The sequence below is a fragment of the Vibrio sp. VP6 genome (genome assembly GCF_028823755.1).
Taxonomy (GTDB): Bacteria; Pseudomonadota; Gammaproteobacteria; order Enterobacterales; family Vibrionaceae; genus Vibrio; species Vibrio parahaemolyticus.
The window spans coordinates 1-57,671 of record NZ_JAPEID010000009.1; the positions used below are offsets into that span (position 1 = coordinate 1).

Consider the following 57,671-nt stretch of genomic DNA (forward strand, 5'->3'; position numbering starts at 1 on the left):
TCAACTTTTTCTGCTAACAGCCCGTTGAAGGGAGCGGCAATAAAGTTGGCTAACGTGCTAAAGAAATAAGAGAAGGTGGCCAGTATCGTTAGAGCAAGTAGGGGCCACAAGATATACGTGAGCCAAGAGAGAAACTCTGGTAACTGTCCAATCCAACCTTCAATCCACATGTTCAAGTGGGAGAATAGATAGAAGATAGCCCCACCCACGAGAATAATATTTGCTAAAAGTGGTAACACGACAAAACGTCTTATCTCTGGAGAGAGCGCCAATTGAATTCCGTATAGGAAGTAACCGAATCCGGTTCGTTGCTGATTGTTAATCTTCATATCCAATATTTTCGTGTGAGTGAGAACTCATTGTACCTGTCGATGATTTTCTTTCAATGCCCTAACAATTAGGGTCTTGCAAAGTGGAATCGTGGCAAGAATCACAACAAAAAACGGAACTTCTTGCATTAAGTTGTTCTAAACCTACATATAGTTTTGGTAAAGTAAACGTATCATTAAGATTTATTGCACTTGGGTTGCTGCTCAAGGAATTGCGAGTAGTAAAAACAGGTATATTGAGAGTAAATAATGCAGGAATTGCGATTCGTACTCATTGTTGTTGGCGCATTAGCCATCGCGGCCTTGCTGTTTCATGGTTTGTGGAGCAGTAAGAAAGAAGGCAAAGCAAAATTTGGCAACAAGCCACTTGGTAAGCTGGATGTTGACCAAGGAGATGAAGATTCGGTTGAGCAAGAGCGCAGTTTCGCTCCTGCCCCTGAAGACGATTTCGAAATCATCCGTAAAGATCGCAAAGAACCAGACTTTGGGATGGAAAATACGTTTGATAGTAAGTTTGAGGCAGATCCCTTGCTTGGTGGTGTGACAGAAGAAAAGCATTCTGTAAAAGAAGAAGCTGAGGAAATCCCTTCTTTTGTCGCGATGAAAAACGATGTTGAAGATGTAGCAATTCAGCCGTCTGAAGTCGAAGATCCAATGCAAGAGGTGATTGAAGAAGAGATTATGCCTTCTGCATTTGATGCGCCTAAACAAGAGATGGAAATGGTTGAAGAAGTGGCTCCTGCCGTTGTTGAACAACCAGAAGAGCCAAAGCCAGAGCCGGAAATGCAAGTGATCGTGTTGAATGTTCATTGTGCGGGCGAAGAACCATTTATTGGCACTGAACTTTTTGACAGTATGCAGCAAAATGGTCTTATCTATGGCGAGATGCATATCTTCCATCGTCATGTTGATTTATCTGGTAACGGTAAAGTGCTGTTCAGTGTGGCTAACATGATGCATCCGGGCACACTTGAGCATGGTGATCCCGCAGAGTTTTCGACGAAAGGCATTTCCTTCTTTATGACGTTGCCTTGCTATGGCGAAGCTGAGCAAAACTTCAACTTGATGTTGAGAACTGCGCAGCAGATTGCGGATGATATGGGAGGAAATGTTCTCGATGACAAGAGAAACTTAATGACTCCTGACCGTTTAGCTGCTTATCGACGCCAAATAGTTGAGTTTAATGCGGCTAACGCATAATCTTACTACCCAATTATAAAAGGGCTCCGATTGGAGCCCTTTTTCATGGATTCCCAACCTCATCGATTGACAATATACGGGGCTTTACTATGTCTGAATCAGTACATCAACGGCTAGAAGAACTCAAAGAGTCGTTGCACTACCACGCCGTTCGCTACTACGTGGAAGATAATCCAGAGATTCCAGATGCAGAATACGATCGCCTAATGCGTGAACTGCTAGAAATTGAAGCTCAACATCCTGATTTAGTGACGGTTGATTCGCCAAGTCAGCGAGTGGGTGGTAAGCCGCTTTCTGAATTTAGTCAGGTGACACACGAAGTCCCAATGTTGTCATTAGATAATGCATTCGACGACAGTGAACTCGACAGCTTCCATAAACGTGCTCAAGACCGAATCGGTGGAGAAAGCATTAAGCAGTATTGTTGTGAACCAAAGCTAGATGGCTTAGCCGTGAGTCTGCTGTATGAAAACGGTATTTTAGTTCAAGCGGCAACGCGTGGTGATGGTACTACGGGTGAAAACATCACTGAAAACGTGCGCACCATTAATGCCATTCCTCTGAAGCTGAGGGGTGATGACTGGCCAGCTCGTCTTGAGGTTCGTGGTGAAGTATTTATGCCGAAAGCGGGCTTTGAAAAGTTGAATGAGCTTGCGCGTCAGAAGGGCGAAAAAGTATTTGTGAACCCTCGCAATGCAGCAGCAGGCAGTTTACGTCAATTAGATTCGCGTATTACGGCTTCGCGTCCACTTAGCTTCTACGCATACAGTGTTGGAGTTGTGCAAGAGGCTGATTTGGCAGCCAGTCACTATGAGCGTTTTCTGCAGATAAAATCTTGGGGACTGCCAATGTGTCCAGAGACCAAGCGAGTCGACAGTTTGGCAGACGTAAAAACTTATTATCAAGACATTCTGCAGCGTCGTGATGCATTACCTTACGAAATTGACGGAGTCGTGATCAAAATTGACGATATTGCCGTTCAAGAGCGCCTGGGTTTTGTTGCTCGCGCTCCACGTTGGGCGATCGCATACAAATTCCCGGCTCAAGAAGAAATCACAACATTGAATGAAGTTGAGTTCCAAGTTGGCCGAACGGGAGCGATCACTCCGGTTGCTAAGTTAGAGCCAGTGTTTGTTGGTGGCGTGACGGTGAGTAACGCAACGCTGCATAATGCGGATGAAATTGAGCGCCTTCAAGTAAAGATTGGTGATCAGGTCGTGATTCGTCGTGCTGGCGATGTTATTCCTCAAGTGGTTTCTGTCATCAAAGAGCGTCGACCAGAAACGGCGCGAGATATTATTTTCCCAACTCAGTGTCCTGTTTGTGGTTCGCACGTAGAGCGTATCGAAGGGGAGGCGGTGACTCGATGTACTGGCGGTTTGGTCTGTCAAGCTCAACGTAAGCAAGCGCTCAAGCACTTCGTCTCACGTAAAGCGTTGGATGTTGATGGTTTAGGTGACAAAGTTATCGAGCAATTGGTCGATCGTGAAATGGTAGAAACCCCTGCCGATCTGTTCAAGCTTTCGGCTGGCGTGTTAACCGTATTGGATCGCATGGGGCCAAAATCTGCTCAAAACATTGTTAATGCATTAGAAAAATCGAAGTTAACAACCTTGCCACGTTTCTTATACTCGCTAGGTATTCGAGAAGTGGGCGAGGCAACGGCAGCAAACCTAGCTCAACACTTTAAATCACTGGAAGCGATTCAAGCTGCAACGGAAGAACAACTTATTGCTGTTCAAGATATTGGTGTGGTAGTTGCGAAGCACATTACGACTTTCTTTGAAGAAGAGCAAAACCAAGCCGTTGTTCAAGATCTCCTTGTGCAAGGTATCCACTGGCCAGAAATTAGTGCACCTGAGCAAGGCGCAGAACTGCCACTAGAAGGTAAAACTGTCGTGCTAACGGGTACACTATCTCAACTTGGACGTACTGAAGCAAAAGAGGCGTTGCAATCTTTGGGTGCAAAAGTCACTGGCAGTGTTTCCAAGAAAACCGATATTTTATTTGCTGGTGAAAATGCAGGTTCTAAGCTCACTAAGGCTCAAGAATTGGGTATCGAGATAAAAACTGAGCAAGACTTGCTTGAATTGATAAATTAAGCACTATCAAAAAAGATAAAAAATAACTAAAAGCCCCATAGGCAAAGCTTGTGGGGCTTTTTCTTTACGCATATTAAGTGTGTTTGTATGTCTTGGTTTTGTGTTTTCTGCGTTTCAGTGATCAGGATCTCCCCTTCGAATATCCGAATCTATTTGTATTCAAGTCTGCGATGCACTTCATGTTGAATGTTTGCGTGGTGATTTAAGTGTTTGAATTTAAATGTATATATTCAATGTTGTGGTGTTGGTGTTAAAAATAAGATCTGGATCAATAACTTATATGGAACTTTGGCGTGGCTCATATTTTTTTAGAAAAAAAATAAGTTCCGTTTGGATGTTTTTAGGTGCGAAGTTAGTCTTAATGGCGTGGATACACGGTGTGTATGCAGGAACTAAAAAAAAACCAAATTAGAAATAATGAGGTTTAATCAGGAATTTACTTCTCTCCTTCGGCGGCCAACTAAAGGTGAGATAGAAAAATACAGCTATATCCATTTTTAGGAGTTTTTCCATGGACAAATTTTTTAAGGTTTCAGCGTTAACTGCAGCAATGTTTGGTGTTGTTGCTGTTGCTCCAGCTACTGCATCGACTGAGAGTGCAGCGGGTGGTGAATACGTAGAGAAAGTGAACGAATTTATGCATGACTCTAGTCTTAATGCAATGTTCTTAGTTGACACTCGTTCACGTACACGTACTACAGGTAAACCTGGTGGTGAGAACGGTGACCGTTGGAGCCGTCTAAACTACTCTTCTTACAACGCTATCCTAGACTTCACTTCTGGCTACCACGATGGTTGGGTTGGTGCAGATGTTGCGGCTTACTACTCTGGTGATCTTTACAACGACAGCCTTTACAACTCAAACGAAGGCTACCTATGTAACGAAATCTCAACCTGTAACAACCTAGACTGGGGTGCAGGTGACGGCCAACAACTTAAAGTTTACAAAGCTGCGCTTAAATTCAAAGCAAACGAAAACTTTAACGCTCGTGTAGGTATGCTACAAGCTGGTGGTAACGGTACTATTGGTAACGTATGGAGCTTTGTACCTGGTACTTACCGTGGCTTCGAACTAAACGCTAAGCTAGGCGACTTCAACCTAAGCTACTTCGGTGCAGACCAATTCACAGCACCTTGGCTACTTCACGAAGATGACTACGCACCAGCGCTTTGGTCTGACACTTCATGGAGCTACCTACACTCTCTAGGTCTAAACGGTAACCTAACTGACAGCTTGTTCTTCCAAGTTGGTCTTGGTCAAGCGACGGGCGTTAAATACGCAAATGGTATCGACTGGGGTGCAGGTCAAGTGACTAGCTACCACAACGAAACTGACAACACATCTTACAAAGCTTACTTGAAGTACACAGTAAGTGACCGTACAACTCTTGCATTTGACTTCTACGGTGTTGATGACGATGTGAAATACGATGGTCTAGGTTTCCACACTGGTCTATCTTTGAACCAGTCTTTCGGCAAGCTAGCATGGATGTCTGAACTACGTTACACAGACACAGACAACCGTTCTGACTTCGTTCCACGTACTATCCATACTTACGGTATGAACAACGGTACTTGGTCTCAGTGGTGGGATGCTCTATCTGACTGGAACAAAGCGGGCGAGCTAGCATGGTACAACCGTCTATCTTACAACCAAGGTAACGGCTGGAACTACTACCTAGGCTTTGGTTACGGTTCTGGTGCTGACTCAGCTGCAAGCGGTGCATCTGGTGACTGGGATTACGAAAGCGAGTACGCATTCAACGCAACAGTATCTTACTCTCTACAGAGTGGTGCGCTTAAAGGCTCTACAATCCGTCTACACGGTACAATCCTAGAGCGTGACGAGTACGCTGGTGCTGGCGACGCGGACGAGACAGACCTACGTCTACAAGTTCTTATCCCTTACAGCTTCCACTAATCAATTAGTGAATAATCAAAAAGGAGCCTAATGGCTCCTTTTTCTATTTTACTTCTCTGCCGTCATACATTTTGCAATATAACGGTGGCAGCATGTGGACATTACCATTTGGTAATTCGCATTTCACTTCAGGTGCTAATGCTCTTCCTCCTGAAGCGCCATTTGCTTGAATAGTAAATGGAATTGTAGCTGAACATATTAATAGTATTCCGGCTAATAATTTCATAACGATCACCCTCTATGTTTAAGACTTTATTACGCCTGTTACCCAAAGTTTGTGTATTTGGCGTGCTAAGTGCTCAAACAAAAACATGTCTCTCTACCTTAATACCGCTCAGACATACCGCAGTAAATGGTGTCACCCATTGTGTGTCCAACCGCGCTGGAACAAACTCTGCCTTTGGCATGGTGAGGACCAACTCAGTTATCAATAAAACGGTAGGAAAGACTTTTCTACTTACCTAAAATATAAGCATTTACCTTTATGCTTATGGATTAAGTATGTATAGGGAGTTGGAAAGATCAAAAATTAATTCAACACTGTTTTATTTTTTATATTGAAATTAGATTGAAAATGACTGGAAGCAGTGAACTATCTTTTTGATTAATTCTTAGTTGATGAATATCAATAGGATTTACAAGATGGAATTTAATAATATTTATATTACTTATTTTTTAAGGACAAATTGAATAACACGATGAAATAAAAAGAGTTGAGAGAAAAGAAAGTAATGAAGCAGTCTTTACTTCATTACTTTGACATAAATTACTCAGAAATAGGCTCCACAATGAGGATTATTCCATCGATCGCGACGATTTTTACACGAGTACCAGCTCGGATATTTTGCTCACATTGTGCTGACCAGGTGGTATCGGCGATGCGAATTCTGTTTAACCCAATTGAAAAATCTTCCTCAAGTATCACGCTGCGGCCAATCAACTGCTTGTACTTTTGGTTGAGATCTCTTGTTTGATCATCTTGTTTGTCTCTTGACCACTGGCGTCGCCACCATAACCAAGTTGTCAGCAAGCTGAAAGTCGCGAAAGATAACCATTGAAGTTGCCAGCCGAAAGGGAGCACTGCCAATAACGCTCCCACTAATAACGCCGATAACCCCAACCACAGAAAGTAACCCGCTGTACCAAGTAGCTCAACGGCAAGCAGCACAAAGCCGAATGCAAGCCAGTGCCAAAATGTTATGCCATCAAGCAGGTTGAACAAGTCCATAACTGGGTCCTAATCTTTATTTTGTTGTTTAAACATTTCTGCGATGCCCGCAACAGAGCCCATGAGTCCGGTTGCTTCCAAAGGTAGCATAATGATTTTTCCGTTTTCAGCTTGACCAATACTCTTGAGAGCTTCTGTGTAGCCTTGCGCGATGAAGTAATTAACGGCTTGCATATCGCCTTTTGCGATGGCTTCGGAAACCATGTAAGTCGCTTTTGCTTCCGCTTGAGCAGCACGCTCACGCGCTTCAGCATGGAGGATAGCAGACTGTTTTTCACCTTCTGCTTTTAAAATCTGCGATTGTTTGTGACCTTCTGCTTTGAGGATTTCTGCCTGACGGACACCTTCAGCCTCGAGAATTTCAGCACGTTTATTACGCTCTGCTTTCATCTGAGCGTTCATTGCAGCAGTTAGATCGGCTGGTGGCTGAACATCTTTTATTTCAATACGCGTGACTTTTACACCCCAAGGGTTTGTTGCTTGGTCCACGATCGCTAGCAGCTTGGTATTGATCATGTCACGTTGGCTCAGCATTTCATCGAGTTCCATCGAGCCAAGTACGGTACGAATATTCGTTAGCGTTAGATTACGAATCGCGTGTTCTAAATCGTTTACTTCGTAAGCCGCCTTAGCCGCATCGATAACTTGAACGAAACCAACCGCATCGATCACCACGTTTGCGTTATCTTTTGAAATGACCTCTTGTGCTGGAATATCAAGCACACGTTCCATCATATTTACTTTTTGACCAATTTTATCAACGAATGGAATGATCAAGTTTAAACCCGGCTTTAATGTGTGGGTGTAGCGTCCAAAGCGCTCAACTGTCCAGTTGTTTCCTTGTGGAACCGTTTTGATGGCTGAAGACAAGATAACGACAGCGAGGACGACGAAAATACCGATAGTGATCAGTGAATCGATAGGCATGATTTATTCCCTTGAGTGCATAATAACTGATTCATTTTCACGCATTTTGGGGTTGTAGACAATCGAAGATGTTGAGAAGAAACGATAGCGGGGCGATTTTAGGCAAAACAAAGGCCGGATTTCCGGCCTTTATTGTCTTATTTTTAGAAGAACTCTGGGTTTAGTACAAGATGGAGTACAGCTGGCGACGATATTTACTTGCAATAGCGTTGCCTTGTCCTAATGCGCTTAGGATATCCATAAAAGTCTTCTTCACTTCGCCATCTTGCGCGCCTAGGTTTACTTTTAAAATGTTCCAAAGTAGCTCTAGCGCTTCTTCATCACGACCCACTTGGTTGTATTGTACTGCTAGCTCACACGCCAATTCGAAATTGTCTGGGTTAGCTGCCAACTCTTGTTCCAAGCGCTTTAATTCTGGACTTTCAGCCGCTTGCTGATGCAGTTCCAGTTTCGCGATTAAGCTTTTGTAAGAGTTGTCGTGATACTCAAGTGGGATGGTTGCTAACAACTCTTGTGCTAATTCGAATTGTTTGGTTTCTAGCAAACAATCGGCTTTCGCTAATTTTACATCACCGCGTGATTGCAGTTCATCTGACAGTGTTTGAATGACGTTCAGAGCTTGTGCATGTTCGCCTTGTTGAAGCAGTTCGCTTACTTGCTTCAATAGTTGCTCGTCAGGGCTTGGCAAATGTTTTTGTAGCATTGCGCCAATCGCTTCGATTGGTTGAGGCCCGCCTAAGCCATCGACCGCTTGTCCATTAACAAACAACGCGATTGTTGGCAGTACTTGAACACCAAATTGGGAAGCAAGCGCTGGTTGATCTTCACAGTTCAGCAGAGCCAATGTAAAAGCACCATTGTACTGTTGAGTGAGAGCTTGCAACTCAGGTAGCACTTGTGCGCTTTCTGGTTGAGCGTTGGCCCAAAAATGAATCAGAACGGGCGTGTTCATTGATCCTTCAAGCACTTCTCTAAAATTCTGTTCTGTTAACTCAACGATAAATGGGGATTGCATCTGAGTGTCCTTGCTTTTAATTCGGGTCGATGTCTGTAGATATGGAGCTAATTGAATGGAAAATCAAGCGGGTCGAGCATATTAGGAAAAACGCTGCCGAAGCAGCGTTATCCTATTTGCAAGCGAAAGTGCAATTAAATTGGAGGTTCTCGCACGTTAGATAGCAGAGCATGGCATCGTGCAAGGTGTGGTATCAAAATAGGATGAACATCGTCAACACTACACCCACACTAAGCCAGTTCAGCTGATTTAATGTCATTGTTGCCTCGCATTCGTACAAAACATACTGGGTGGCGATACCAAATCTTTTTAAGTTCAAAATCTTAAGAGGAAGTCTTAATTGATAAACTTAATAAGAAATTGATTCGAGCGCGTGAGGTTTTTTTAACCTACGTGCTCATAATGACATCACATTGTTACGATGAAATTACATTGCGACAAAATATTTCTATGCGGCTTGTCGCAAAATTTTATCGAGGACACGAGTGGGTAATAATCGTTTCAAAATCGCAAACAACTTGGTTGGTGTCGTAATGCGATAGCGAATTTTAGGTTTATTGCTGGTTAGTGCGTGAAGAACGGGTTCGATACAAGCTTCTGCGGGCAGCACGAATCGATTATTCGATTTATCGTTATCTAAACGCTTTTTCTGTCCTTCATACGCGATACGGTGAGGGCTTGAATCTACGTCAATCCATTGCTCAAAAGCGTGCAGAGCGTTGTGTCTAAATTGCGTTTCAATGGGGCCGGGCTCTATCAACGCCACTTTGATGTCGGTATCAGCAAGTTCGAGCCGTAATGTATCTGTCCACCCTTCTAGGGCAAACTTTGAGGCGTTGTACGCCCCACGATACTTCATTGCGGCAAAACCCAAGACGGAACTGTTTTGAATAATGCGTCCTTCACCTTGAGCACGCATAGTGGGTAGCACCTCTTGAACCAATTGGTGCCAACCAAAAAAGTTGGTTTGAAATTGCGCTTTCAATGCTTCGGTAGGCAGATCTTCTAATGCACCGGGCTGACCATATGCGCCGTTATTGAACAGGGCATAAAGCTGGCCTTGAGCCAATTCGATCGCTTGTTTTGCGCCACTAGTGATGCTTATTGGGTCGTCGAGGTCGAGCTGGATACAGGTTAACCCTTCTGATTGGAGTCGTTGAACGTCATCAAGCTTTCTACAAGAGGCGATGACGTTAAAGCCTTGTTTATGGAGTGCATGAGCACAAACGTACCCGATGCCCGTTGAGCAACCCGTAATGAGGATGAATTTATTCATGTGTTAGCTTAATGCGAGAGACAGATAAGCTTTATCATTCAACAGCTTCTATCTTGAAGCAAGTGCTTCAGTGCTGGTTCTATTCTTGAGTAACTAAATTTAAAGCCAAGCTCGGTGAGTTTCTTAGGTTTGGCTCGCATACTGTCAAACAGCAAACATGCCGATTCTCCCATTACCAATGCCATGACCCATTTAGGTGTGAATAGAATATGAGGACGTTTGAGTGTTTTCGCTAACGTCCGGCTAAATATCCGGTTAGTCACAGGGTGAGGGGCGCACATGTTGAAGGCACCATGCGCGTGAGGGGTTTCAAGCAGGTACATAATGGCACGAACCATATCGAGGATATGAATCCAAGGCATGTATTGATTGCCATTGCCAAGCGGTCCGCCTAACCCCAATTTGTAAGGCAAGAGCATTTTCGCGAGTGCTCCGCCATTAAGCCCGAGTACGACGCCTGTCCGGAGAAAGCAAACGCGGGTTTGTTCGGACTCAGCTCGTTTGGCGATTTGTTCCCACTTAGCGCAAACCATATGCGGGAAATCGTCGTTATTCACATGAAGACACTCATCGAACGGATGATCCTGCTGGTCGCCGTAATAACCGACAGCAGATCCGCTAAGAAACACAGAAGGCGGTTCGGTACTGGCGTGAATCAGCTCAACAATTTGCTCGGTAATTTTCCAGCGACTGTCGCAAATTTTCTCTTTTTGTTGCTCCGTCCAACGCTTGTCTGCGATTGGTTCTCCTGCGAGGTTGATGACGGCATCTATGTTGTTGAGATCGGCGAGTTCATCAAGAGAAGCAAGGTACTCAATATTACCTAAATCAGCGTACTGCAAGTGCTGTTTGGCTTGGTCTGGCGATCGGGTCAGTAACACTATCTGATGAGTGGTGAGCAGTTTGAGTAACTCAGATCCTATAAACCCAGTTCCACCTGTAAGTAATATCTTCATAGCATCTCTTTGAATGTCAATATATTAGAACATTATAGTCGTTTTGCGCCTCGCTTGATCAGTTCCGCGCTCCTTATCATGCGTTCTTCCATCTTTCAGATAAATTTTCGTGGTGGCTCATCCAGTTCACATATTGGGAAAATGTAACCAAATGTTAGTGGTGACATAAGGTTGTTCACGTTTGTGAGTAGAAATTTATGCCACACTGAGAGTAGATGATAAGGATATCACCGGACAGGTCTCGCCTTCAGAGCCAATAACTTGTTCGTCAAAGGGAGGATTTGCATGGAAGCACTCACTGCTTTGTTCCGCGCTCTGTTTAACAGTGCCCGCGATCTTCTTCCTATTGTAATTGTTATTACCTTCTTCCAATTGGTGGTTCTGCAAGAGCCTTTACCTAACTTGGTCTCGATTCTTTCTGGTTTGTTGTTGGTCATTCTAGGCCTGACGTTTTTTATTTTCGGGCTAGAACTCGGCTTGTTCCCCATTGGCGAAAATATGGCACAAGCCTTTGCTCGAAAGGGCAGTGTGTTTTGGTTATTGATTTTTGCGTTTTGCTTGGGGTTTGGAACCACTATCGCAGAGCCAGCATTGACTGCTGTTGCAGAAGAGGCCTCAGAGGTGGCGGCTGAAGGCGGGATGATCCCTAATTCCGAACAATCCATGACGGAGTATGGCGTTGGCCTGCGGATAACGGTGGCTTTTTCTGTTGGGATTGCGATTGTGATTGGGGTGCTGCGCATCTTAAAAGGGTGGCCAATTCATTACATGATCATCGGTGGTTATGTTGGCGTTGTGACTCTCACTTGGTTTGCGCCAGAGTCGATCATCGGCGTTGCTTACGACTCGGGTGGCGTGACCACGTCAACAATTACCGTCCCTTTGGTGACGGCATTAGGAGTAGGGTTAGCTTCGGCCATTAAAGGGCGTAACCCTATGGTGGATGGCTTTGGGTTAATTGCGTTTGCCTCTTTACTGCCAATGATGTTTGTCATGATTTATGGGATGGCCGTTACATGATTTCATTCGAACATTTCTTAGATACGTTGCTGTCCACCATTCGTGATGTGATCCCGATTGCGGCGATTATTTTTGGCTTTCAATTGGCTGTGCTGCGCCGCCCAGTGAATAACCTCAAAAAAGTGTTGCTCGGTTTTGCGTATGTCATTGTTGGGTTATCGTTATTTTTACTCGGTTTGGAGATGGCATTGTTTCCGTTGGGCGAAACAATGGCGGTGCAGTTGACCGCTCCTGAATTCGTCCGAGAGTTTAAAGTCTCTATTGGGCAGGCGTTAGAGTGGGTCGACTATTATTGGGTGTACACCTTTGCTTTTTTTATCGGCTTTAGTACGACCATTGCTGAGCCATCTTTGATTGCAGTGGCCATCAAAGCCAATCAAGTGTCTGGTGGCAGTATTAGTGTAAATGGCTTACGAGTTGCGGTTGCTTTAGGCGTAGCGATAGGTATCGCGCTTGGCAGCTATCGTATTGTGGTGGGCGACCCGATTCATTACTACATCATTGCGGGGTATATCGTCGTGGTGATTCAAACCTTTTACGCGCCTAAGTTGATCATTCCACTTGCCTACGATTCAGGTGGTGTCACCACCTCTACCGTGACAGTGCCTTTAGTGACGGCGCTTGGGCTAGGATTAGCGTCAACTGTGCCAGGCAGGAATCCGATGATTGATGGCTTTGGGCTTATCGCCTTCGCCAGTTTGTTTCCAATGATATCCGTAATGGGGTATGCGCAAATTACTCAGTGGCTTAATAAAGACACCTCGGAGGACGAAGAAAATGCGCTTTAAATTGATACTCGCGTTTGTTGAAGACAGCAAAACAGACAAGGTGCTCGATGCGGCTCGTGATGCAGGAGCAACGGGGGCGACCGTGATCAATAATGCTCGTGGTCAAGGTTTAAATCAGAAGCGGACGTTTTTTGGATTAACCCTAGAAGTACAAAAGGATGTTCTGCTTTTTGTGGTGGAAGAGCACCTTTCTCGGCACATACTTGAGACCATTAATGAAGTGGGAGAGTTCGACCGAGAGTCGGGGCAGGGGATTGCGATTCAAATTGATATCGAGGATGCCGTAGGTGTTGCGCATCAAGTCGAAACGTTGACCAAGGTGGTTGAGGATGAACTATGAGTAATCAAACGATAGTACGAGTAAGGGACGTCATGGCTGCTACTTACGTTATGGTAGATGGCCTGATGACCGTATACGAAGGCATTACTCTGGCAAAGAAATATCAAGTGAAAGCGCTGGTGGTCAAAAAGCGCGATGACAACGACGAATACGGCATTGTGTTAATGAATGATATTGCGAAGAAAGTGTTGGCAAATAACCGTGCCCCTCAGCGCACCAATATCTACGAAATCATGACTAAGCCTGCTTTGTGTGTCGATCCAGATATGAACGTCAAATACTGTGCTCGTCTGTTTGAGCGATTTGGGATCAGCCGCGCGCCCGTGATTGAAGATGGGGAAGTGATCGGCATGGTGAGTTACAACAATATCGTGATTAATGGTATGGTCAGAGAGGATGGCTAAACTGTGTAAGTAACATGCGTAATATTTTTCTCAAGTCAGCGACATGCGTCAATCTCTAAGATATTGATTATTAGTGATGTTGCATATATTTTCACAGGCGCTATTCTTTGTGCCCTAAGCATATAGTTGAGGAATTTAAATCATGCCTTTAGTCTCTTGCCCTGTGTGTGAGAAACAAATATCGAAACGTGCTCACACATGTCCAGGGTGTGGGGAACCGGACCCGTTACACCATTTAGCGAAGTCGAAGTTCATTTCGATGGTTTTTTGGACATTAGTTTTAGTCGGTGCCGGATATTTTGCTTGGTTCCATTTGCTACCAATGCTGATTGAGACTGTGCGTCATCAGTAATCGGGAAGTCGGTTGAGCATACGTCAGAATGCCGTAGAATAGCCTCATACATTTTGAGGAGACAACGTCGTGAAACTATTTTTTGCCTCAGACCTGCATGGCTCTTTGCCAGCAACCGAAGAAACCATCAAGTTATTCCTAGCATCAGGTGCAAAGCATTTGGTGCTGTTGGGTGACACGTTGAACCACGGACCACGCAACCCGATTCCGGAAGGGTATAACCCGCCCCAAGTGGCGGAGCTTCTCAACCAATACAGTCAGCAAATCATTTCCGTACGCGGTAACTGTGACAGCGAAGTAGATCAAATGCTGCTGAACTTCCCAATGATGATGGATTACGCATGGGTATTGCTAGAGTCTGGTAAGCGAATCTTTCTGACGCATGGCCATTTGTACAACAGCGATAAAAGACCACCTTTGCGAGAGGGTGACATCATCGCTCATGGTCATACGCATGTTCCCGTAGCCGAAATGAAAGAGGGTGTGGTGATCTTTAACCCTGGTTCAATGACCTTCCCGCGTAACGGTTTACCAAGAAGTTTTGGATTACTGGATGGGAATACGCTCAGTGTTCAAACGCCAGAAGGTGAAGTGCTGGCGCAGACGACGATTTAACGACCAACTAAGGTTAGTCGCTACGAAAATGATTTAAATAAGGGAACCGAGTGTTCCCTTATTTTGTATCGGAATGACCGAGATCGCGCTCTGGGTCGATAATGTCTCTTACGCGCTGTTTTAGTACTTTTGCCTCAGGAAAACCGCCGTCCTTCTTACGTTCCCAAATTTGCTGGCCATTGCAGAAAATCTCGAATCGACCACCTGTGTCTGGATGCAAACTGATGGTGTCGATTTCTTCGCTAAAAGTATGCAGCAACTCTTGCGATAACCAAGTCGAACGCAACATCCAGTTGCACTGGCGGCAGTAATAAATATCAATGATTGCTTTATCCATGAAAATTTCCTTTTAACTTGGTTAAACCAGCAATTTGATGCCCACGGCAAACGTGAGAATTTCGAACGCAATTTTAATCACTCGGTTGCTATAGCGAGTTGCGGCCCACGCGCCTAAACTGCCCCCAAGAAAAGAGCTCAACAACAATACTGGTAACCAAGCCCAGTGAATAGGTGCTCCTGCTTGTACAACCGCGACGCCACCAATACCATTCCAAAACAGGCCGACACAAATCATGGTGTAGGCGACCGCTTGTTTGTAATCGAACCCAAACCAACGCACAAGAAAGAGAGTGACAAGCAACCCAGAACCAGCGGTTAAAGACCCGTTGACGATGCCTATCAACATGATGCCAATACCACCAAGAATCCAACCCAATTGATTGCGACGCTTAATGATTTCGGTTTGCCCCAGCTGCTTTTTCAAGCGGGAATAAATACCGAGTGCCAGAATCATACTGCCTAGCATCTTTTCCGCAATACCATCAGGGATATGAACGATGAGGTTTGCGCCAATCACAACACCTATACTGCCAACAAAAATCAGATAAAGGGCGATGGGCAATTTAATGGTGCCGGCTTTGAGGTGAGTGCTTGCAGCGCCCAAGCCTAAAGCAACAGAAGCCACTTTATGAGTGCCTAGTGCAACGGAGAACGGTAAGCCAAGAAAAATAAGTAGAGGAAACTGTAGCAAACCGGCGCCGCCACCAGAAAGAGATGCCAACGTATTTGCAACGAGCGAGCCGAAAAAGAGAGTGAAAGTGTCTAACCAATCCATGAGAAAAAATTAAGGGGGCATCTTGCCCCCTTATCACTAATTAAATTCAGTTTCTAAACAGTACCGTAGAACCGTGATTTAGGCTAGTTAATAGCAGAGTCTTCTCATTAACCACGTCAATTCGGCGGCTTTGTTCTGCATCTAGCTTAAAGATTTGAGTAATCAAACGTAGTTGCGCTTCAGAAAAATCCTTGGATTGAGAAGAAGAAATATCTTTGAATTCAGAAGGAGAAACAAGTAGATAGTTATCACTCACTTCCCAGCGCCCTTTCTCTGAAATATTAATTGTCGATTCAGCCGTCGAGCCTTGTGCGAACAGTTTGATGTTTGCCACGCGAATGTAATCGCCATTCGGCAGGTACTTAACGTTCGACTCCACATTCACTCGACGTAACGGGCCTACGGTATCGTCTGGCAAGTTATCAGTAATCACAGTCACCATGGTTGACTGCCATTCATTTGACGTAAGCACTTGCTCAACTTTAAGGTCACTGCCCCAGTACAACCAACCACTGAAAAGGATAGATACGGCCAAAACCGCAGATGCTACTTTAATCTTCATGCTGGCCTCCTTTATTTGCAGATGTCTGTTGGATCGTTTTGACCTGCGAAAATACGCAATGTCACGTTCTCATACGAGTGGTTGCTGTCATGAATGTAGTTCAAAATCAGCTGGTTATTTTGTCCGCCAGTGGCAATTACTTCCACTGGTAACGAGTCTTCAGCATGGTGCTTAACGTAGCGTTCAATGCACTGCTCAATAGAACGCAACCAGTTGTTGATTTGCGGGTGATTTACAGGTGTCATCACTGGTACGTTCTGATACTCACCAATCTGACGGAACTGAGATTCCGCAGGGTTTGTAAACAGCAGTACGCAAATCGGTAGTAATAGTGCCAAAAATAAAATAACGCGTGGAATCCATGGATTCACAGCAGAAGCCACAGGTGCTTTTTCAGGTACTACTGGCGCTTCTGGTTCAACGATTGCGTCAGAAGGCGTCGCCAAAGACGGCTCTACGATCGTTTCTACCTCATTAGCAGAGGCGTCATTGTTATCAGAAGCTGGCTCTTCAACTTCAATTGAGCTTGAGTCTGAAGAAAGTGGGCTTAGGCGTTCAACAGTACAAATGAGTTGATAGCCTCGTTTTGGAACGGTTTTAACAAACTCTGGAGATTTGGTTGAATCCTTCAACATCTTACGCAGAGTAGAAATCGCTTGAGTCAGGCTTGAGTCATCCACCTCAAAACCTTGCTCACGCCAAACAAACTCGTGAAGCTCGTTACGGGTTAAAACTTCGTTTGGTCTCTCCGCCAACATCAGGAGTATACGGCTTTCGTTGCTTCCTAATCGTACAACTTCGTTGCCGCTTTGTTGGTCAGCGAGCGAATTACTATTTGGATCAAAGGTAAACCTTTGAGCAAGTAGAAATTTGGTGCCGATGTTAGTCATTTAGTTCTTCTTAGATGGATGATGTTGTAATTATGGTGATTTATATCACAAAATTACGTTTGCGCATGGGAGATACGCGACGTTTTAGATGCTTTTAGGGGGGTAGGATAATTAAATTTTTCTAAAAAAACACCGTTTTTAGCAATATTGACCTTGAATTTACATTTGTCAGCCACATGTTAAATGACATCTTAGTGTGGTGATTTCATGGGACTAAATCACAAAGTCGTCCCTGAAAAAGCCTGTTAGTTTAGATGTTATGGAGCACACATGAGCGAAACCGTATCTCAAAATAAAGAAACTCGTGGTTTTCAATCAGAAGTAAAACAACTACTTCATTTAATGATCCATTCTCTTTATTCCAATAAAGAGATCTTTTTGCGCGAGCTGATTTCTAACGCATCAGATGCATCAGACAAATTGCGTTTTCAGGCACTTTCGAATCCAGATTTATATGAAGGTAACGCAGATCTTGGCGTTAAGCTGTCATTTGATGAAAGTGCAAATACCCTAACGATTTCTGATAACGGTATCGGTATGAGCCGCAATGACGTTATCGAACATTTAGGCACCATCGCAAAATCAGGCACCGCGGAATTCTTCTCAAAGCTTTCAGAAGAGCAAAGCAAAGACTCGCAATTGATCGGTCAATTTGGTGTTGGTTTCTACTCTGCATTTATCGTTGCTGATGCGGTGACCGTGCGCACTCGTGCAGCAGGTTTGCCAGCAGACGAAGCAGTGCAATGGCATTCTGCTGGTGAAGGTGAGTACACCATTGAAAACATCACTAAAGAATCTCGTGGTACCGACATCATTCTTCACATGCGTGACGAAGGTAAAGAGTTTTTAAATGAATGGCGCTTGCGCGATGTCATCAGCAAGTACTCGGATCACATCGGCATTCCTGTTTCTATCCAAACTGTAGTGCGTGATGAAGACGGTAAAGAGACAGATGAGAAGAAGTGGGAGCAAATCAACAAAGCTCAAGCGTTGTGGACGCGTAATAAAGCAGATATCTCAGATGAAGAATACCAAGAATTCTACAAACACGTTTCACATGATTTCGCTGATCCGTTGGTGTGGAGCCACAACCGCGTAGAAGGTAAAAACGACTACACTAGCCTACTTTACATCCCATCGAAAGCGCCATGGGATATGATGAATCGTGATCATAAGTCAGGTCTGAAACTGTACGTGCAACGTGTGTTCATTATGGATGATGCTGAACAGTTTATGCCGTCTTATCTACGTTTCGTACGTGGTTTGATTGATTCAAACGACCTGCCGCTAAACGTATCGCGTGAAATTCTACAAGACAACAAAGTGACTCAGTCGCTACGCAATGCATGCACGAAACGTGTACTGACTATGCTTGAGCGCATGGCGAAGAATGATGAAGAAAAATACCAATCATTCTGGAAAGAGTTTGGCCTAGTGTTGAAAGAAGGCCCAGCGGAAGACTTTGCGAACAAAGAGAAAATTGCAGGTCTGTTGCGTTTTGCTTCAACAGAAGTTGATTCTGCGGAACAAACCGTTGGTCTCGCATCCTACGTTGAGCGCATGAAAGAAGGTCAAGATAAGATCTACTACTTAACTGCAGATAGCTACGCGGCGGCGAAGAATAGCCCTCACTTAGAGCAGTTTAAAGCGAAAGGCATTGAAGTCATTCTGATGTTCGACCGCATTGACGAGTGGTTGATGAACTACCTAACTGAGTTTGATGGTAAGCAGTTCCAATCGATTACAAAAGCTGGCCTTGACTTGAGTAAGTTTGAAGACGAAGCCGATAAAGAAAAGCAAAAAGAAACCGAAGAAGAGTTCAAATCGGTTGTTGAGCGTGCCAAGTCTTACTTGGGTGACCGCGTGAAAGACGTGCGTACGACCTTTAAACTTGCATCTACACCCGCAGTCGTTGTGACGGATGATTACGAGATGGGGACTCAGATGGCGAAGCTGCTTGCTGCCGCAGGTCAAGCTGTGCCAGAAGTGAAATACATCTTTGAAATCAACCCAGAGCACGAACTTGTTAAGCGCATGGCGGATGAAGCGGATGAAGAAGCGTTTGGCCGTTGGGTCGAAGTGCTACTTGGTCAAGCCATGTTAGCAGAGCGCGGCTCGATGGAAGATCCAACGCAGTTCGTGGGTGCTATCAACAAGCTTTTGACTAAGGTTTAATAAGTCATCAATATCGAAAAGCTCGCATAATGCGAGCTTTTTGTTTGTTGTCGCAAAATTTTGCATTACAGGTGTTGAGTTAATAATCAATAGCTGCAGAAAGAGGGTGTTGTTAACATTCTTTAGTCTTTATTCACTCTTTGCTCTGTGAACCTGTGATAGAATCTGTGACTTGAATGTGAGTAATAAGGCGTGTATTTTTGCCCGCCTATATACCTTATACCGAAACTTATCGTTGCGAGCGCTTCTAGGGTTTATGCCTGCGAAGCACAGCTATTGTGAGCTTCGGTATAAATCTTAAATATAAAAGAGGATAAATCATGCGCATCATTCTTCTAGGTGCTCCAGGTGCAGGTAAAGGCACACAAGCAAACTTCATCATGGATAAATACGGTATTCCACAAATCTCTACTGGTGATATGCTTCGTGCTGCTATCAAAGCAGGTACAGAACTTGGCAAACAAGCTAAAGCTGTTATCGACGCTGGTCAGCTAGTTTCTGATGAAATCATCCTTGGTCTTATCAAAGAGCGTATCGCTCAAGACGATTGTGAGAAAGGTTTCCTACTAGATGGTTTCCCACGCACTATTCCTCAGGCTGATGGCCTAAAAGAAATGGGCGTTGAAGTAGATTACGTTATCGAATTCGACGTAGCTGACGATGTGATCGTTGAGCGTATGGCTGGTCGTCGTGCTCACCTTCCTTCAGGTCGTACTTACCACGTTGTTTACAACCCACCTAAAGTGGAAGGTAAAGACGACGTAACGGGTGAAGATCTTGTTGTTCGCGATGACGATAAAGAAGAAACAGTACGTGCACGTCTAGGTGTTTACCACGAGCAAACTGCACCACTTATCGATTACTACGGTAAAGAAGCTGCAGCAGGCAAAACTAAGTACCTAAAATTTGACGGTACTAAGCAAGTTGCTGAAGTAAGTGCTGATATCGAGAAGGCATTAGCATAATAGGTAATACCTATTATCAAAATTTTTAATAATTTTGTTATAGTGAAGCGGCCGTAAGGTCGCTTTTTTTATACATTTTATATGCTGGGAAAACAAAGGGACGCAATGCAAACTAAAAATAAACAAGGTGTGTTACTGGTTAACCTAGGAACACCTGATGAACCTACCGCTCCAGCGGTTAAGCGCTTCTTAAGTCAGTTTCTTCATGATCATCGTGTAGTCGATATGACACGATGGCTTTGGTGTCCAATTTTACATGGTGTGATTCTTCCAATACGCTCGCCAAAGGTCGCTAAGTTGTATGAATCGGTATGGATGGAAGAGGGCTCACCTTTAATGGTGTATTCCAAACGCCAGGCAAAGAAACTTGCTCAGCATCTCGATATGCCTGTGGAACTCGGCATGACTTATGGCAACCCAAGCCTTCAATCTGGTTTTGAAGCTCTTATCGCTCAAGGTGTGGAAGAGGTTATTGTGCTACCGTTGTACCCACAATATTCTGGGACAACCACCGCAGCCGTGTCTGATGGAATCACAAAAGCGTTTAAGCAACTGCCAGTGATGCCAGCATTCAGCTTTATTCGCGATTATCACGATCATCCAATGTACATCGAAGCGCTTGCGCACTCGGTTCAACAATACTGGGAAGAGTATGGCAAAGGGGATTACTTGCTGTGTTCATATCACGGTATTCCTAAACGTTATGCAGACAATGGCGACATTTATCCTCAGCATTGTGAAGCGACCACTCGCTTGCTTGGTGAGGCGCTTGGTTTATCATCGGATCAGATTGGTATGTCTTATCAGTCTCGTTTTGGCCGAGAAGAGTGGCTACAGCCTTACACTGATAAAACATTGGAAACCATCACCAGTAAAGGCGTGAAGAAAATTGATATCATGACTCCTGCATTTTCATCTGATTGTTTAGAAACTTTGGAAGAAATAGCTGGAGAGAACAAAGAGATCTTTATGGAAGCGGGTGGTGAGCAGTTCCACTATATTCCATGCCTTAACGACGATGACATGCATATTGATATGATGGCAGAACTAGTACGCAGCAAGCTGTAGAGCTTTGGTTTTCTGTACTGAATGAATACAGAAAAGGGTCGCGATTGCGACCCTTTTTAGTAACTTTGAAACCATGTTAAGCAACTTGTGTTTGTTGCTCTTCAATTTGTTCTGCAGTGCTGTGAGTGTTTTCTGCACCGTGCATCCAACGAACAAGCGTGTTCGAGAATAACATTAGAATCACACCACTAATCAATGCGGTTACTGCGATGCCACTAAAGATAGCCATTGCACCCAGTTCACCCACATGAGAACCCACGTAACCAGCGACATAGTTCGCAATAGCGTTACAACCAAACCATGCACCCATCATCAACGATGCAAGACGTAGCGGAGCCAGTTTGGTTACAAGAGACAGACCAATAGGGGATAGACACAGTTCGCCCAAAGTATGGAAGAAGAACGCGCCAACTAGCCATAGCATGGATGTTTTCACGTTAGTATCACCACCTTGTTCCATTACTGCACCAACCATGCATAGGAAGCCTAGTGCCAAGAAGAACATAGCTAAAGCAAATTTCGCTGGTGAGTTTGGTTCACGTTTACCTAGTTTCACCCATAGAACCGCAAGGACAGGCGCAAGCGTAATGATAAAGAATGGGTTTAGTGACTGGAACCAAGCTGCAGGTACTTCAAAACCGCCAATCATACGATCGGTGTACTGCTGAGTGTAAATGTTCATCAGACCGCCAGCTTGCTCGAAACCAGCCCAGAATACGATAGTAAACAGGCTCATCACCAAGATAACTTTAATGCGATCTACTTCTTCTTTGGTAAGAGGCTGTTTTGTTTTGGCGTTCTTATTGTTTAGGTCGCGTTTCGCGGCTGGCTCACGGCCAATATCACCAAGCCAAGACTGTGAAAGCGACATTTGCATGACAAGGCTGATTATCATACCCACGCCCGCTGCTACGAAACCTGCTTTCCAACCAAATGAGTTCGTTACAGATCCAGAAACCACGCCGGCTAGCAGAGCACCAAGGTTGATACCCATGTAGAAGATAGTGAAAGCGCCATCACGACGGTTATCACCTTCATTGTAAAGGTCGCCAACCATGGTAGAGATATTTGGCTTGAATAGACCGTTACCACAAATAAGCAGAGCAAGACCTAAATAGAAAGTGTGAAGTGCTCCGAAGCCTAGTGCGTCAGCCGGAAGTGCCAGTGTGAACTGGCCGATAGCCATTAATGCACCACCAAGCAAAATTGAGCGGCGTTGGCCAAGGTAGTTATCGGCAAGGTAACCACCAATCAATGGGGTAATGTAAACAAGGCCGGTGTAAATGCCATAAAGGTCGAGCGCGTCTTTCGTTGACCAGCCCAAACCACCATTCATTGTGGTATCAGTTAAGTAGAGTACTAGAATGGCACGCATTGCGTAGTAGGAAAATCGTTCCCAGAGTTCTGTGCCGAACAATAAGAACAAGCCACGAGGGTGACCGAAATATTGATGTTGGTTTGACATAAGCTCTTCTAATAGTAGTTATTACATTTTTTAACGACACCTACGTATACATTGCAATTTAACTGCTTACAAACAATAAAATTTTGCCTTACGACTAAATAACATTGTTAAGTCACTGTTTATTTTTGATTTTGTGGAGCTTTTGTTGGTGGTTGGTGTGTGTTACAAACTTAATTTTCATTTTTGCCTATGGACTTATTTTCTTAACCTTTTGAAAAAGTGTAAGTTATGCGAACAATGTATAATGTTCTTCTTATGGATAATTTGAATATTCATGACTCACCTTTAGCTTAATGCTAGGATGAAACAAAAATATAATTGGCTAGTAATAAAATGAAACGTTGGTATTTACTTTATTGTAAGCGTGGAGAACAAATAAGGGCTAAGCAGCATCTTGAAAATCAAGGTGTTGAGTGCTTCTACCCAACTGTAGAAGTCGAAAAAATCTTGCGCGGTAAGCGAAAAAAGGTCGAAGAACCGTTGTTTCCTTGTTATGTATTTGCACGTTTTGATTATGAACAAGGCTCGAACTTTACGTCGGTTCGGTCGACGCGCGGTGTTGTCGACTTTGTTCGATTTGGTGCCCAACCAAAAGAAGTTCAAGGCGATCTTGTGTTTGAGTTGAAGCAGCTAGAGAAATGCTGCACAGAAAAAAACATATCCGAATGCATGCCTAAACCAGGTGATCAGGTTCGTGTTAAGAGCGGACAATTTGCAGGTATTGATGCCATTTTCCAAGAACAAGACGGAGAGAAGCGTTCAATCATGTTGGTGCAAATGATCTCGAAGCGAGTACCAGTTAGCATTGATAACACCGATTTAGACTTAAAGTAGTCGCTAATAACACCAACACAAAAAAGAGGTGCGCACGCACCTCTTTTTGATCTTAACGTCAACAAGTTAAATAATTGGGCTGGATTGCTGCTCCAGCCCAATTCTACTTAGTAAGCGTCGTTGTGAACGGTTTGCACTGCACGGCCTGAAGGGTCAACACAGTTCTTGAATGACTCATCCCACTCAATCGCTTTCGCTGATGAACACGCTACAGAAGGACCACCTGGTACACATTCTGCAGCTGATGGTAATGGGAACAACTCCTCAAAAATTTCGCGGTATACGTAACCTTCTTTAGTTGTTGGTGTGTTGTATGGGAAGCGGTACTGAGCCGTTTCCATCTGTTGATCGGTCACTTTCTCTTCTGCTACGGCCTTCAAAGTGTCAATCCAGCTGTAACCTACGCCATCAGAAAACTGCTCTTTTTGACGCCAAGCGATTGAGTCTGGTAAGTAATGCTCAAAACATTCGCGAAGAATGTGTTTTTCCATCTTACCGTTGCCACACATTTTGTCTGCAGGGTTTAGGCGCATTGCGACGTCAATGAACTCTTTATCCAAGAATGGTACACGGCCTTCAACGCCCCATGCCGCCAACGATTTGTTCGCACGGGCACAGTCAAACATGTTTAGAGCCAGCAGTTTACGAACCGTTTCTTCGTGGAACTCTTTTGCGTTTGGCGCTTTGTGGAAGTACAAGTAGCCACCGAAGATTTCATCAGCGCCTTCACCAGAAAGCACCATTTTGATGCCCATTGCCTTGATTTTACGGCCCATGAGGAACATCGGTGTTGAGGCACGAATCGTTGTTACGTCATAAGTCTCGATGTGGTAAATCACGTCACGAATAGCATCCAAACCTTCTTGAATGGTGTATGTCATTTCGTGGTGAACGGTGCCAATTTTTTCTGCCACTTCACGTGCTGCTTTTAAGTCTGGAGCGCCTTCAAGACCAACCGCAAAAGAGTGAAGTTGAGGCCACCATGCTTCTGATTTTTCATCGTCTTCGATACGCATCGCAGCATAGCGTTTTGCTACCGCAGATGTGATGGATGAATCCAGACCACCAGATAGTAGTACGCCGTATGGTACGTCAGTCATTAGTTGACGTTTCACCGCTGCTTCCAGTGCTTCTGTTAGTTCTTCTTTACTCGTGCTGTTACCTTGAACAGCAGCATATTCGTTCCAGTCACGGATGTAGTAACGCTGAGGTTCTGCATCTTTTGAGCTGTAGTGCGAACCTGGAGGGAATTCGCTGACTGTTTTACAAACGGGTACGAGTGCTTTCATTTCGGAAGCGACGTAGTAGTTACCGTGTTCATCGTAACCTTGGTAAAGTGGAATGATACCGATATGGTCACGACCTACTAGGTACTCATCTTTTTCTTCATCGTACAGTACGAAAGCAAAAATACCGTTTAGTTCTTCAAGAAGATCTGCTCCCATGTCTTGATACAGCGCTAAAATAACTTCACAGTCAGAGTCTGTTTGGAATTCGTACTTGCCTTCGTAGCGAGCGCGAATCTCTTTGTGGTTGTAGATCTCACCGTTAACGGCAAGGATTAGTTTTTTATCAGGGCTGTATAGTGGTTGAGCACCGCTATTTAGACCAACGATAGCCAAGCGCTCGTGAGCTAGGATTGCTCTTTCTGAAGAGTAGATACCAGACCAGTCAGGGCCACGGTGACGAAGCTTTTTCGACATTTCTAACGCGATAGGACGCAGTGCCGCTGCATCACTTTTAATGTCTAAAATCCCAAATACTGAACACATACAACATCCTTTCTAAACTAAACAATTTCTAATCGGTATGGATTCAATTTGCCATTCTGAGTAAAAAAAGCAACGTTTTGTGATTAAAAAAATGATAAAAAGCCTTGTTGGTTAAATAATATTTAACTTATTTGTTGTTTTGATGAATGGAATTAAGGTTTGGTATGAAAATTAAACAAAAAAGCCTCTCTATTGATAGAAAGGCTTTTAATTGGTAGTAGCGTTGTTGCGTATTTTTAGGGTTATTTTATTGAAGTGAACTGAGGTTCTAGTTGTTTGCACACGTGTCGCGCAAAACCACTACCTGCTTCGCTGTATATATTAAAGGCAGCGTCCACACCACTTTCCAACAAACCTTCTAGTTGGTCTGGATATTCTGCAATAGCGGCAATTTGCCCTTTGTAGTTTCTACGCTGAAGTTGTTCTAGTGCCGTTTGATTACCTTGATGGTGTGGCATTGCCAATAAAACTAACTTTACGTGACCAGTATCTAGGATTCGTTCCCAAAAATCTGGGTCGGTAGCATCCCCTGAAATGACATTACGTCCTTCTGAACGGTGTTGTTGTGCTGCTTCTTCACGGATCTCAATCCCCAGAGAAATCTTGCCGTAACGTGCGCGTAGCTCGTCATATGCACCGGTGCCAATTCGCCCCATGCCTAGAATAAGTACTTGAGCATGTCCCGGGTTGATCAACTGGTCACGTTGGTTGAGTTTCTCTGCAGCCGTTTCTTGTAACCATTTACCGGAATGTTGATAAATTTTATGGCCCAAGCGATTTAGAGGTGCTGAGATAATAAAGGATAGTGAAACCGCTACAGCAATGGCTGCGAGCATGTCACTCGGCATCCACCCCATTTTGTACGCCAGGCCACCGACAATGAGCCCGAACTCGCTGTAGTTAAACAGTGATAAAGAAGCGAGTAGGGAAGTACGCACGCGAAACTTAAAGTGGTTGATGGTCAGGAAGTATAGCAATCCTTTAATAGGCAGAAGGACAATGAATAATAGTGCTAGTGCGATACCTGTTAGACTCAAAGATGCGGATAAGCCGATATTTAAGAAGAAGCAGACGAGAAAGAGCTCTTTCATATTAAATAGCGATTTAGACAACTCTGACGCTTTACGGTGACCAGCGAGCATCATGCCAAGAATCAAGGCGCCAAGGTCTGGTTTCATTCCAACTAACTCAAACAGTCCGGCACCCACAACAAGCGCGAAGAAAATGCCGAACAGCACTAACATCTCGCCGTGGCCTACTTTATCCAATAACTTGTAAAACAGCGGGCGCAGAAGAGGAAGAGCAAATAGACCTATGGCGTACCATTCTGGCACTTTGCCTGTCGAAACAGTCAGAAACACGACGGCGAAGATATCTTGCATAACCAAAATACCGATGGCCAGTGTGGCGTATGTCGCGTTGAGTTCACCTTTTTCCTGCAGTGTTTTTACCGCGAAAACAGTGCTAGAGAAGGAAAGTGCAAAGGCTAGGAGCAATATCTGCCCGCTTTCCATACTTGCAAGGGACGTTAATCCAAGCAGTTTCAGCCCTGACAACGCAAGGGCAAAAAAAACGGTTGAAAGAATATTGTGCGCTGTTGCGCCGCCCCAAATTTCTTTGGAAAGCAATGTTTTTACATCGAGCTTTAAGCCAATAGTAAAAAGCAAAAGAGTAACGCCGAGATCAGCCAGAGTGACAATAACGTCATTACTTTGATAGCTAAAGGCATGTAAGCAAAAACCTGCTAGTAGAAAACCAACTAGAGGGGGAAGGCTGCATTTGAGCGCGATGAAGCCTGCTAAAAAAGCCGTTGTAATTAGAATAATTTCCATACTGTTGAGCTAGATTCCTGATATACGAAAAACCGAGATTGTAACTCAATTAGTTGTATAAACTTAGTCTTCTAGTAACTTTTGTAACAAAACGCCATTTAACATCGCTCGTTTTATCATGGCGAAAGCGCCCATTGTTGGCTGCTTATCAATGTGAGAAGCCACAATTGGAAGATCGTTATGGAAGGTTTTCAGTGACTGGTTTTCTACATTTCTTTGAATTGCAGGGAAAACAATGTCTTGTGCAGCGGTGATGTCACCTGCAATCACGATTTTTTGTGGGTTAAACAAGTTGATGGTGATAGCGATGGCTTTACCCAACTGGTTACCAACACGTACTAAGCTCTGTTTCGCGAGCTCATCACCGTTCATAGCATGAGTGCATACATCTTCAATCGTAATGTGCTCCAATTGCGTTAAGCTAGACTCATAGCCTTGTGCTATGAGCTGTTTAACGCGTTGGATGATCGCTGGGTTAGCAGCTACCGTTTCAAGACAGCCAAAGTTGCCGCATTGGCATTGCTCACCAAGAGGGTCAATTTGAATGTGGCCAATTTCACCTACGTTACGGTTAAAACCTAGAAACACTTGGCCGTTAACAATGATGCCTGCGCCAGTACCGCGGTGTACACTGACTAAGATAGAGTCTTGGCAATCTTGGCTAGCACCAAAATAATGCTCCGCAAGTGCCATACCACGGACGTCGTTACCGACAAAACAAGCCGTATTGAACTTCTCTCGGATAATTTCACCAAGCGCAAGGTTATCAATATCCGTATTTGGCATGTACTCAACGACGCCTGTCGTAGGGTTAACTAGGCCTGGTAACGTAATACCGATAGCAATCAACTGGTCAATTTTATCTTGGCAACGACTTACGAAGTCTTTTAATAAATCAATAAGACCTGCAATCAAATCGGCTTGGTTGGTGTAGTGAAGTTCGTGTTGATCTTCTGCCAGTGCAGTGCCGCCTAAGTCATAGAGACAGAATTGAACGTAGTCTCGACCCAAACGAACGGCGATAGAGTGAAAAGGCTTCACTTCAGTGGTCAATGAGATTGCTCTACGACCACCTGTTGAAGCTTGTTGGGCGACCTCTTTAATGAGGCCGCGTTCCAATAGTTGACGGGTGATTTTGGTAACACTCGCTGGAGCGAGCTGGCTAACATCCGCGACTTGAATTCGGGAGATAGGACCTTGCTGATCAATCAGCCTGTATACCGCAGCGCTGTTAAGCTGTTTTACTAAATCTACATTACCAATCTGTCCGCCATTCATGCTTAATTTTGCTCGTATTGTCCGTTAACAACCGTCGCTTTAACGTTGAAGTCACGATCGAAAATAGTCAGGTTTGCAACCATGCCTTTTCGAATTCGGCCGAGACGGTCCTCAACGCCAATTGCTGTCGCTGGGTACAGTGTAGCCATTCGTAGAGCTTCTTCTAAAGCGATACCTGCGTGCTCAACTGTGTTCTGAACTGCTTCAATCATAGTCAGAGCTGAGCCGCCTAGTGTGCCGTTTTCATCAACACACTTACCATCTCGGTAATATACTTTCTTACCGACAAAAATAAAGTGATCAATGTTAGCACCTGCCGGAGCTGTGGCATCGGTCACCAAAACAAGCTTTTCACCTTTGATTTTATGAGCAATTCGAATGTTTGCGTAGTCTACGTGGAAGCCGTCAGCAATGATGCCTGCGTAGATCTCTGGTGTATCGTAAATAGCACCAACCACTCCTGGCTCACGACCAACCATAGGAGTCATCGCATTGAATAGGTGAGTTGCAAAAGTAATACCGGCCTCAAAACCTTTGCGTGCTTCAGCATAGGTCGCGTTTGTGTGACCGATTGATACCACAATGCCCGCAGCTTTTAGGCGTGCGATATGTTCAGGGTCGTTCTGCTCTGGCGCAAGAGTTACTTTGGCAATAATGTCTGCATTTGAGCAAATAAGGTCAATCATGCCGTCATCGGATGGACGGATGAAGTTAACGCTATGAATACCTTTTTTCGCGACGTTAAGGTATGGGCCTTCAAGATGTAAGCCAAGCGATTGGTTTTGGTATTTTTTGTGATATTCGCGAGCTGCGGAGATTGCCGCGCGCATATCTTCATCAGAAGACGTAATAAGCGTAGGAAGGAAGCTGGTACAACCCGACTTTAGGTTTGCTTCGTGCATGATTTGCATCGTTTCTGCTGTGATAGCATCGTTCAACATGACGCCGCCACAACCGTTCAGTTGCAGGTCGATAAAACCAGGACTTAAGTTAGCTCCATTCAGATCTTTTACTTCAATGCCTTTCGGTAGTTCAGCAACGGGCACAATGGATTGAATTAGATCGTTTTCAACGATGACCGCATGATCGGTAAGAACATCACTACCGGTATAGATTTTACAGTTACTTAGCGCGTACATAGTCAGCTAGTCCTTATAGATGAGAATTCAATTTCTGTATCGTTATCTAATCGGCGACTGAATGAGTCATGTGGGTACTTAGTTTGTATCACTGAATTAGATAACGAGTCACATACAGCAAGTTGCGTTTTATCGATGTCATTGTCAGAGTAACTAACTGAAAAATAATAAATGAATTGTTTTTTATGATTCTTTTTCAGAGCAAAGTTACTAAGAATTACCCGCCGAGATATCAAAATAACACTGATTCTGCCTTGCATAAAGTGCGAGAATATTATCTTTAAAACGCCATTTTTTCGTATAATAAAATAAGTTTTATGATCTCGCTAGCAAAAACCTTTCGAAAGGGCAAATTGTGGTGATTATGATCACAAACAATGAGCTTTTAATTTGCGGAGCAAAATTAATGTCATAAACTGACGATGACTAAATTGAACGACTGAAATAAGTCATTCAACATAACATCGAATCCTATAGGGGGAACTTAAGGTGAATATTCTCGGATACGCGCAGAAGTTAGGTAAAGCTCTTATGCTTCCTATCGCGACTTTGCCAATCGCAGGCTTGTTACTGCGCTTGGGCCAACCTGATGTATTTGACATCGCGTTTATGGCACAAGCCGGTAACTCAATCTTCTCTAACCTTCCATTGTTATTTGGTCTAGGTATCGCGATCGGCTTATCAAAAGACGGTCAAGGTGCTGCAGGTCTTGCTGGTGCGGTTGCGTACTTCGTACTTACTGCGACAGCGTCAACAATCGATGCGTCAGTTAACATGTCATTCTTCGGTGGTATCATCGCAGGTATCATTGCTGGCCATTCTTACAACGCTTTCCATGCTACACGTCTTCCTGAGTGGCTAGCATTCTTCTCTGGTAAGCGCCTAGTGCCAATTATGGCTGGTTTGTTCGCCCTAGTTGCTGGTGCTGTTTCAGGTATTGTATGGCCAACAATCCAAGGTGGTCTAGATGCACTTGCTCACGGTATCTCTACTTCTGGCGCAATCGGTCAGTTTGTATACGGTACGCTTAACCGTGCTCTAATTCCTGTAGGTCTACACCACGTACTGAACTCTTTCTTCTGGTTTGGTATGGGTTCTTGTCAAGAAGTGCTAGTTTCTGGCGCAACAGCTGCTGGTCAAGCTCTTCCTGCACTACAACAACTTTGTGTTGACCCAGCTCTAGCTAAGACTCTTGTTGCTGGTCAAACTCACACATTTGAATTCGCTAACTCAGTAACTCCAGAAATTACAGCAACTGTTAAAGAAGTAACTGAAACAGTTAAATCTGGTGACCTACACCGTTTCTTCGGCGGCGATAAGAGCGCTGGTGTATTCATGAACGGTTTCTTCCCAGTAATGATGTTCGGCCTACCAGGTGCAGCACTTGCTATGTACCTAGCGGCTCCTGTTGAGAAACGTAGCCAAGTTGGGGGTGCATTGTTCTCTGTTGCATTCTGTTCATTCCTAACTGGTATCACAGAGCCTCTAGAGTTCATGTTCGTATTCCTAGCTCCTGCTCTATACGCGATTCACGCAGTGTTCACTGGTCTATCGCTAGTTGTTGCTAACATGCTTGGTACGCTACACGGCTTCACATTCTCTGCTGGTCTAATTGACTACTTGTTGAACTACGGTCTAGCAACTAAACCTCTACTACTAGGTGCAGTTGGTCTTGGCTTCGGTGCTCTTTACTTCTTTACATTCAGCTTCGCAATCCGCGCGTTTAACCTAAAATCGCCAGGCCGTGAAGATGATGATAGCCAAGCAGCAGCACCAGCAGGTGAAGCAAAAAGTGGTGACCTAGCTCGTCAATACCTAAAAGCGCTAGGTGGTCATGACAACCTAACTTCAATTGACGCATGTATCACTCGTCTACGTCTAACTCTGAAAGATCGTTCAGTAGCTGATGAAGAAGTGTTGAAGAAACTAGGTGCGAAAGGTGTTGTTAAACTAGGTGAAAACAACCTTCAAGTTATCCTTGGTCCTCTAGCAGAAATCGTTGCTGGCGAAATGAAAGCAATCGGCGCAAACGAAGACCTATCGAATGTAAAACTACCATAATTACATCGAACTGATATTTGATTAGAGACCTCCTTCGGGAGGTCTTTTTTTGTTTTAGTGCTTTGAATCTGCTGTGCATTCACGCGAACTCGATAAATATTGCCGTTTTAGCGCGAGTTCTTGTTGTCTAATGGCTTAGAATTGTGGATCATTAGAAACAATGCACTCTGTAAAACCATATCGGATACAGAGTTCCGTTTTCTCTGACAATACTTATATTTTTGAGGTGCTATAGATGAGTGAAGCTGATGCTCGTCCATCAAACTTTATTCGCCAGATCATTGATAAGGATCTAGCGGATGGCAAACACACTAGCGTGCATACTCGATTCCCGCCGGAGCCAAATGGCTACCTGCACATCGGTCATGCTAAGTCTATCTGTTTGAACTTCGGTATTGCTCAGGACTACCAGGGTCAATGTAACTTACGTTTCGACGATACAAACCCTGAAAAAGAAGACATCGAATACGTTGAGTCTATCAAGAAAGATGTAAACTGGTTAGGCTTCGAGTGGGATGGTGAAGTATGTTACTCATCAAACTACTTCGACAAGCTTTACGAATATGCAATTGAATTGATTAACAAAGGCTTAGCGTACGTAGATGAGCTAAGTCCAGAGCAGATTCGTGAGTACCGTGGCACGCTAAAAGAGCCAGGTAAGCCAAGCCCATACCGCGACCGTTCTGTTGAAGAAAACTTAGCGCTATTTGAAAAAATGCGCGCAGGTGAATTTGAAGAAGGTAAAGCGTGTCTTCGTGCGAAGATCGATATGGGTTCGTCATTCATGGTTATGCGTGATCCAGTGCTATACCGTGTACGTTTTGCTACTCATCATCAAACGGGTGATAAGTGGTGCATTTACCCAATGTACGACTTCACACACTGTATCTCTGATGCGCTAGAAGGCATTACGCACTCTATCTGTACGCTAGAGTTCATGGACAACCGTCGTTTGTACGACTGGGTATTAGACAACATCACAATTGATTGTCGTCCTCATCAATACGAGTTCAGCCGTCTAAACCTAGAATACACAGTGATGTCTAAGCGTAAGCTAAACCAACTAGTAACCGAAAAATTGGTTAACGGTTGGGATGATCCTCGTATGCCAACAGTATCTGGTTTACGTCGTCGTGGTTTCACACCTGCGTCAATCCGCGAATTCTGTAAGCGTATCGGCGTGACGAAGCAAGAAAACATGATCGAGTTTAGCTCGCTTGAATCTTGTATTCGTGACGACCTAAACGAAAATGCACCTCGTGCGATGGCTGTGTTGGACCCTGTTAAAGTTGTTATTGAGAACTTTGAAGAGGGCGCTGTAGAAAATCTAACGCTGGCTAACCATCCAAATAAACCTGAAATGGGTGAGCGTGAAGTACCGTTTACTCGTGAAGTTTGGATCGAGCGAGAAGACTTCCGTGAAGAAGCGAATAAAAAGTACAAGCGTCTAGTTCTTGGTAAAGAAGTTCGTTTACGTGGTGCTTACGTGATCAAAGCTGAGCGTGTTGAAAAAGACGCGGAAGGCAACATCACAACGATTTACTGTACTTACGATCCTGAAACGCTAGGCAAAAACCCAGCAGATGGTCGTAAAGTTAAAGGCGTAATTCACTGGGTATCTGCGGATAAAGCGCTACCAGCAGAAATTCGCCTATACGATCGTTTGTTCACTGTTCCAAATCCTGCAGCAGCAGAAGACTTCGCTTCAACCATTAACCCTGATTCACTCGTTGTGATCAACGGTTTCGTTGAGCCAAGCCTGGCATCTGCAGAAGCAGAGCAAGGCTACCAGTTCGAGCGTATGGGTTACTTCTGTGCGGATTCTAAAGATTCAACTGCAAATAACCTAGTGTTCAACCGCACGGTTGGCCTACGTGATACATGGGCGAAAATTGAGAACCAATAATCTCAATCGTTACCTATAGAAAAATGCCAGCAATTGCTGGCATTTTTGTTTTTGGATTAAGCAAAACAAAAAGTACAGATACAAAAAACGCCAGCTTTAACTGGCGTTTATTTTTAATCTACAAGCAAATTATTTTGCAGGTTTGTGCGCATCTGGGTTTTCTTTGCAACCACCGTCACTGCATTTACCGTATAGGTATAAGCTGTGGTTTGTTAGCGTCACATTGTACTTAGCTGCGATTTCGCGTTGGCGCTCTTCAATGATGTCGTCAGAAAACTCAATTACTTCACCACAGTCTAGACATACTAGGTGGTCGTGGTGATGTTGAGTTGACAATTCGAAGACTGACTTGCCACCTTCAAAGTGGTGACGAGTAACAATACCTGCATCGTCGAATTGGTTTAGAACGCGATAAACAGTTGCTAGACCTATCTCTTCACCTAGATCAATCAGCTTTTTGTACAAATCTTCAGCACTGATGTGCTGGCAGTCTGGCTGCTGAAGTACTTCTAGAATTTTTAGCCTTGGAAGGGTAACTTTTAGACCCGCATCCTTCAGCGCCTGATTATTATCTGACATATACTTTCCCGTTGGATCATCTGCAGCGATTTAACAGAATTCAATATTCCTACCATTATAGGCGAAGCGCTAAAAACATTAAACCACGAACTTCAAAGGGTTAATAGAATCTTTTTGTAAATTGGAAATGGGTCGATTATATTACAGATCTGACCAGTTACAATTTTGTAACATGAGCTTAGAGAGGGCACGGACTGCAATGAATAAGCGACTCGCGAAGATTTATAAACCAGGGATTGTGAAATTTGCGTTGAATGTATGGCCACCATTTTGGGGGGCCGGAATTAAAATCTTACATATTTCTGAAGACTTCCGAATGGTTAAAGTTCGTTTGAAACTTCGCTGGTGGAACAAAAATGCCAATCGTACACAGTATGGAGGCAGTATTTTTTCCTTAACCGATCCCATTTACTCTCTCATGTTGATGGGTATTCTACGTGAAGAGTATTACGTGTGGGATAAAGAGGCGAGCATCAACTTTATCAAGCCAGGACAAAGCGATTTGTTTGCTGAGTTTAAGATCACGGATGGCATGCTAGACGAGATCTATCAGATGACTCGAAACGGCGAAAAGTGCTTTCCTGAATTCATTACGCATGTAAAAGACAAACAAGGGAATGTGGTATCTGAAGTTCAGCGCAAGTTATATGTGAGAAAGAAGCCTCAATATCGAGAAGAAGAGGCGGTAACGGAAGCGCCTTAATTTAATGCTATAAAAAAGACCTCTAATCGGAGGTCTTTTTTAATACTTACTTAGCCTTCTAGCTCAGCTAGGCACATTTCTTCGTAAATTTGCTTAACCCAGTTTTCGACGCGTTGGTCAGTCAACTCAGGTTGACGGTCTTCATCAATACATAGACCTACGAATTGGCTGTCGTCGCCTTCAACAAGTGCTTTTGAAGCTTCAAACTCGTAGCCTTCAGTTGAAGTATGACCAAGAATTGTGCCGCCTTTAGACTCAACGATGTCACGCACTGTACCCATCGCATCGCAGAAGTATTCTGCGTAGTCTTCTTGGTCGCCACAGCCGAAGATAGCCACTAGCTTAGTAGAGAAATCGATCTGCTCAAGTTCAGGGAAGAAATCATCCCAATCACATTGTGCTTCGCCGTAGTACCAAGTAGGGATACCTAGAAGAAGAAGATCAAAGTTATCAATGTCTTCTTTGCTGCTTTTCGCGATGTCTTGAACGTGAACTAGATGTTTGCCTAGTTGCTTTTGAATCATCTTTGCAACGGCTTCAGTATTACCTGTGTCGCTACCGAAGAAGATACCTACACTTGCCATAGAGTCTATACCTTTACATTGTTTGTTATGGGCAATGGTACTGAGGGTTTAACCTAACCCCGAGCCTTCCCAAGTGAGCTGAATAATGCCTTTTGCAATAAAGCCAGCACAGCCTAGGAAAAGGACTAACCATACAATACGACGACCAAAAACAGGTACATTGCCTTGCTTTAGCACATCTTTTATTGCCATCCCGATGAAAAAGAAGATAGCAGCAAAAAGAAGATCGAGCCCAATAGACTCGAGCATATCCATATAGTCGTAAAGCATTTTAGTCCTTCATGCCGAAAAATCTTGGGCGCACTATACCACTGTTACACAGCATTGTTAATGCACTACAAGGAGGGTTATTTCAATAATCTATTGTTGCTTTTCGAATTTGTTAACTCGAAATGTATTTCCGGATCACTCGCATCACTTCAGCAGGTTTTTCTGCGTGTAACCAATGGCCTGTGTTGGCAATAATGTGTGCTTTAGCTTGTTTGAATTGTCGTTGTACTGACGGTTGGTGCTCTGGCATTAAGTAGTCCGAATCTCCGCCTTTAATGAAGAGTGTCGGGATCTCGGTAGGAGCAATATCTTGCCAGCCAATGATCTCTGCATAGTTACTTAATAAACTGTCGACGTTAAATCGCCAAGCCATATGGTCTTCATTTTTAAACAGAGATTTTGAGAGAAATTGTCTAACGCCATCCATCTCAATGTGTTGAGCTAAGATTTCTAACGTTTGTTGACGGTTCGCAGGTTTTTCTTTGATAACGGCCAGCAAACCATCAAATACGTTGTCGTGACGATTGGTCTGGTAAGCTACTGGTGCCATGTCCAATACGACCAACTGTTTCACAAGATTTGGTGCTATATCAGCGAGTTTCATCGCGACTTTACCACCCATTGAATGGCCGACGATTATCGATGGCTCTACGTTTAAGTGCTGAAGAAGCGTCGCGACATCTTGTGCCATGTCAGTGTAGTTATGAGTATCAGAGTGGAAAGAGAGACCGTGATTGCGTAGGTCGATACTGATCACTGAGTGATCTTCAACAAGATCACGAGCCAATAGGCCCAGATTACTTAAACTACCAAACAATCCGTGAATCAAAACAACTGTTTGGCCTTGGCCTTCCAGCTTATAGTTGAGTAATGCTGACATTTTATCTTATTCGTGATGGGTTTAACGTGGAGTATCCGAAAGGATCTCGTTATAATCCCCCAGAGTTTAAACATTGAGAATGTGAAAAGCGAATGAAAACAATTGAGGTTGATGAGGATCTATACCGTTACATTGCTAGCCAAACTAAGCATATCGGTGAAAGCGCCTCGGATATTTTGCGACGCCTTTTAAACCTTGATGGTCAGTTGCAGGTAGCAGAATCGGCACCAGCAGTAGAGAAGCCACAAGGGATTGTAGTAAGTAAAGATGCGGGCAAAGCAGAATCTATTGATGTAGTGAAAGAGATGCGTTCGCTGCTAATTTCTGATGAGTTTGCCGGTCTAAAAAAAGCGATTGATCGCTTTATGTTAGTACTATCGACCTTACATAAGTTAAATCCAGAAGGCTTCGCACAAGCGACAAACGTAAAGGGACGCAAACGCGTTTACTTTGCAGACAATGAAGAAACCTTACTGGCCAATGGTAACACCACCAAGCCTAAAGCCATTCCAGGTACGCCGTTTTGGGTTATCACAAACAACAATACCAGTCGTAAGAGACAAATGGTTGAACAAGTGATGACGCACATGGAGTTCCAACCTGACTTGATAGAAAAAGTAACAGGTTCAATCTAAGAAACCTGATAGAAGCCTCATAATGCGTCGCAGTTAGCGGATATTATGAGGCTTTTTTGTAATTTTATTATTTTTAAAAGAAAGGATGTCAAACATGGCTATGCACCCTCGTGCTGGGCAAAAAGCGCAGCAGGAAGATCTCCATAATATTCCAGCGTTAGTTGCTAACTACTTCTTACTTCAGCCTGATGCTAATAATGCGGAACATAAGGTTCAATTCGGTACTTCTGGTCACCGTGGCACAGCAGACAAGCAAACTTTTAATGAAAACCACATTCTTGCTATCGCACAAGCAGTTGCAGAAGTACGTGCCAAGAAGGGGACTACAGGGCCGTTGTTTGTGGGCAAAGATACCCACGCGTTGTCAGAACCTGCGTTTTCAAGCGTAATCGAAGTTTTGATTGCGAATGGTGTAAAAGTCATCGTACAGCAGGATAATGGCTACACTCCAACACCTGGCATTTCTCACGCTATCTTAACTTACAATCTAAAGCATGATGAGAAAGCGGATGGCATCGTTATCACACCGTCTCATAATCCACCACAAGATGGCGGTATTAAGTACAATCCAACACATGGCGGTCCAGCAGAAGCAGAATTGACTCAAGCGATTGAAGATCGTGCGAACGAGATCATTGCTGGTGGCCTAAAAGATGTGAAGCGTCTAGCGCTAGCAGAAGCGAAAGCATCTGAGCTATTCGTAGAGATGGATTTGGTGAAGCCTTACATCGATGACTTAGTAAATGTTATCGATATGGAAGCGATCCAGAAATCGAAGTTGAAAATTGGTGTGGATCCACTTGGTGGCAGCGGCATTGATTACTGGCGTCAAATCGGCCAAGCATACAACTTAGATCTGACCTTGGTCAGCGAAGCGATTGACCCATCATTCCAGTTCATGTCGCTTGATAAGGACGGCGTGGTTCGTATGGACTGTTCTTCTCCATACGCAATGGCTGGTCTGCTAGCTCTGAAAGATGAATACGATCTTGCGTTTGGTAACGACCCAGACTATGACCGTCATGGTATCGTGACGCCGAAAGGTTTGATGAACCCGAACCATTTCTTAGCGGTTTGTATCGACTACCTATACCGTCATCGTGAGGCGTGGGGTAAAGATGTTGCTGTTGGTAAGACGCTGGTTTCAAGTGCACTTATTGACCGAGTAGTAGCCGATTTGGGTCGTGAACTGTGTGAAGTGCCTGTCGGCTTCAAGTGGTTTGTCGATGGCCTTTACACTGGCAAGTTTGGTTTTGGTGGTGAAGAGAGCGCAGGTGCCTCTTTCCTACGTAAAGATGGAACACCATGGTCAACAGACAAAGACGGCATCTTACTATGTTTGTTAGCGGCAGAGATTACTGCGGTAACGGGTAAAAACCCACAAGAGTACTACGAAGAGCTTGCCGCTAAACATGGTGAGTCTAAGTACAATCGTATTCAAGCGGTAGCGAATGGACCTCAAAAAGACGTGTTGAAGAAACTGTCGCCAGAAATGGTTGCAGCAGAAACACTGGCAGGTGATCCGATTACGGCGCGTCTAACACACGCTCCTGGTAACGGTGCGGCGATTGGCGGATTGAAAGTGACGACTGAAAATGGTTGGTTTGCTGCTCGTCCATCGGGTACGGAAGACATCTACAAAATCTATTGTGAAAGCTTCAAGGGTGAAGAACACCTAAAACAAATTGAAGCTGAAGCACAAGAGATTGTAAATCAAGTATTTGCAGCTGCAGGTTTGTAATTAAACCTACTCTGACAAAAAGGCGACCAGATGGTCGCCTTTTTTACAACTCGTCGTTAACTCTCTATTTATGAGCGTTTGGATTTTGTGGCCAATTATCTGGCACGATGAACCAGAACTCGCCATCTGCTGTTTGTGCATGCTCAAATCGCTCCATTGGTTTTTCAATCGGCTGAGAAAAATCATCCGTACCAATAGCCCAGTTGGGTTTGCTTAAGTGGTAAAGCGGTTTATTGATCAAACTCCATTGGCTTTGATAACACCAATATCCACTGATTTGGCTTGGATTGAGAGCAAAGCCTAAGCACTCTTTCGGTGGTACTTCATTAGAAAATGGATTGATGTAAAGTCGCCCTTGCATCAACAAGCGTTCCTTTGGAGACTGATCCAGAGGAAGCATTTGTCTAAATTCAGGCCTTTCGCTCATTTTCAATTGGTGGGAGAGCATTCTATCCAGTTTTGTATGCAATTGATCGTGCGCGTTAGGGCCATACCAAACACCTTCATGTAAAAGATAAAACTTAATCGCTACTTCCCAATGTTCTAGTTGGTCCAATGTTCTATTTTTGAGTATGAGATCTATCGCACCAATGGTTTTTCCGTCGCTATCGTTGAGTTGAATTTCTTCTGCAATAATTTCATATTGTTCTGAATTAGCAAGTGCAGCGGTACATAAATGCTGATACAAAAAACCCAGTCTCGGGTTCCCTTGGTACTCTTCAGATTCATCCAGAGGTTTAATCGATAAGTCTTCCAATGTAGCAAAAGGGGGGAGCAACTGAAAAAGAGGAGGAGAAGAGGTGATCCATTGATAAAGACGTTGCAGTTGATTCATCCTGATTCCTTAGTGATGTTGATAAAGCAGCGAGCCTCGTTATTGTAACTAAATTTGGTTAGTAGAATAGGGTAGCTAGCATCAGTGTCATAGTTCGATATACACTTTGAGGTACTCGCTCGAAATTGGAAGTGATAATGAATAATTTACAGTTAGAAAAGATTCTCAACAGCAAACTCTCGCCCGAGTTAATTAAAGATTACGCGCCAAATGGCTTACAGGTTGAAGGTTGTCCACAGATCAAGCGCGTAGTTACTGGAGTAACTGCTTCTCAAGCATTAATTGATAAAGCGATTGAACTCAGAGCCGATGCGTTATTGGTCCACCATGGTTATTTTTGGAAAGGGGAGCCAGAACCCATTCGCGGTATGAAAGGTAAGCGCATTCGTAGCCTAATTAAAAGTGACATTAATCTGTATGGCTACCATCTACCGCTCGACATTCATCCTGAACTTGGTAACAACGCAGAGCTTGCTCGTCTTCTTGATATTGAAATCGACGGTGGGTTAGAAGGTCATCCGCAGTCTGTCGCCCTATTTGGACGCTTGAAAAAACCGATGACTGGTTCTCAATTTGCGAGCAAGATCAACCAAGTCCTTAATCGAGAGCCTCTACATATCGCTCCAGATAATGCGGAGAAAATGATCGAAACCGTTGGTTGGTGTACTGGCGGCGGACAAGATTTCATTGAACTTGCGGTTCAGCATGGATTAGATGCATTCATTTCTGGCGAAATTTCGGAGCGAACAACTTACACCGCTCGTGAGATGGACATCCACTATTTTGCTGCGGGTCACCATGCAACAGAGCGTTATGGCATCAAAGCACTTGGTAAGTGGTTAGCCGATGAATACGGTTTAGATGTCGAGTTTGTGGATATTGATAATCCAGTGTAGCGTGTATTTTTATCGTTAAAACTAAAAAGGGTTGAGACTTACATCTCAACCCTTTTGTTTATCTGATAACTCTAGTAACGATTATTCGCGCTCATGAAGCGGCGAAAATTCACGTTGCGTTTCGCCTTTGTAAAGCTGACGTGGACGACCGATACGGTTTAGTGGGTCGCTGTGCATCTCGTTCCAGTGGGCAATCCAACCAATAGTACGAGAAATCGCGAAGATAACCGTAAACATTGATACAGGAATACCGATCGCTTTCAGAATGATACCTGAATAGAAATCTACGTTCGGGTACAGTTTCTTAGAAACAAAGTATTCGTCAGAAAGAGCGATACGCTCAAGTTCCATTGCTACGTCCAGCAGAGGATCTTTAATGTTCAGCTCTTTTAGAACTTCGTGACATGTTTCGCGCATTACGGTCGCACGTGGATCGTAGTTCTTGTAAACACGGTGACCGAAGCCCATCAAACGGAATGGGTCATCTTTGTCTTTCGCACGTTCCACGTACTCTGGAATGTTATCCACGCTGCCGATTTCTTCTAGCATCTTCAGACATGCTTCGTTTGCGCCACCGTGAGCTGGGCCCCAAAGTGATGCGATACCAGCGGCAATACATGCGAATGGGTTTGCACCAGAAGAACCTGCTAAACGGACTGTTGATGTCGACGCGTTTTGCTCGTGATCTGCGTGAAGTGTGAAGATTTTATCCATCGCACGAGCAACAACAGGGTTCACTTCATACTCTTCACATGGGTTAGCAAACATCATGTGTAGGAAGTTTTCCGCGTAGCTCAAATCGTTGCGTGGGTAGATAAATGGCTGACCAACAGAGTATTTGAAACACATTGCAGCCAGAGTTGGCATTTTAGATAGCAGACGATAAGCCGCAATTTCACGGTGCTCGTCGTTATTGATATCAAGTGAATCGTGGTAGAAGGCAGCAAGAGCACCAACCACACCACACATTACTGCCATTGGGTGAGCATCACGACGGAAGCCATGGAAGAAGCTTGCGATTTGCTCGTGTACCATTGTGTGACGAGTAACTGTCGTTTTGAATTGCTCGTATTGTTCTCGGGTAGGGGCTTCACCGTAAAGAAGGATGTAACATACTTCTAGGTAATCTGCGTTATTGGCTAATTGATCAATCGGGTAACCGCGGTGCAAAAGAATGCCTTTGCCGCCATCGATGTAAGTGATTGATGATTCACAAGATGCAGTGGCAAGAAAACCTGGGTCAAAAGTAAAGTAACCATTGGCTCCCAGTTTACGAACGTCAATTACAGGTGTACCTAGCGTACCGTCCATAATTGGCAGTTCGATTGGCGCTTGACCTTCAACATGAAGGGTCGCTTTCTTATCCGCCATAACAATCTCCTTTGTTTATTATTTAATCCGTCCAGGATGTTTATGTGCCATTTTTGTACTGTTGTTAAAGCTTAAAGTCAATTTTTCTCCATCTTTGTGTGCACTTGTTATGATTTTTCTCATGAAAATCGTTAAAAATCTGTTCTATGTAGCATAATTTGTTACACCAATTGTATTAGAATGTTGCTCGCCGTATATTGGCAAAGAAAATTTTAGTTAAATCCTTATAAATTCGGGGCTAGAAACAAAAGTGAGGTTTGTTTGTGGACTCCGGTTGTTAACAAAGTGTTTACAATTATCTCTGAGCTTATTGCGATAATTTGTTAATCAAATGTTAACTTTTGTACGTTTGGAAGCTGAAATTGGTTATAACAATAAATGCTCAATGGAGCTGAGTGAGCAAGCCCGTGAAAGAAAGAAAGTCAAGACCTGTTAATTTAGATTTACAGACCATTCGCTTTCCTATCACAGCAATCGCATCGATCCTGCACCGTGTGTCTGGGGTAATTACGTTTGTTGCGGTGGGTATATTACTTTGGTTACTGTCCATTTCTCTGTCATCCCCTATGGGTTTTATGGAAGCCGCAGATATCGTTGATGGCTTCTTCGTAAAATTCATCCTGTGGGGTATCCTGACTGCACTTGCCTACCACATCGCTGGTGGTATTCGTCATTTGCTGATGGATCTAGGTCATTTTGAAGAACTAGATTCAGGCGCGATGAGCGCGAAAGTTGCCTTTGGTGCAACTGCAGTATTATCACTATTGGCGGGGATCTTGGTATGGTAAAACACGTATCTTCATTTGGTCGTAATGGTGTACACGATTTCCTACTGATTCGTGCAACAGCCATCATTATGACGCTATACACGATTTATCTGGTTAGCTTCTGTGCATTTTCAGATATCTCTTACGCATCATGGACCCAATTCTTTGGTGGTACTTTCACCAAAGTCTTCACCATGTTGGCGCTTGCATCTGTTCTGATTCATGCATGGATCGGTATGTGGCAAGTGTTCACCGACTACATTAAGTGCGCGAAACTTCGTGGTGCACTTCAACTTGGTGTGATTGCCGTTTTATTCGGTTATGTCTTCTCTGGTCTATTTATTCTGTGGGGTGCGTAAGTGTCTATTCCAGTTCGTGAGTTTGATGCCGTAGTAATCGGCGCTGGTGGTGCAGGTATGCGCGCTGCACTACAAATTTCGGAACAAGGCCTTTCTTGTGCTTTGTTGTCTAAAGTATTCCCAACCCGTTCTCATACTGTATCTGCTCAAGGCGGTATCACAGTTGCGCTTGGTAACTCGCATAAGGACGATTGGCAATGGCACATGTACGACACAGTAAAAGGTTCTGATTACATTGGTGACCAGAACGCGATTGAATACATGTGTAAAAATGGTCCTGAGTCAGTTATCGAGCTAGAAAAAATGGGTCTTCCATTCTCTCGTTTTGATAACGGTACCATCTACCAACGTCCATTCGGCGGTCAGTCAAAAGAGTTTGGTGGTGAGCAGGCGGCGCGCACAGCAGCTGCAGCAGACCGTACAGGTCACGCTCTTCTTCATACGCTTTACCAACAAAACGTCAAACATAAGACAACCATCTTTTCTGAATGGTACGCTTTGGATCTTGTGAAAAACCAAGATGGCGCAATCATGGGTTGTACTGCGATCTGTATGGAAACGGGTGAAATCTGTTACTTCAAATCGAAAGCAACAATTCTAGCTACTGGTGGTGCAGGTCGTATTTACGCATCGACAACTAACGCGCACATCAACACGGGTGATGGCGTTGGTATGGCACTTCGTGCAGGCGTTCCAATGCAAGACATGGAAATGTGGCAGTTCCACCCAACGGGTATTGCTGGCGCGGGTGTTCTTGTGACAGAAGGCTGTCGTGGTGAAGGTGGTTACCTTCTAAACAAAGACGGCGAACGTTTTATGGAACGTTACGCTCCAAACGCGAAAGACCTTGCTGGTCGCGACGTTGTTGCTCGCTCTATGATGATTGAAATCCGTGAAGGCCGCGGTTGTGATGGCCCTTGGGGTCCACATATCAAGTTGAAACTTGATCACCTTGGCAAAGAAGTACTTGAATCACGTCTGCCAGGTATCTGTGAACTGTCCCGTACATTCGCACACGTTGATCCAGTGAAAGAACCAATTCCAGTAATTCCAACTTGTCACTACATGATGGGTGGTGTTCCGACTCAAGTTTCTGGTCAAGCGATTAAGCAACTTGCGGATGGCAGCGAAGCGGAAGTTCAAGGTCTATACGCTTGTGGTGAAATTGCTTCTGTATCTGTACACGGTGCAAACCGTCTAGGTGGTAACTCACTACTAGACTTGGTGGTATTTGGTCGTGCAACAGGCCTACACCTAGGTGAGACTCTTGCTGCTCAAGTTGAAGCTCGCCCTGCAACTGAATCAGACATCGAAGCTTCTCTAGCGCGCACTATGCGTTGGGAAAACAGCACTGGTGGCGAAGATCCAGTACAAATCCGTAAAGACCTACAACGCTGTATGCAAAACAGCTTCTCGGTATTCCGCGAAGGTGATGCAATGGCGACGGGCCTAGAAGAGTTGAAGGTAATTCGTGAACGTCTGAAAGATGCTCATTTAGCCGACAAATCTTCTGAGTTCAACACGCAACGTATTGAGTGTCTAGAACTAGATAACCTGATGGAAACCGCGTTCTCAACAGCAGTTGCAGCAAACTACCGTACAGAAAGCCGTGGTGCTCATGCTCGCTTCGACTTCCCTGAGCGTGATGATGAGAACTGGCTATGCCACTCTATCTACAACCCGGAAACCGAAGCGATGACAAAGCGTGATGTAAACATGACGCCAGTACACCGTGACGCGTTCCCACCGAAAGTACGTACATACTAAGGGAGGATATGAATATGAAACTGAACTTCTCTTTGTACCGTTACAACCCGGACGTAGATACTAAGCCTTACATGAAAGAGTACACACTTGAGGTAGACGAAGGCTCAGACATGATGGTGCTTGATGCATTGATTCTGCTAAAAGAGCAAGATCCAAGCATCGCATTCCGTCGTTCTTGTCGTGAAGGTGTGTGTGGTTCTGATGGTTTGAACATGAACGGCAAAAATGGTCTGGCATGTATCACTCCATTATCGGCTCTACAAGGTGACAAGATCGTCATTCGTCCTCTACCGGGTCTACCTGTAGTGCGCGATCTTATCGTTGACATGACGCAGTTCTATGATAACTATGCGAAAGTTAAGCCTTTCTTAATTGATGACGGTGCTCTACCGCCATCACGCGAGAACCTGCAATCTCCAGATGAGCGTGCGCATTTAGATGGATTGTACGAATGTATCATGTGTGCATGTTGTACAACTTCTTGTCCGTCATTCTGGTGGAACCCAGATAAGTTTATTGGCCCTGCAGGCCTACTTGCGGCTTACCGCTGGTTGATTGATAGCCGAGATACGGCAACAGATGAACGTTTGTCTGATCTTGATGATGCATTTAGCGTTTTTCGTTGCCATGGCATCATGAATTGTGTAAGTGTTTGTCCTAAGGGACTAAATCCGACGAAAGCCATCGGTCACATTAAGTCGATGCTGGTGAATCGCTCGGTTTAATTACTCGCAAGCCATAAAGTTGCAGTAAAGTGAGCACGCAACGTACTGACTTTGCTGCAGCCTTCAAGCACGAGTAAAAGGATACTAAAATTGCCGGCTATTTCGGTCGGCTTTTATTAGCTCGGCGTAAGACCGAAGCAAACGTGAAAACTACTGGTTAAGGGAAAATATGCACAACGGCGTGATGAAGGCATGGCTCGAGTCTTCACACTTGGCTGGCGCCAATGCAACGTATGTAGAGGACCTCTACGAACTGTATCTAAGTGATCCCGATCTGGTAAGTGAGGAGTGGAAACGTGTTTTTGAGGGCTTGCCTAAGCCATCAGAAGAAGTGGCAGAACAGCCGCATTCACGTGTCCGTGACTACTTCCGACGACTCGCTAGAGAAACAAAGCATTACAATGTCCAAGTTAGTGATCCAGATGTCGATGCAAAACAAGTAAAAGTTCTACAGCTTATCAACGCATACCGCTTCCGCGGACACGAGGCTGCAGAATTGGATCCACTAGGTCTGTGGCAACGTCCACCTGTGGCGGAGCTAGACCCAGCATTTCATAATCTTACCGAAGACGACTTCGAAGAAACTTTCAACGTAGGTTCTTTTGCTGTTGGGCAAGAAACCATGAAGTTGAAAGACATCTACGCAGCCCTCAAGAAAACTTACTGCGGTTCCATCGGTGCTGAATACATGCACATGACTGACACAGAGCAAAAGCGTTGGATCCAACAACGTCTTGAGTCTGTCGTAGGCCAGCCATCATTCAACCAAGATGAAAAACGCACGTTCCTTGAAGAGTTGACTGCAGCGGAAGGCCTTGAGCGTTATTTAGGCGCAAAATTCCCTGGTGCGAAGCGATTCTCTCTAGAAGGTGGTGATGCGCTTATCCCAATGACGAAAGAACTGATTCGTCATGCGGGTAAGAGTGGCATGCGTGAAGTGGTTATTGGTATGGCTCACCGTGGTCGTTTGAACATGCTGGTGAACGTACTGGGTAAGAAACCACAAGATCTATTTGATGAATTCGCGGGTAAGCACGATGAAACGTGGGGTACCGGTGACGTTAAATACCACCAAGGTTTCTCTGCAGACTTCGCAACTCCTGGTGGCGATGTTCACTTAGCGCTTGCGTTTAACCCATCTCACTTAGAAATCGTAAACCCAGTGGTTATCGGTTCAGTGCGTGCACGTCAAGACCGTTTGGGTGACAACCACGGCAGCAAAGTTCTTCCTATCACTATTCATGGTGACTCTGCGATTGCTGGCCAAGGTGTAGTGGCTGAAACGTTCAACATGTCACTTGCTCGTGGTTTCTGCGTTGGCGGTACGGTTCGTATTGTTGTAAACAACCAGGTTGGCTTTACAACGTCTAACCCGCGTGACACTCGATCAACCATGTATTGTACTGACATCGCTAAGATGGTTCAGGCGCCGATTTTCCACGTTAACGCCGATGATCCAGAAGCGGTTGCTTTTGTTACTCGCATTGCATTGGATTACCGCAACGAGTTCAAGCGTGATGTCGTGATTGATTTGGTTTGTTACCGTCGTCATGGTCACAACGAAGCGGATGAACCGAACGCGACTCAGCCGTTGATGTACCAAAAAATCAAAAAGCACCCAACTCCTCGTAAACTGTACGCCGATGTTCTGATTGATAAGAATGAGTCGGATATTGAAACTGCAACGCAGTTGGTGAACGAGTATCGTGATGCACTTGACCGCGGTGAAGTCGTGGTGAAAGAGTGGCGTCCGATGGCATTGCATTCTGTAGACTGGTCTCCTTACTTAGGACACGAGTGGGATATGCAATGGGAATCGACCTACGATAAGCAACGCCTTGTCGAGCTAGGTAATCGTTTATGTCAGTACCCGGAAAGCCACAAGCTGCAAAGCCGAGTAAACAAGCTGTACAACGATCGCTTAGCAATGATGACAGGTGAGAAGGCTATTGACTGGGGTATGGCTGAAACATTGGCTTACGCGACATTGGTAGACGATGGTAAGCGTATCCGTATTTCTGGTCAGGACTCAGGTCGTGGTACTTTCTTCCATCGTCACTCAGTTCTTCACAACCAATCAGATGCAAGCACTTACATCCCGCTAGCGAATATCCATGACAAGCAGGGGCCTTTCCAAGTTTTTGACTCTGTGTTGTCGGAAGAAGCTGTTCTTGCATTTGAGTACGGTTATGCAACAGCTGAACCTGGCGGTTTGACCATTTGGGAAGCGCAGTTTGGTGACTTCGCTAACGGCGCACAAGTGGTTATTGACCAATTCATTTCGTCTGGTGAGCAAAAGTGGGGACGTTTGTGCGGCCTGACGATGCTTCTGCCTCATGGTTACGAAGGCCAAGGTCCGGAGCACTCATCTGCTCGTCTAGAGCGTTACCTTCAATTGTGTGCTGAGCAAAACATGCAGGTCGTTGTACCATCAACGCCAGCTCAGGTGTACCACATGATTCGTCGTCAAGTAGTACGCCCAATGCGTCGACCATTGATTGTAATGTCGCCTAAATCATTGCTTCGTCATCCTCTTTGTACTTCGACTCTAGAAGACCTTGCAGAAGGTACGTTCCAAGCCGCGATCCCTGAAGTGGATAACTTGGAGCCAAGCAAAGTGAAACGCGTCGTGTTCTGTTCGGGTAAGGTGTATTTCGACCTTCTTGAGCAGCGTCGCAACAACGAGCAAGAAGACGTAGCAATCGTGCGTATTGAGCAGCTTTACCCATTCCCGATGGAAGAAGTACAAGCAGCTATTGCTCAATACACTAACGTTGAAGACTTCGTGTGGTGTCAGGAAGAGCCTCAGAACCAAGGTGCTTGGTACTGTAGTCAACATAACTTCCGTGCCGCTATTCCTGCAGGTGCAGATCTTAAATACGCAGGTCGCCCAGCTTCTGCTTCGCCAGCAGTTGGCTACATGTCGGTGCACTTGAAACAACAAAAAGCGTTGGTTGAAGACGCTCTGAACGTGAACTCAAAAACTTCGGACTAAGAACTAGAAGTTAAAGGAAGAAACAGATATGACAATTGAAATTCTGGTTCCAGATTTACCTGAATCAGTTGCTGATGCAACCGTGGCGACATGGCACAAACAACCAGGCGACACCGTAGAGCGTGATGAAGTTCTGGTTGATATTGAAACTGACAAAGTTGTATTAGAAGTGCCAGCTCCAGAAGCTGGTGTTTTAGAAGCCATTCTTGAAGTAGAAGGTGCTACGGTACTTTCAAAGCAACTTCTTGCTAAATTGAAAGCCGGCGCTGTTGCGGGCGAGCCAACCGCAGACAAAACAGAAGCAACAGAAGCTTCTCCAGATAAGCGTCACAAAGCGACACTGACTGAAGAAAGCAATGATGCACTTAGCCCTGCTGTTCGTCGTCTACTTGCGGAACATGGTCTAGAAGCACACCAAGTTAAAGGTACTGGTGTTGGCGGTCGTATTACTCGTGAAGATATCGAAGCGCATCTAGCAAACGCTAAAGCGGCTCCAAAAGCTGATGCTCCAGCAGTTGAAGCACCAGCAACCGCTCGTAGTGAGAAGCGTGTGCCAATGACTCGCCTACGTAAGACGGTTGCAAACCGCCTGTTGGAAGCAAAAAACAGCACCGCAATGCTAACGACGTTTAACGAAGTGAACATGAAGCCAATCATGGATCTTCGTAAGCAATACAAAGACCAGTTCGAAGAGCGTCACGGTATTCGTCTTGGCTTCATGTCTTTCTATGTGAAAGCAGTGACAGAAGCACTAAAACGTTACCCAGAAGTAAATGCATCAATCGATGGTGATGATATCGTTTACCACAACTACTTTGACATTAGCATGGCGGTATCAACGCCACGCGGTCTAGTAACTCCAGTGCTAAAAGACTGTGACAAACTTGGCTTTGCAGATGTTGAAAAAGGCATCAAAGAGCTAGCGATCAAAGGTCGTGATGGCAAGCTAACAGTTGATGAGTTAATGGGTGGTAACTTCACTATCACTAACGGTGGTGTGTTCGGTTCTCTAATGTCTACGCCTATCATCAACCCACCGCAATCGGCAATCCTTGGTATGCATAAAATCCAAGAACGCCCGATGGCTGTAAACGGTAAAGTTGAAATCCTACCGATGATGTACCTAGCGCTATCTTACGACCACCGTTTGATCGATGGCCGTGAGTCAGTTGGCTTCCTAGTAACGATTAAAGAGCTACTAGAAGATCCAGCGCGTCTCCTATTAGACGTTTAATATCGCTAAAACGTCTAGTTACCTTGGGTGGCTAGACGTTGAAAATTTCAATGGCTAGACTAGCTCAACGTCTGGCCTTCATTTGAATCACTCAGTGATTTACTTGAGAAGACCCTACAGACGTACAAGCAGCCAAGACTGCAGCGTTATGGAAATAATAAATCCCTCAAGGGAAAAACAAACGGAATATCGAAATGAATTTGCATGAATACCAAGCCAAACAGCTGTTTGCAGAATTCGGTTTGCCTGTGCCAGAAGGCTACGCATGTGATACACCACAAGAAGCGTTTGAAGCAGCAGGCCGTATCAGCACAGCAAAGAAAGTAGTCAAGTGTCAGGTTCACGCTGGTGGCCGCGGTAAAGCGGGTGGCGTAGAGCTTCACGACACTAAAGAAGGTGTAAAAGAGTTTGCGCAAAAGTGGCTAGGTAAAAATCTAGTAACTTACCAAACAGATGCAAATGGTCAGCCAGTTACAAAAATCCTTGTTGAAGAAGCGTCAAACATTGCCAACGAACTTTACTTAGGTGCGGTAGTTGACCGTGCTAGCCGTAAGATCGTTTTCATGGCTTCTACAGAAGGCGGTGTGGAAATCGAAAAAGTTGCGGAAGAAACGCCGGAGCTAATCCACAAAGCAGCCATCGATCCACTAGTAGGCCCTCAAGCTTACCAAGGTCGTGAGCTTGCGTTCAAACTTGGTCTTGAAGGTGACCAAATCAAACAATTCGTTAAGATCTTTATGGGTCTTGGCACTATGTTCTCTCAGTATGACCTTGCTCTACTAGAGATCAACCCGCTTGTGATTACTGCTGAAGGCAACCTGCTATGTCTTGACGGTAAGATCAACATCGATTCAAACGCACTTTACCGTCAGCCTAAGCTACGTGAAATGCACGATCCATCACAAGAAGATGAGCGTGAAGCGCACGCAGCTCAGTGGGAACTGAACTACGTAGCACTAGACGGTAACGTTGGCTGTATGGTTAACGGTGCAGGTCTAGCAATGGGTACGATGGATATCGTAAACCTACACGGCGGCAAACCAGCTAACTTCCTAGATGTAGGTGGCGGCGCAACTAAAGAGCGTGTTGCTGAAGCATTCAAGATCATCCTATCTGATGACAACGTGAAAGCGGTACTCGTAAACATCTTCGGTGGTATCGTTCGTTGTGACATGATCGCAGAAGGTATTATCGGTGCGGTTAAAGAAGTTGGCGTAACGGTTCCTGTTGTTGTTCGTCTAGAAGGTACTAACGCTGACCTTGGTCGCGAAGTTCTTGCTAATTCTGATGTTGATATCATTGCTGCTGAGTCGCTAACGGATGCTGCTCAGAAAGTTGTTGCTGCTGCGGAGGCTAAATAATGTCTGTATTAATTAACAAAGACACTAAAGTAATCTGTCAGGGGTTCACTGGTGGTCAAGGTACTTTCCACTCAGAGCAAGCTATCGCATACGGTACGCAAATGGTAGGTGGTGTGTCTCCAGGTAAAGGTGGCCAAACTCACCTAGGTCTACCTGTATTCAACACAGTACGCGAAGCAGTAGAAGCGACTGGTGCAACTGCAACAGTAATCTACGTTCCAGCACCTTTTTGTAAAGATGCAATCCTAGAAGCGATTGATGCGGGTATCGAGCTAATCGTAACCATCACTGAAGGTATTCCTACAACAGATATGATCGACGTGAAAGTGAAGCTAGAAGAAACTGGCGTTCGTATGATCGGTCCTAACTGTCCGGGTGTTATCACTCCTGATGAGTGTAAGATCGGTATCATGCCTGGTCACATTCACAAGAAAGGTAAAGTGGGTATCGTATCTCGCTCTGGTACTCTAACTTACGAAGCAGTTAAACAAACTACAGATGAAGGCTTCGGTCAGTCTACGTGTGTTGGTATCGGTGGTGACCCAATCCCAGGTTCAAACTTCATTGATATCCTGAAACTGTTCCAAGAAGACCCAGAAACTGAAGCGATCGTAATGATCGGTGAAATCGGTGGCACAGCAGAAGAAGAAGCGGCGGCGTTCATTAAAGAAAACGTAACTAAGCCAGTTGTTTCTTACATCGCTGGTGTAACTGCACCTCCAGGTAAACGTATGGGCCACGCTGGTGCGATTATCTCAGGTGGTAAAGGTACTGCAGAAGACAAATTTGCTGCACTAGAAGCGGCAGGCGTTAAGACAGTTAAGTCTCTAGCAGACATCGGTCAAGGTCTACGTGAAGTAACGGGTTGGTAATTTCTGACTCGTAAAATAAAAAGCCTGGCATTGCCAGGCTTTTTTGTATCTGATCTTGTATTGATTTTGTATGTAAGCCAGCAATAGCACTGAGAATTCTTAATCATCAGATCCGTTTGCTTAACTTGTGCTTATAACTAAGCTTTCCGCTGAATCAGTTGGCTCAGCATAAACAAAGAAGTCGCACTGATCACCACTGATGGGCCTGCTGGTGTGTCGAAGTGCCAAGACAGACTCAGTCCCATTAGAACTGAAATCGCACCTATGATGGATGCGAAGAATGCCATTTGTTCTGGTGTAGAAGACAACTTACGTGCTGTTGCTGCTGGGATGATCAGTAGTGAAGTCATGATAAGGGCACCGACAAACTTCATACCTACCGCAATCACTACGCCCACCATCAGCATCAAGACCAGACGAATTAAATCTGTGTTCACACCTTCTACAGCGGCTAGCTCTTCGCTGACGGTACTTGATAATAACGGTCGCCAGAATATGTACAAACATGCACTAACGGCAATTACGCCGGCATAAATAAACATCAAATCTTCTGGTGATACAGCTAATAAATCACCAAATAGGTAACTCATTAGATCGACACGAACATTGTCCAAAAAGCTTACTGACACCAAACCGATAGACAAAGAGCTGTGAGCCAGAATTCCGAGTAGGGTATCTGTGGCCACCAGTTGCTGCCTTTGCAGTGTTACAAGGAGTACCGCTAATGCTAAACAGCAGACTAGCAGCGCAAGATAGAGGTTAACGTTCAGTAAGAACCCGAGAGCGAGCCCCATTAACGATGCATGGGCAAGAGTGTCACCGAAGTAGGCCATTTTGCGCCATACAACAAAAGACCCAAGTGGACCTGCGATGATTGCAATACCAATACCAGCGAGAATAGAAGGTAGAAGAAACTCAATCATGGTGATGATGTCCGTGGCTATGGTTAGAGCACGAGGTAGCGTCGCCCGATACTGGAGAGCCAGACAAATCGTGATGGTGATGCTCGTGGTCGTGATGATAAAACGCGAGTGATTCTCTCGCTGCGTTACCAAACAATGCTATGTAAGAAGGATGCTGAGTGATCGTTGCTGGTGATCCCGAACAACAAACGTGGTGGTGCAAACAAATCACATCGTCTGTTTTTGCCATGACCAAATGCAAATCATGAGATACCATAAACACAGCGCAATCGAAGCGGTGACGGATGCTTTCAATCAAATCGTATAGATCGATTTGTCCTTGAACATCAACACCTTGAGCTGGTTCATCAAGAACCAACAAGTCAGGGCGTTGTAGCAGCGCGCGGGCGAGTAGGACGCGTTGGTTTTCACCACCGGAAAGGCGGTGCATGTTGCTCTTAATTAAGTGCTCTGCACCAACTAGTCTTAATGCATCAAGGCATTCTTGTTTGCTGTACTTTCCTGCTAAATTTAAGAAACGGATAACGTTTAGCGGCAAAGAGTCGTTGAGTTTCAGTTTCTGAGGCACATAACCAATTTTTAGCTTTTTCGCTTTAACCAATTTTCCGCTAGTCGGCTTTTGAAGCCCTAAAATGACTTTAACTAACGTGGATTTTCCCGCTCCGTTGGGACCGATTAGGGTTGTGATTTTGCCCTTTTCTAATTCCATGCTGATGTTATCAAGAACTCTGCGATCATCGAACTCGACGCACAATCGTTCAAGACTGACTAATGAAGACATGAATGAAACTCATTTGCAAAACTATAATGTTATAATGTAACATCATCTCACTTTCTATGCCATATCCCAAGTAAAACTATGAAAAGAGCTTTAATTCTTGCTGCTTCAGCAATGTTAACCTTGCCAGCGCAGGCGATAACAGTACTTACAAGCATTAAACCGATCCAACTGATGGTGACTGAACTGACGGAAGGCGTCTCTACTCCTGAAGTGCTAGTTCAGTCAAACGCATCACCACACGATTATTCGCTGCGACCTTCTGATGTAAAAAAAGTCGCGTCTGCGGATTTGGTGATTTGGTATGGTCATGATTTGGAGCCGTTTCTTGAAAAAGTCGTATCAAATAGATCTAGTACACTGACGCTAAGCGAAATACCAAATCTAGCGCTTCGTGAGTTTGATAGTGAGCATTCGCATGATCACGACGGTCATGACCACGGTAGCCATGACCCGCACTTTTGGTTAGGTATTAAACCGGTTAAACAGGTTGCCCAAGCTGTTGTGAACAAATTGGTGGAAATCGATCCAGCTAATGCGAAAATGTACAGCAACAATCTTGTTAAATTTGAAGAACAGCTTGCGGCTAAAGATAAGGAAATAGAGCAGCAGTTAGCACCAGTGAAGACCCAAGGATACTTCGTTTTCCATGATGCGTACGGTTATTTTGAAGAGCGTTACCAGTTAAATAATCTAGGACACTTTACGGTGACTCCCGACCGAAAGCCGGGTGCCAAGACGCTGATTCAGATCAGAAAAACATTGGGAGCAGGTAACGTGGCTTGTGTGTTTTCTGAACCTCAATTTACACCAGCCGTTGTCGAGAGTGTGATGCGTGGCAGCAATGTGGCCAAAGGCGAGCTTGACCCATTAGGCAGCACGATCAAAGTGGAGCCAGGCAGTTACTTTAACTTGTTAGGCAACATGGCTGACAGCTTTGAGCAATGTTTGGCTAAATAAGAGTAATTAGTTGTAGTTTTGCGGATGAAATGTCTCTTTTACGTGATCTAGCAGTAAGAATTACAACCTTTGGCAAGACGAACCTTTTCTATAAAAGGAATTGAGATATCATTATCAATAATTAGCGGCTCAAAATAACCCTACTCACAAGAGCTACGGAAGGCCTATAGGGAGTTGAGTTGATATAAATTGATATATAAGGTTTTCGTCTTGCTTCGCCAACTTGTCCTGATTTTCTGGGGACTCTTCATATCATCTCAAGCATTTGCGCTGAATAACGCAAATGCCATCTTTTACCCTTTGCCTACTCAGGTTAAGGGCACTTTTATTGCTGCGAAAAAATTGTTCTTGGGCGAGCAAGGTGGGCTATGGATTCATGACGTACATGGCCGCGTTCTTTTTTATGACGGCCAGAATGTTCTGCCAAAATCAGGCAGTTTTTTGCAAACGACCGCAAAGCAGCTTGCGTATCATCAAGGGTCATTCTGGACCTTTGTCGAAAATGAGGTTTATCAGACCTACCCAAACAAAGAAAGGCAGTTGGTCTTTAGCCTTAACCCCGGGTCGCAAATTAGAAAAATAGGTTCATCAGGTGATTATATTTGGGTCAGTGATGGCGCACATTTTTATACCTACAACATCAAAACCAATGAACTTGATTCATTTTCACTGCTTCAACTTTATCAACATAGCAATAATAGTTATGTGTACATCAATGATGCGATTCTGATCGAGACCAAATGGGCGTTGGCTACAACATCTGGTGTCTATCTCTCTGAAGGTAATAAATTTGATCATGTGATTTCATCCGGTCAAAACTACATTGAAAAAGTGTACTACTCGCATACGAGACGCGAGATATTGGTTGGCACCTTAAAAGGCGCGTTGATCTTCAATATTTACGAGCCGAACAAAGAGATCGTCAAAATTGGCGGCTCCCACGTACTGACGTTTTCAGAGACCAATCAAGAGTATTGGGTTGGTACTGAGCACGGTTTGTATCTCTACTCGTTTTTAACAGGTGAAATTACTGAAGTTGAGCCTGCGAGCTTCTTAGAGTTAGAACTCGATAGCACTAAAATTTATTCCTTACTTAGCGACAACATGGGCGGAATGTGGATAGCGACCAACCAAGGCATTCGTTATTACTCTTTGTTCAGCAAAAAATTTGAGCGAGTCACCTTTAGTAGTTATGACTCGCAAACCTTATCTGGTCGTATCAGACAAACGGTAACTGGGCCAGATGGTGTGCTTTGGTTTGCCGATGACCGCAAACTGTATCGTTCTGGCGCGGAAGGGATTGTAAAAGTCTTAGAATTAGATTCTCAAATTAACGAATTTGCGTTCCAACGAGGCATGTTATGGCTTGCCACTTCAAAAGGTTTGGAGATATTCCAATTGGAGGGGCTGAAAAAGGTTAGCTTCCCTTATTTACAAGTAATGGCTGGGCATGCTGTTGAGCATATTGCTCTAGACGACACAAACCGTTTGTGGGTATCCAGCGGTTACCAACTTTACAACGTTGATATCGACAAGCAATCCGTCAGAAACTTTGGTAGCGAATGGATCGTGAGTCAGTACTTACCAGCTAAAGTGACGCGCTTATATGATACCGAAGATAAACTTTTTATTGGTACGGATCACGGCATTTATGAATACGATGATGAACGTATTCGTTTCAATCGTTTCTCGGAAAAATATGGCGAGTCGCTAGATATAGTGACAGCGGCGGATGGCTCTCAGTGGTTTGCCTCTTCCTATGGGTTGTTTAAAACAGTGGCTGGTGGAGAAGCCAAGCAAGTCTTGGAGATGAGTGTTGCGAATGCTCGTCCGGCGTGTTTGATCAGTGATGCGAAAGGTGTGTGGCTTGCATCTTCTGTTGGGTTGAGTTACTACCGATTGTCCGGTGAGTTAGTTAAACACTATTCATCTGCATCGGGCTTGATTAATAATGAGTTTATTCCTGGGATATGTAGCGTAGTGAAACGCACAGAAGATGGCGAACGTGAACTTGTTTTAGGCTCAAAATATGGATTAGTTAAAGCAGAGGCTTCAAAACTATTGGTGTCAAACCCGCCAGAATCCCGCTTTATTGTTAGCCAAGTGATGCTTGAAAACGATGTAATCCAAGTGGGGAGTTCCGACCTTGATGGGATTAAGCTGCCTTATGGTTCTTCGCTGAGTTTTCTCTTTGGCATCATGCCTAAACCGGATAGCCAGAACCTTTACTACCGCTTAAACGAAGACGATCGATGGCAGACTTTAGAAGGGGGTCAGTTAACCTTAGAGCACCTCAACTCTGGGGAATACCACCTTCAAGTGAGTAACGAGTCACAGGTAACGGCGGGCGTTGTTGGCTTAGAGTCTCGTTTTGAAGTGCTCAAACCATGGTATCTATCCCAGCTTGCGATATTAGGCTTTCTCGTCTCAATTTCTACGCTTATCGGCCTTATCATGTACTGGCGTTCACGATATGTCATGCAAGCAAACCGAGAGCTTGCTGCTCAGGTCACTCTAAAGACCAACCAACTAAGGCATCAAAGCCGCGTATTATTGACGAGTAACCAACAGTTAAGAAAGCAAATTCAGGTTAGAAATCTATTAGTTGACCATGTTGCTCAGTCTATAAAAACCAGCGTCGATTATATCTCGTCAAAATTGCCTGTGGAGAGAGATTCCATCACAGAGGATCACGTATCAAAAACTTACTGGCAGCTGAATGAGCTTAAAAGTGCTCCAGGTGATGCGAGTAACGGCAGTCAAAACTACAACCTAAGCCAAATTACGCAATCTGTGGTGGATGTGTGGCGAGACGATTTCGCCAAAGCGGGGATCTCTGTGGAGTTAGAGGATGAGAACAAGTCTAGCCGTATTGCTCTAGAGAGTTTCAATCTGGATGTTA

At 44.5% G+C, this 57,671-nt stretch carries 53 protein-coding genes (1 of these 53 running past the window's edge); 29 read left to right on the plus strand and 24 right to left on the minus strand.

Annotated features, from left to right (window positions below):
* Positions 1–329 (minus strand): sulfate transporter CysZ (gene cysZ, locus OU793_RS07910; protein ID WP_274647745.1); only part of this gene is annotated, 329 nt, incomplete at its 3' end.
* A gap of 249 nt (positions 330–578) precedes the next feature.
* Between cysZ and zipA the strand changes: the two genes are divergently transcribed.
* The 3 genes from zipA (at position 579) to OU793_RS07925 (ending at position 5,552) form a co-directional block, all read left to right on the plus strand.
* Positions 579–1,529, plus strand: a complete 951-nt coding sequence (gene zipA, locus OU793_RS07915; RefSeq protein WP_140103457.1) for a cell division protein ZipA — start codon at positions 579–581, stop codon at positions 1,527–1,529.
* A gap of 89 nt (positions 1,530–1,618) precedes the next feature.
* Complete coding sequence (gene ligA, locus OU793_RS07920; protein ID WP_140103458.1) at positions 1,619–3,631, plus strand: NAD-dependent DNA ligase LigA; 2,013 nt, start codon at positions 1,619–1,621, stop codon at positions 3,629–3,631.
* 511 nt (positions 3,632–4,142) lie between these two features.
* The gene (locus OU793_RS07925) at positions 4,143–5,552 is read left to right on the plus strand and encodes a porin (protein ID WP_005454568.1); all 1,410 of its coding nucleotides are present in this window, start codon (positions 4,143–4,145) and stop codon (positions 5,550–5,552) included.
* A gap of 43 nt (positions 5,553–5,595) precedes the next feature.
* Here the strand turns inward: OU793_RS07925 and OU793_RS07930 are convergent, their stop codons facing one another.
* From OU793_RS07930 to OU793_RS07955, 6 genes are all read right to left on the minus strand, one after another.
* Positions 5,596–5,778: a hypothetical protein gene (locus OU793_RS07930; RefSeq protein ID WP_180793884.1), complete on the minus strand. Its 183-nt coding sequence runs from the start codon at positions 5,776–5,778 to the stop codon at positions 5,596–5,598.
* 540 nt (positions 5,779–6,318) lie between these two features.
* A complete protein-coding gene (locus OU793_RS07935; RefSeq protein ID WP_005454539.1) occupies positions 6,319–6,780 on the minus strand; it encodes an NfeD family protein in 462 nt (153 codons plus the stop codon).
* Positions 6,781–6,789: 9 nt separating this feature from the next.
* Positions 6,790–7,707, minus strand: coding sequence for an SPFH domain-containing protein (locus tag OU793_RS07940; protein ID WP_005454552.1), 918 nt, complete (start codon positions 7,705–7,707; stop codon positions 6,790–6,792).
* 160 nt (positions 7,708–7,867) lie between these two features.
* On the minus strand, positions 7,868–8,722 hold the full coding sequence (locus OU793_RS07945) for a co-chaperone YbbN (protein WP_140103809.1): 855 nt from the start codon (positions 8,720–8,722) through the stop codon (positions 7,868–7,870).
* A gap of 448 nt (positions 8,723–9,170) precedes the next feature.
* Positions 9,171–9,998, minus strand: a complete 828-nt coding sequence (locus tag OU793_RS07950; RefSeq protein ID WP_029802853.1) for an SDR family oxidoreductase — start codon at positions 9,996–9,998, stop codon at positions 9,171–9,173.
* 38 nt (positions 9,999–10,036) lie between these two features.
* The gene (locus OU793_RS07955) at positions 10,037–10,954 is read right to left on the minus strand and encodes a TIGR01777 family oxidoreductase (RefSeq protein WP_086587169.1); all 918 of its coding nucleotides are present in this window, start codon (positions 10,952–10,954) and stop codon (positions 10,037–10,039) included.
* Positions 10,955–11,239: 285 nt separating this feature from the next.
* Here OU793_RS07955 and OU793_RS07960 point away from each other — a divergent pair, with 285 nt between their 5' ends.
* The 6 genes from OU793_RS07960 (at position 11,240) to yfcE (ending at position 14,473) form a co-directional block, all read left to right on the plus strand.
* On the plus strand, positions 11,240–11,974 hold the full coding sequence (locus tag OU793_RS07960) for a DUF1538 domain-containing protein (protein ID WP_140103810.1): 735 nt from the start codon (positions 11,240–11,242) through the stop codon (positions 11,972–11,974).
* Positions 11,971–12,762: a DUF1538 domain-containing protein gene (locus OU793_RS07965; protein WP_005454529.1), complete on the plus strand. Its 792-nt coding sequence runs from the start codon at positions 11,971–11,973 to the stop codon at positions 12,760–12,762. Before OU793_RS07960 ends, OU793_RS07965 begins: the two co-directional genes overlap by 4 nt.
* Positions 12,752–13,102, plus strand: coding sequence for a P-II family nitrogen regulator (locus OU793_RS07970; protein ID WP_005382084.1), 351 nt, complete (start codon positions 12,752–12,754; stop codon positions 13,100–13,102). Before OU793_RS07965 ends, OU793_RS07970 begins: the two co-directional genes overlap by 11 nt.
* Positions 13,099–13,506 (plus strand): CBS domain-containing protein, encoded by a 408-nt coding sequence (locus OU793_RS07975; RefSeq protein WP_005454537.1) that lies wholly within the window; start codon positions 13,099–13,101, stop codon positions 13,504–13,506. The genes OU793_RS07970 and OU793_RS07975 overlap by 4 nt, the downstream gene beginning before the upstream one ends.
* A gap of 142 nt (positions 13,507–13,648) precedes the next feature.
* Positions 13,649–13,858 carry a hypothetical protein gene (locus OU793_RS07980; RefSeq protein WP_011105727.1) on the plus strand — a complete coding sequence of 70 codons (210 nt, stop codon included), beginning with the start codon at positions 13,649–13,651 and terminating at the stop codon, positions 13,856–13,858.
* A 69-nt stretch (positions 13,859–13,927) separates the two neighbouring features.
* Positions 13,928–14,473 carry a phosphodiesterase gene (gene yfcE, locus OU793_RS07985; protein ID WP_021453881.1) on the plus strand — a complete coding sequence of 182 codons (546 nt, stop codon included), beginning with the start codon at positions 13,928–13,930 and terminating at the stop codon, positions 14,471–14,473.
* A 58-nt stretch (positions 14,474–14,531) separates the two neighbouring features.
* On the opposite strand, the gene OU793_RS07990 is transcribed toward yfcE, so the two are convergent.
* The 4 genes from OU793_RS07990 to toxR are packed head-to-tail and all read right to left on the minus strand — an operon-like array spanning position 14,532 to position 17,039.
* Positions 14,532–14,810, minus strand: coding sequence for a SelT/SelW/SelH family protein (locus OU793_RS07990; RefSeq protein ID WP_005454560.1), 279 nt, complete (start codon positions 14,808–14,810; stop codon positions 14,532–14,534).
* 21 nt (positions 14,811–14,831) lie between these two features.
* Positions 14,832–15,587, minus strand: a complete 756-nt coding sequence (locus OU793_RS07995) for a sulfite exporter TauE/SafE family protein (protein ID WP_031851707.1) — start codon at positions 15,585–15,587, stop codon at positions 14,832–14,834.
* Positions 15,588–15,633: 46 nt separating this feature from the next.
* Positions 15,634–16,149 (minus strand): transmembrane regulator ToxS, encoded by a 516-nt coding sequence (toxS, locus tag OU793_RS08000; RefSeq protein WP_005454545.1) that lies wholly within the window; start codon positions 16,147–16,149, stop codon positions 15,634–15,636.
* Between the two features lie 11 nt (positions 16,150–16,160).
* Positions 16,161–17,039, minus strand: a complete 879-nt coding sequence (gene toxR / locus OU793_RS08005; protein ID WP_159404168.1) for a transcriptional regulator ToxR — start codon at positions 17,037–17,039, stop codon at positions 16,161–16,163.
* 270 nt (positions 17,040–17,309) lie between these two features.
* Between toxR and htpG the strand changes: the two genes are divergently transcribed.
* The 3 genes from htpG (at position 17,310) to hemH (ending at position 21,247) form a co-directional block, all read left to right on the plus strand.
* The gene (gene htpG / locus OU793_RS08010) at positions 17,310–19,214 is read left to right on the plus strand and encodes a molecular chaperone HtpG (protein ID WP_140103811.1); all 1,905 of its coding nucleotides are present in this window, start codon (positions 17,310–17,312) and stop codon (positions 19,212–19,214) included.
* Between the two features lie 320 nt (positions 19,215–19,534).
* Positions 19,535–20,179 (plus strand): adenylate kinase, encoded by a 645-nt coding sequence (adk, locus tag OU793_RS08015; protein ID WP_005454556.1) that lies wholly within the window; start codon positions 19,535–19,537, stop codon positions 20,177–20,179.
* A gap of 105 nt (positions 20,180–20,284) precedes the next feature.
* Entirely contained in the window at positions 20,285–21,247 is a 963-nt protein-coding gene (hemH, locus tag OU793_RS08020; protein WP_025552213.1) for a ferrochelatase, read from the plus strand.
* A 76-nt stretch (positions 21,248–21,323) separates the two neighbouring features.
* On the opposite strand, the gene OU793_RS08025 is transcribed toward hemH, so the two are convergent.
* A complete protein-coding gene (locus OU793_RS08025) occupies positions 21,324–22,712 on the minus strand; it encodes a peptide MFS transporter (protein WP_005454549.1) in 1,389 nt (462 codons plus the stop codon).
* A 333-nt stretch (positions 22,713–23,045) separates the two neighbouring features.
* Here OU793_RS08025 and rfaH point away from each other — a divergent pair, with 333 nt between their 5' ends.
* Entirely contained in the window at positions 23,046–23,546 is a 501-nt protein-coding gene (rfaH, locus tag OU793_RS08030; protein ID WP_274647753.1) for a transcription/translation regulatory transformer protein RfaH, read from the plus strand.
* Positions 23,547–23,653: 107 nt separating this feature from the next.
* Here rfaH and asnB read toward each other — a convergent pair whose 3' ends face one another.
* From asnB to nagA, 4 genes are all read right to left on the minus strand, one after another.
* Positions 23,654–25,318 carry an asparagine synthase B gene (gene asnB / locus OU793_RS08035; RefSeq protein ID WP_005454564.1) on the minus strand — a complete coding sequence of 555 codons (1,665 nt, stop codon included), beginning with the start codon at positions 25,316–25,318 and terminating at the stop codon, positions 23,654–23,656.
* Positions 25,319–25,560: 242 nt separating this feature from the next.
* Positions 25,561–27,150 carry a cation:proton antiporter family protein gene (locus OU793_RS08040; RefSeq protein ID WP_274647754.1) on the minus strand — a complete coding sequence of 530 codons (1,590 nt, stop codon included), beginning with the start codon at positions 27,148–27,150 and terminating at the stop codon, positions 25,561–25,563.
* Positions 27,151–27,213: 63 nt separating this feature from the next.
* Positions 27,214–28,428, minus strand: a complete 1,215-nt coding sequence (locus OU793_RS08045) for an ROK family protein (protein ID WP_005454586.1) — start codon at positions 28,426–28,428, stop codon at positions 27,214–27,216.
* A gap of 2 nt (positions 28,429–28,430) precedes the next feature.
* A complete protein-coding gene (nagA, locus tag OU793_RS08050; protein ID WP_140103814.1) occupies positions 28,431–29,567 on the minus strand; it encodes an N-acetylglucosamine-6-phosphate deacetylase in 1,137 nt (378 codons plus the stop codon).
* Between the two features lie 489 nt (positions 29,568–30,056).
* Here nagA and nagE point away from each other — a divergent pair, with 489 nt between their 5' ends.
* Positions 30,057–31,628: an N-acetylglucosamine-specific PTS transporter subunit IIBC gene (gene nagE / locus OU793_RS08055; protein WP_005454584.1), complete on the plus strand. Its 1,572-nt coding sequence runs from the start codon at positions 30,057–30,059 to the stop codon at positions 31,626–31,628.
* Between the two features lie 235 nt (positions 31,629–31,863).
* On the plus strand, positions 31,864–33,534 hold the full coding sequence (gene glnS, locus OU793_RS08060; protein WP_017448750.1) for a glutamine--tRNA ligase: 1,671 nt from the start codon (positions 31,864–31,866) through the stop codon (positions 33,532–33,534).
* 129 nt (positions 33,535–33,663) lie between these two features.
* Here the strand turns inward: glnS and fcrX are convergent, their stop codons facing one another.
* Entirely contained in the window at positions 33,664–34,113 is a 450-nt protein-coding gene (gene fcrX, locus OU793_RS08065) for a ferric iron uptake transcriptional regulator FcrX (RefSeq protein WP_005489847.1), read from the minus strand.
* 199 nt (positions 34,114–34,312) lie between these two features.
* Between fcrX and OU793_RS08070 the strand changes: the two genes are divergently transcribed.
* On the plus strand, positions 34,313–34,816 hold the full coding sequence (locus OU793_RS08070; protein WP_017448749.1) for a DUF4442 domain-containing protein: 504 nt from the start codon (positions 34,313–34,315) through the stop codon (positions 34,814–34,816).
* Between the two features lie 50 nt (positions 34,817–34,866).
* Here the strand turns inward: OU793_RS08070 and fldA are convergent, their stop codons facing one another.
* The 3 genes from fldA to OU793_RS08085 form a co-directional block, all read right to left on the minus strand.
* Positions 34,867–35,400: a flavodoxin FldA gene (gene fldA, locus OU793_RS08075; RefSeq protein ID WP_005489824.1), complete on the minus strand. Its 534-nt coding sequence runs from the start codon at positions 35,398–35,400 to the stop codon at positions 34,867–34,869.
* 48 nt (positions 35,401–35,448) lie between these two features.
* Complete coding sequence (locus OU793_RS08080) at positions 35,449–35,670, minus strand: DUF2788 domain-containing protein (RefSeq protein ID WP_005461613.1); 222 nt, start codon at positions 35,668–35,670, stop codon at positions 35,449–35,451.
* A gap of 112 nt (positions 35,671–35,782) precedes the next feature.
* The gene (locus tag OU793_RS08085) at positions 35,783–36,550 is read right to left on the minus strand and encodes an alpha/beta fold hydrolase (RefSeq protein ID WP_140103715.1); all 768 of its coding nucleotides are present in this window, start codon (positions 36,548–36,550) and stop codon (positions 35,783–35,785) included.
* A 92-nt stretch (positions 36,551–36,642) separates the two neighbouring features.
* Between OU793_RS08085 and seqA the strand changes: the two genes are divergently transcribed.
* Together seqA and pgm are read left to right on the plus strand one after the other, a co-directional pair.
* Positions 36,643–37,185, plus strand: a complete 543-nt coding sequence (gene seqA, locus OU793_RS08090; protein WP_005489857.1) for a replication initiation negative regulator SeqA — start codon at positions 36,643–36,645, stop codon at positions 37,183–37,185.
* A 94-nt stretch (positions 37,186–37,279) separates the two neighbouring features.
* Positions 37,280–38,926 carry a phosphoglucomutase (alpha-D-glucose-1,6-bisphosphate-dependent) gene (pgm, locus tag OU793_RS08095; protein ID WP_140103714.1) on the plus strand — a complete coding sequence of 549 codons (1,647 nt, stop codon included), beginning with the start codon at positions 37,280–37,282 and terminating at the stop codon, positions 38,924–38,926.
* Between the two features lie 64 nt (positions 38,927–38,990).
* Here the strand turns inward: pgm and OU793_RS08100 are convergent, their stop codons facing one another.
* On the minus strand, positions 38,991–39,761 hold the full coding sequence (locus tag OU793_RS08100) for a DUF1853 family protein (RefSeq protein WP_025569831.1): 771 nt from the start codon (positions 39,759–39,761) through the stop codon (positions 38,991–38,993).
* 137 nt (positions 39,762–39,898) lie between these two features.
* Here OU793_RS08100 and OU793_RS08105 point away from each other — a divergent pair, with 137 nt between their 5' ends.
* On the plus strand, positions 39,899–40,657 hold the full coding sequence (locus tag OU793_RS08105) for a Nif3-like dinuclear metal center hexameric protein (RefSeq protein ID WP_017448746.1): 759 nt from the start codon (positions 39,899–39,901) through the stop codon (positions 40,655–40,657).
* Between the two features lie 81 nt (positions 40,658–40,738).
* Here OU793_RS08105 and OU793_RS08110 read toward each other — a convergent pair whose 3' ends face one another.
* Positions 40,739–42,028: a citrate synthase gene (locus tag OU793_RS08110; RefSeq protein WP_005455487.1), complete on the minus strand. Its 1,290-nt coding sequence runs from the start codon at positions 42,026–42,028 to the stop codon at positions 40,739–40,741.
* A 395-nt stretch (positions 42,029–42,423) separates the two neighbouring features.
* On the opposite strand from OU793_RS08110, the gene sdhC reads away from it, so the two are divergent.
* The 8 genes from sdhC to sucD all read left to right on the plus strand — a co-directional run bounded on the left by sdhC (position 42,424) and on the right by sucD (position 52,108).
* Positions 42,424–42,816 (plus strand): succinate dehydrogenase cytochrome b556 subunit, encoded by a 393-nt coding sequence (sdhC, locus tag OU793_RS08115; RefSeq protein WP_005496079.1) that lies wholly within the window; start codon positions 42,424–42,426, stop codon positions 42,814–42,816.
* Positions 42,810–43,154 carry a succinate dehydrogenase, hydrophobic membrane anchor protein gene (sdhD, locus tag OU793_RS08120; RefSeq protein ID WP_005455480.1) on the plus strand — a complete coding sequence of 115 codons (345 nt, stop codon included), beginning with the start codon at positions 42,810–42,812 and terminating at the stop codon, positions 43,152–43,154. Before sdhC ends, sdhD begins: the two co-directional genes overlap by 7 nt.
* Entirely contained in the window at positions 43,155–44,921 is a 1,767-nt protein-coding gene (gene sdhA / locus OU793_RS08125) for a succinate dehydrogenase flavoprotein subunit (protein ID WP_005455465.1), read from the plus strand.
* Positions 44,922–44,935: 14 nt separating this feature from the next.
* Positions 44,936–45,646: a succinate dehydrogenase iron-sulfur subunit gene (locus OU793_RS08130; RefSeq protein WP_005455467.1), complete on the plus strand. Its 711-nt coding sequence runs from the start codon at positions 44,936–44,938 to the stop codon at positions 45,644–45,646.
* Positions 45,647–45,815: 169 nt separating this feature from the next.
* A complete protein-coding gene (gene sucA, locus OU793_RS08135; protein ID WP_005496076.1) occupies positions 45,816–48,641 on the plus strand; it encodes a 2-oxoglutarate dehydrogenase E1 component in 2,826 nt (941 codons plus the stop codon).
* 28 nt (positions 48,642–48,669) lie between these two features.
* Complete coding sequence (odhB, locus tag OU793_RS08140; protein WP_005455502.1) at positions 48,670–49,875, plus strand: 2-oxoglutarate dehydrogenase complex dihydrolipoyllysine-residue succinyltransferase; 1,206 nt, start codon at positions 48,670–48,672, stop codon at positions 49,873–49,875.
* A gap of 194 nt (positions 49,876–50,069) precedes the next feature.
* On the plus strand, positions 50,070–51,236 hold the full coding sequence (gene sucC / locus OU793_RS08145; protein ID WP_025504177.1) for an ADP-forming succinate--CoA ligase subunit beta: 1,167 nt from the start codon (positions 50,070–50,072) through the stop codon (positions 51,234–51,236).
* Positions 51,236–52,108, plus strand: coding sequence for a succinate--CoA ligase subunit alpha (gene sucD, locus OU793_RS08150; RefSeq protein ID WP_005486020.1), 873 nt, complete (start codon positions 51,236–51,238; stop codon positions 52,106–52,108). The genes sucC and sucD overlap by 1 nt, the downstream gene beginning before the upstream one ends.
* A 137-nt stretch (positions 52,109–52,245) precedes the next feature.
* Here sucD and znuB read toward each other — a convergent pair whose 3' ends face one another.
* Positions 52,246–53,031 (minus strand): zinc ABC transporter permease subunit ZnuB, encoded by a 786-nt coding sequence (znuB, locus tag OU793_RS08155; RefSeq protein ID WP_005455500.1) that lies wholly within the window; start codon positions 53,029–53,031, stop codon positions 52,246–52,248.
* The gene (znuC, locus tag OU793_RS08160) at positions 53,024–53,812 is read right to left on the minus strand and encodes a zinc ABC transporter ATP-binding protein ZnuC (RefSeq protein ID WP_015296396.1); all 789 of its coding nucleotides are present in this window, start codon (positions 53,810–53,812) and stop codon (positions 53,024–53,026) included. The genes znuB and znuC overlap by 8 nt, the downstream gene beginning before the upstream one ends.
* Before the next feature lie 78 nt (positions 53,813–53,890).
* Here znuC and znuA point away from each other — a divergent pair, with 78 nt between their 5' ends.
* Both znuA and OU793_RS08170 read left to right on the plus strand, forming a co-directional pair.
* On the plus strand, positions 53,891–54,769 hold the full coding sequence (znuA, locus tag OU793_RS08165) for a zinc ABC transporter substrate-binding protein ZnuA (protein ID WP_020904106.1): 879 nt from the start codon (positions 53,891–53,893) through the stop codon (positions 54,767–54,769).
* Between the two features lie 210 nt (positions 54,770–54,979).
* Positions 54,980–57,671, plus strand: the 5' portion of a protein-coding gene (locus OU793_RS08170; RefSeq protein ID WP_193237408.1) for an AraC family transcriptional regulator. Its footprint extends 680 nt past the window's final position; the window shows 2,692 of its 3,372 coding nt (coding positions 1–2,692); its start codon is at positions 54,980–54,982; its stop codon lies beyond the right edge, outside the window.

Coding starts and splice junctions, on each gene's coding strand:
- OU793_RS08040 (WP_274647754.1), bottom strand. CDS start 27,150: ATGGAAATTATTCTAATTACAACGGCTTTTTTAGCAGGCTTCATCGCG.
- adk (WP_005454556.1), top strand. CDS start 19,535: ATGCGCATCATTCTTCTAGGTGCTCCAGGTGCAGGTAAAGGCACACAA.
- OU793_RS08070 (WP_017448749.1), top strand. CDS start 34,313: ATGAATAAGCGACTCGCGAAGATTTATAAACCAGGGATTGTGAAATTT.
- OU793_RS08110 (WP_005455487.1), bottom strand. CDS start 42,028: ATGGCGGATAAGAAAGCGACCCTTCATGTTGAAGGTCAAGCGCCAATC.
- OU793_RS08025 (WP_005454549.1), bottom strand. CDS start 22,712: ATGTCAAACCAACATCAATATTTCGGTCACCCTCGTGGCTTGTTCTTA.
- OU793_RS07935 (WP_005454539.1), bottom strand. CDS start 6,780: ATGGACTTGTTCAACCTGCTTGATGGCATAACATTTTGGCACTGGCTT.
- zipA (WP_140103457.1), top strand. CDS start 579: ATGCAGGAATTGCGATTCGTACTCATTGTTGTTGGCGCATTAGCCATC.
- OU793_RS08105 (WP_017448746.1), top strand. CDS start 39,899: ATGAATAATTTACAGTTAGAAAAGATTCTCAACAGCAAACTCTCGCCC.
- htpG (WP_140103811.1), top strand. CDS start 17,310: ATGAGCGAAACCGTATCTCAAAATAAAGAAACTCGTGGTTTTCAATCA.
- OU793_RS07960 (WP_140103810.1), top strand. CDS start 11,240: ATGGAAGCACTCACTGCTTTGTTCCGCGCTCTGTTTAACAGTGCCCGC.
- ligA (WP_140103458.1), top strand. CDS start 1,619: ATGTCTGAATCAGTACATCAACGGCTAGAAGAACTCAAAGAGTCGTTG.
- OU793_RS08100 (WP_025569831.1), bottom strand. CDS start 39,761: ATGAATCAACTGCAACGTCTTTATCAATGGATCACCTCTTCTCCTCCT.
- toxS (WP_005454545.1), bottom strand. CDS start 16,149: ATGAAGATTAAAGTAGCATCTGCGGTTTTGGCCGTATCTATCCTTTTC.
- OU793_RS07950 (WP_029802853.1), bottom strand. CDS start 9,998: ATGAATAAATTCATCCTCATTACGGGTTGCTCAACGGGCATCGGGTAC.
- sdhD (WP_005455480.1), top strand. CDS start 42,810: ATGGTAAAACACGTATCTTCATTTGGTCGTAATGGTGTACACGATTTC.
- OU793_RS07955 (WP_086587169.1), bottom strand. CDS start 10,954: ATGAAGATATTACTTACAGGTGGAACTGGGTTTATAGGATCTGAGTTA.
- OU793_RS07925 (WP_005454568.1), top strand. CDS start 4,143: ATGGACAAATTTTTTAAGGTTTCAGCGTTAACTGCAGCAATGTTTGGT.
- OU793_RS08085 (WP_140103715.1), bottom strand. CDS start 36,550: ATGTCAGCATTACTCAACTATAAGCTGGAAGGCCAAGGCCAAACAGTT.
- OU793_RS07990 (WP_005454560.1), bottom strand. CDS start 14,810: ATGGATAAAGCAATCATTGATATTTATTACTGCCGCCAGTGCAACTGG.
- hemH (WP_025552213.1), top strand. CDS start 20,285: ATGCAAACTAAAAATAAACAAGGTGTGTTACTGGTTAACCTAGGAACA.
- OU793_RS07975 (WP_005454537.1), top strand. CDS start 13,099: ATGAGTAATCAAACGATAGTACGAGTAAGGGACGTCATGGCTGCTACT.
- odhB (WP_005455502.1), top strand. CDS start 48,670: ATGACAATTGAAATTCTGGTTCCAGATTTACCTGAATCAGTTGCTGAT.
- znuA (WP_020904106.1), top strand. CDS start 53,891: ATGAAAAGAGCTTTAATTCTTGCTGCTTCAGCAATGTTAACCTTGCCA.
- fldA (WP_005489824.1), bottom strand. CDS start 35,400: ATGGCAAGTGTAGGTATCTTCTTCGGTAGCGACACAGGTAATACTGAA.
- glnS (WP_017448750.1), top strand. CDS start 31,864: ATGAGTGAAGCTGATGCTCGTCCATCAAACTTTATTCGCCAGATCATT.
- OU793_RS07970 (WP_005382084.1), top strand. CDS start 12,752: ATGCGCTTTAAATTGATACTCGCGTTTGTTGAAGACAGCAAAACAGAC.
- OU793_RS08045 (WP_005454586.1), bottom strand. CDS start 28,428: ATGAATGGCGGACAGATTGGTAATGTAGATTTAGTAAAACAGCTTAAC.
- OU793_RS07965 (WP_005454529.1), top strand. CDS start 11,971: ATGATTTCATTCGAACATTTCTTAGATACGTTGCTGTCCACCATTCGT.
- OU793_RS08130 (WP_005455467.1), top strand. CDS start 44,936: ATGAAACTGAACTTCTCTTTGTACCGTTACAACCCGGACGTAGATACT.
- OU793_RS07995 (WP_031851707.1), bottom strand. CDS start 15,587: ATGGATTGGTTAGACACTTTCACTCTCTTTTTCGGCTCGCTCGTTGCA.
- sucC (WP_025504177.1), top strand. CDS start 50,070: ATGAATTTGCATGAATACCAAGCCAAACAGCTGTTTGCAGAATTCGGT.
- OU793_RS07980 (WP_011105727.1), top strand. CDS start 13,649: ATGCCTTTAGTCTCTTGCCCTGTGTGTGAGAAACAAATATCGAAACGT.
- sucD (WP_005486020.1), top strand. CDS start 51,236: ATGTCTGTATTAATTAACAAAGACACTAAAGTAATCTGTCAGGGGTTC.
- znuC (WP_015296396.1), bottom strand. CDS start 53,812: ATGTCTTCATTAGTCAGTCTTGAACGATTGTGCGTCGAGTTCGATGAT.
- fcrX (WP_005489847.1), bottom strand. CDS start 34,113: ATGTCAGATAATAATCAGGCGCTGAAGGATGCGGGTCTAAAAGTTACC.
- toxR (WP_159404168.1), bottom strand. CDS start 17,039: ATGACTAACATCGGCACCAAATTTCTACTTGCTCAAAGGTTTACCTTT.
- OU793_RS07945 (WP_140103809.1), bottom strand. CDS start 8,722: ATGCAATCCCCATTTATCGTTGAGTTAACAGAACAGAATTTTAGAGAA.
- sucA (WP_005496076.1), top strand. CDS start 45,816: ATGCACAACGGCGTGATGAAGGCATGGCTCGAGTCTTCACACTTGGCT.
- OU793_RS08080 (WP_005461613.1), bottom strand. CDS start 35,670: ATGCTTTACGACTATATGGATATGCTCGAGTCTATTGGGCTCGATCTT.
- znuB (WP_005455500.1), bottom strand. CDS start 53,031: ATGATTGAGTTTCTTCTACCTTCTATTCTCGCTGGTATTGGTATTGCA.
- nagA (WP_140103814.1), bottom strand. CDS start 29,567: ATGTACGCGCTAAGTAACTGTAAAATCTATACCGGTAGTGATGTTCTT.
- seqA (WP_005489857.1), top strand. CDS start 36,643: ATGAAAACAATTGAGGTTGATGAGGATCTATACCGTTACATTGCTAGC.
- rfaH (WP_274647753.1), top strand. CDS start 23,046: ATGAAACGTTGGTATTTACTTTATTGTAAGCGTGGAGAACAAATAAGG.
- OU793_RS07940 (WP_005454552.1), bottom strand. CDS start 7,707: ATGCCTATCGATTCACTGATCACTATCGGTATTTTCGTCGTCCTCGCT.
- OU793_RS07930 (WP_180793884.1), bottom strand. CDS start 5,778: ATGAAATTATTAGCCGGAATACTATTAATATGTTCAGCTACAATTCCA.
- pgm (WP_140103714.1), top strand. CDS start 37,280: ATGGCTATGCACCCTCGTGCTGGGCAAAAAGCGCAGCAGGAAGATCTC.
- asnB (WP_005454564.1), bottom strand. CDS start 25,318: ATGTGTTCAGTATTTGGGATTTTAGACATTAAAAGTGATGCAGCGGCA.